47 protein-coding genes are annotated in these 49,817 nt (G+C 42.8%); 24 read left to right on the forward strand and 23 right to left on the reverse strand.

Annotated features, from left to right (window positions below; translation table 11 throughout):
• Positions 1-233 precede the first annotated feature (233 nt).
• The gene (locus FTU72_RS10560; protein ID WP_104426782.1) at positions 234-806 is read right to left on the reverse strand and encodes a peptidylprolyl isomerase; all 573 of its coding nucleotides are present in this window, start codon (positions 804-806) and stop codon (positions 234-236) included.
• A gap of 103 nt (positions 807-909) precedes the next feature.
• Between FTU72_RS10560 and FTU72_RS10565 the strand changes: the two genes are divergently transcribed.
• On the forward strand, positions 910-1,581 hold the full coding sequence (locus FTU72_RS10565; RefSeq protein ID WP_180052818.1) for an acetoacetate decarboxylase family protein: 672 nt from the start codon (positions 910-912) through the stop codon (positions 1,579-1,581).
• A gap of 45 nt (positions 1,582-1,626) precedes the next feature.
• Here FTU72_RS10565 and FTU72_RS10570 read toward each other — a convergent pair whose 3' ends face one another.
• Positions 1,627-2,697, reverse strand: a complete 1,071-nt coding sequence (locus FTU72_RS10570) for an alpha/beta hydrolase (protein WP_180052817.1) — start codon at positions 2,695-2,697, stop codon at positions 1,627-1,629.
• Between the two features lie 213 nt (positions 2,698-2,910).
• Here FTU72_RS10570 and FTU72_RS10575 point away from each other — a divergent pair, with 213 nt between their 5' ends.
• From FTU72_RS10575 to FTU72_RS10600, 6 genes are all read left to right on the forward strand, one after another.
• Positions 2,911-3,405, forward strand: a complete 495-nt coding sequence (locus tag FTU72_RS10575) for a hypothetical protein (protein WP_180025579.1) — start codon at positions 2,911-2,913, stop codon at positions 3,403-3,405.
• A gap of 726 nt (positions 3,406-4,131) precedes the next feature.
• Complete coding sequence (grpE, locus tag FTU72_RS10580; RefSeq protein WP_180052824.1) at positions 4,132-4,680, forward strand: nucleotide exchange factor GrpE; 549 nt, start codon at positions 4,132-4,134, stop codon at positions 4,678-4,680.
• Between the two features lie 118 nt (positions 4,681-4,798).
• A complete protein-coding gene (gene dnaK, locus FTU72_RS10585; RefSeq protein WP_104426786.1) occupies positions 4,799-6,739 on the forward strand; it encodes a molecular chaperone DnaK in 1,941 nt (646 codons plus the stop codon).
• A 166-nt stretch (positions 6,740-6,905) separates the two neighbouring features.
• Positions 6,906-7,301, forward strand: a complete 396-nt coding sequence (locus FTU72_RS10590) for a hypothetical protein (RefSeq protein ID WP_257218537.1) — start codon at positions 6,906-6,908, stop codon at positions 7,299-7,301.
• 120 nt (positions 7,302-7,421) lie between these two features.
• Complete coding sequence (locus FTU72_RS10595; RefSeq protein WP_180052816.1) at positions 7,422-8,327, forward strand: matrixin family metalloprotease; 906 nt, start codon at positions 7,422-7,424, stop codon at positions 8,325-8,327.
• Between the two features lie 111 nt (positions 8,328-8,438).
• Positions 8,439-8,816: a hypothetical protein gene (locus tag FTU72_RS10600; RefSeq protein ID WP_180052815.1), complete on the forward strand. Its 378-nt coding sequence runs from the start codon at positions 8,439-8,441 to the stop codon at positions 8,814-8,816.
• A gap of 60 nt (positions 8,817-8,876) precedes the next feature.
• On the opposite strand, the gene erpA is transcribed toward FTU72_RS10600, so the two are convergent.
• From erpA to FTU72_RS10620, 4 genes are all read right to left on the reverse strand, one after another.
• On the reverse strand, positions 8,877-9,212 hold the full coding sequence (gene erpA / locus FTU72_RS10605) for an iron-sulfur cluster insertion protein ErpA (RefSeq protein ID WP_004780362.1): 336 nt from the start codon (positions 9,210-9,212) through the stop codon (positions 8,877-8,879).
• Positions 9,213-9,328: 116 nt separating this feature from the next.
• Positions 9,329-10,342 (reverse strand): putative solute-binding protein, encoded by a 1,014-nt coding sequence (locus FTU72_RS10610; RefSeq protein ID WP_180052823.1) that lies wholly within the window; start codon positions 10,340-10,342, stop codon positions 9,329-9,331.
• Positions 10,343-10,536: 194 nt separating this feature from the next.
• Positions 10,537-11,547 (reverse strand): putative solute-binding protein, encoded by a 1,011-nt coding sequence (locus tag FTU72_RS10615; RefSeq protein ID WP_004780360.1) that lies wholly within the window; start codon positions 11,545-11,547, stop codon positions 10,537-10,539.
• 253 nt (positions 11,548-11,800) lie between these two features.
• The gene (locus FTU72_RS10620; protein ID WP_159124291.1) at positions 11,801-12,805 is read right to left on the reverse strand and encodes a putative solute-binding protein; all 1,005 of its coding nucleotides are present in this window, start codon (positions 12,803-12,805) and stop codon (positions 11,801-11,803) included.
• 212 nt (positions 12,806-13,017) lie between these two features.
• Here FTU72_RS10620 and FTU72_RS10625 point away from each other — a divergent pair, with 212 nt between their 5' ends.
• Both FTU72_RS10625 and FTU72_RS10630 read left to right on the forward strand, forming a co-directional pair.
• A complete protein-coding gene (locus FTU72_RS10625) occupies positions 13,018-14,961 on the forward strand; it encodes an ATP-binding cassette domain-containing protein (RefSeq protein ID WP_179993061.1) in 1,944 nt (647 codons plus the stop codon).
• 304 nt (positions 14,962-15,265) lie between these two features.
• Entirely contained in the window at positions 15,266-16,429 is a 1,164-nt protein-coding gene (locus tag FTU72_RS10630; RefSeq protein ID WP_159124281.1) for a zinc-dependent alcohol dehydrogenase, read from the forward strand.
• Positions 16,430-17,125: 696 nt separating this feature from the next.
• Here the strand turns inward: FTU72_RS10630 and FTU72_RS10635 are convergent.
• The 5 genes from FTU72_RS10635 to dnaA all read right to left on the reverse strand — a co-directional run bounded on the left by FTU72_RS10635 (position 17,126) and on the right by dnaA (position 23,933).
• Positions 17,126-17,473: a hypothetical protein gene (locus tag FTU72_RS10635; RefSeq protein WP_180052814.1), complete on the reverse strand. Its 348-nt coding sequence runs from the start codon at positions 17,471-17,473 to the stop codon at positions 17,126-17,128.
• A 191-nt stretch (positions 17,474-17,664) separates the two neighbouring features.
• Complete coding sequence (gyrB, locus tag FTU72_RS10640) at positions 17,665-20,130, reverse strand: DNA topoisomerase (ATP-hydrolyzing) subunit B (protein ID WP_180052813.1); 2,466 nt, start codon at positions 20,128-20,130, stop codon at positions 17,665-17,667.
• A gap of 54 nt (positions 20,131-20,184) precedes the next feature.
• A complete protein-coding gene (recF, locus tag FTU72_RS10645; protein ID WP_166139276.1) occupies positions 20,185-21,267 on the reverse strand; it encodes a DNA replication/repair protein RecF in 1,083 nt (360 codons plus the stop codon).
• A gap of 25 nt (positions 21,268-21,292) precedes the next feature.
• The gene (dnaN, locus tag FTU72_RS10650; RefSeq protein ID WP_159124285.1) at positions 21,293-22,441 is read right to left on the reverse strand and encodes a DNA polymerase III subunit beta; all 1,149 of its coding nucleotides are present in this window, start codon (positions 22,439-22,441) and stop codon (positions 21,293-21,295) included.
• Positions 22,442-22,550: 109 nt separating this feature from the next.
• Positions 22,551-23,933, reverse strand: a complete 1,383-nt coding sequence (gene dnaA, locus FTU72_RS10655; protein ID WP_004780349.1) for a chromosomal replication initiator protein DnaA — start codon at positions 23,931-23,933, stop codon at positions 22,551-22,553.
• A gap of 658 nt (positions 23,934-24,591) precedes the next feature.
• On the opposite strand from dnaA, the gene rpmH reads away from it, so the two are divergent.
• The 5 genes from rpmH (at position 24,592) to mnmE (ending at position 28,697) form a co-directional block, all read left to right on the forward strand.
• The gene (gene rpmH, locus FTU72_RS10660; protein ID WP_000831329.1) at positions 24,592-24,726 is read left to right on the forward strand and encodes a 50S ribosomal protein L34; all 135 of its coding nucleotides are present in this window, start codon (positions 24,592-24,594) and stop codon (positions 24,724-24,726) included.
• A 29-nt stretch (positions 24,727-24,755) separates the two neighbouring features.
• Positions 24,756-25,151, forward strand: coding sequence for a ribonuclease P protein component (gene rnpA, locus FTU72_RS10665; protein WP_034706193.1), 396 nt, complete (start codon positions 24,756-24,758; stop codon positions 25,149-25,151).
• 9 nt (positions 25,152-25,160) lie between these two features.
• Positions 25,161-25,481, forward strand: coding sequence for a membrane protein insertion efficiency factor YidD (gene yidD, locus FTU72_RS10670; RefSeq protein WP_005233127.1), 321 nt, complete (start codon positions 25,161-25,163; stop codon positions 25,479-25,481).
• A 5-nt stretch (positions 25,482-25,486) separates the two neighbouring features.
• Positions 25,487-27,250, forward strand: coding sequence for a membrane protein insertase YidC (gene yidC / locus FTU72_RS10675; protein WP_005233126.1), 1,764 nt, complete (start codon positions 25,487-25,489; stop codon positions 27,248-27,250).
• A 91-nt stretch (positions 27,251-27,341) separates the two neighbouring features.
• Positions 27,342-28,697, forward strand: a complete 1,356-nt coding sequence (gene mnmE / locus FTU72_RS10680; RefSeq protein WP_125279429.1) for a tRNA uridine-5-carboxymethylaminomethyl(34) synthesis GTPase MnmE — start codon at positions 27,342-27,344, stop codon at positions 28,695-28,697.
• Between the two features lie 43 nt (positions 28,698-28,740).
• On the opposite strand, the gene FTU72_RS10685 is transcribed toward mnmE, so the two are convergent.
• Positions 28,741-29,886, reverse strand: coding sequence for an MFS transporter (locus FTU72_RS10685; protein ID WP_180052822.1), 1,146 nt, complete (start codon positions 29,884-29,886; stop codon positions 28,741-28,743).
• Between the two features lie 172 nt (positions 29,887-30,058).
• Positions 30,059-30,322, reverse strand: coding sequence for a metal/formaldehyde-sensitive transcriptional repressor (locus FTU72_RS10690; protein ID WP_180052812.1), 264 nt, complete (start codon positions 30,320-30,322; stop codon positions 30,059-30,061).
• 56 nt (positions 30,323-30,378) lie between these two features.
• On the opposite strand from FTU72_RS10690, the gene dmeF reads away from it, so the two are divergent.
• Positions 30,379-31,314 carry a CDF family Co(II)/Ni(II) efflux transporter DmeF gene (gene dmeF, locus FTU72_RS10695; RefSeq protein ID WP_180052811.1) on the forward strand — a complete coding sequence of 312 codons (936 nt, stop codon included), beginning with the start codon at positions 30,379-30,381 and terminating at the stop codon, positions 31,312-31,314.
• A 136-nt stretch (positions 31,315-31,450) separates the two neighbouring features.
• Positions 31,451-32,149, forward strand: a complete 699-nt coding sequence (locus FTU72_RS10700) for a DsbC family protein (RefSeq protein WP_180025583.1) — start codon at positions 31,451-31,453, stop codon at positions 32,147-32,149.
• Between the two features lie 78 nt (positions 32,150-32,227).
• Here FTU72_RS10700 and FTU72_RS10705 read toward each other — a convergent pair whose 3' ends face one another.
• The 5 genes from FTU72_RS10705 to FTU72_RS10725 all read right to left on the reverse strand — a co-directional run bounded on the left by FTU72_RS10705 (position 32,228) and on the right by FTU72_RS10725 (position 37,465).
• Complete coding sequence (locus tag FTU72_RS10705; protein WP_034171345.1) at positions 32,228-32,485, reverse strand: GlsB/YeaQ/YmgE family stress response membrane protein; 258 nt, start codon at positions 32,483-32,485, stop codon at positions 32,228-32,230.
• A gap of 175 nt (positions 32,486-32,660) precedes the next feature.
• Positions 32,661-33,188, reverse strand: a complete 528-nt coding sequence (gene hpt, locus FTU72_RS10710; RefSeq protein ID WP_004780337.1) for a hypoxanthine phosphoribosyltransferase — start codon at positions 33,186-33,188, stop codon at positions 32,661-32,663.
• A 211-nt stretch (positions 33,189-33,399) separates the two neighbouring features.
• Entirely contained in the window at positions 33,400-34,719 is a 1,320-nt protein-coding gene (guaD, locus tag FTU72_RS10715) for a guanine deaminase (protein WP_180052810.1), read from the reverse strand.
• A gap of 255 nt (positions 34,720-34,974) precedes the next feature.
• Positions 34,975-35,940 (reverse strand): TerC family protein, encoded by a 966-nt coding sequence (locus tag FTU72_RS10720; protein WP_180052809.1) that lies wholly within the window; start codon positions 35,938-35,940, stop codon positions 34,975-34,977.
• A gap of 331 nt (positions 35,941-36,271) precedes the next feature.
• Positions 36,272-37,465, reverse strand: a complete 1,194-nt coding sequence (locus tag FTU72_RS10725) for a sugar transporter (RefSeq protein WP_180052821.1) — start codon at positions 37,463-37,465, stop codon at positions 36,272-36,274.
• Positions 37,466-37,757: 292 nt separating this feature from the next.
• Between FTU72_RS10725 and FTU72_RS10730 the strand changes: the two genes are divergently transcribed.
• On the forward strand, positions 37,758-38,045 hold the full coding sequence (locus FTU72_RS10730) for a GNAT family N-acetyltransferase (RefSeq protein ID WP_180052808.1): 288 nt from the start codon (positions 37,758-37,760) through the stop codon (positions 38,043-38,045).
• Here the strand turns inward: FTU72_RS10730 and FTU72_RS10735 are convergent.
• Entirely contained in the window at positions 38,038-38,391 is a 354-nt protein-coding gene (locus tag FTU72_RS10735) for a hypothetical protein (RefSeq protein WP_005233077.1), read from the reverse strand. The two genes, FTU72_RS10730 and FTU72_RS10735, sit on opposite strands and share 8 nt — an antisense overlap.
• A gap of 202 nt (positions 38,392-38,593) precedes the next feature.
• On the opposite strand from FTU72_RS10735, the gene FTU72_RS10740 reads away from it, so the two are divergent.
• A complete protein-coding gene (locus tag FTU72_RS10740; RefSeq protein WP_180052807.1) occupies positions 38,594-39,064 on the forward strand; it encodes a BLUF domain-containing protein in 471 nt (156 codons plus the stop codon).
• A gap of 59 nt (positions 39,065-39,123) precedes the next feature.
• Here the strand turns inward: FTU72_RS10740 and FTU72_RS10745 are convergent, their stop codons facing one another.
• The 3 genes from FTU72_RS10745 to mpl form a co-directional block, all read right to left on the reverse strand.
• A complete protein-coding gene (locus FTU72_RS10745; RefSeq protein ID WP_341121572.1) occupies positions 39,124-39,651 on the reverse strand; it encodes an alcohol dehydrogenase catalytic domain-containing protein in 528 nt (175 codons plus the stop codon).
• 18 nt (positions 39,652-39,669) lie between these two features.
• Positions 39,670-39,813 carry an alanine acetyltransferase gene (locus FTU72_RS16525; RefSeq protein WP_180052806.1) on the reverse strand — a complete coding sequence of 48 codons (144 nt, stop codon included), beginning with the start codon at positions 39,811-39,813 and terminating at the stop codon, positions 39,670-39,672.
• A gap of 345 nt (positions 39,814-40,158) precedes the next feature.
• Positions 40,159-41,523, reverse strand: a complete 1,365-nt coding sequence (gene mpl, locus FTU72_RS10755) for a UDP-N-acetylmuramate:L-alanyl-gamma-D-glutamyl-meso-diaminopimelate ligase (RefSeq protein WP_180052805.1) — start codon at positions 41,521-41,523, stop codon at positions 40,159-40,161.
• A 241-nt stretch (positions 41,524-41,764) separates the two neighbouring features.
• Between mpl and FTU72_RS10760 the strand changes: the two genes are divergently transcribed.
• The 4 genes from FTU72_RS10760 to FTU72_RS10775 all read left to right on the forward strand — a co-directional run bounded on the left by FTU72_RS10760 (position 41,765) and on the right by FTU72_RS10775 (position 45,965).
• Entirely contained in the window at positions 41,765-42,106 is a 342-nt protein-coding gene (locus tag FTU72_RS10760) for a DMT family protein (protein WP_180052820.1), read from the forward strand.
• Positions 42,107-42,303: 197 nt separating this feature from the next.
• Positions 42,304-42,816 carry a 5-(carboxyamino)imidazole ribonucleotide mutase gene (gene purE / locus FTU72_RS10765; protein WP_004780321.1) on the forward strand — a complete coding sequence of 171 codons (513 nt, stop codon included), beginning with the start codon at positions 42,304-42,306 and terminating at the stop codon, positions 42,814-42,816.
• A gap of 28 nt (positions 42,817-42,844) precedes the next feature.
• On the forward strand, positions 42,845-43,966 hold the full coding sequence (locus FTU72_RS10770) for a 5-(carboxyamino)imidazole ribonucleotide synthase (protein WP_180052804.1): 1,122 nt from the start codon (positions 42,845-42,847) through the stop codon (positions 43,964-43,966).
• A 703-nt stretch (positions 43,967-44,669) separates the two neighbouring features.
• The gene (locus FTU72_RS10775; protein WP_218947521.1) at positions 44,670-45,965 is read left to right on the forward strand and encodes a lytic murein transglycosylase; all 1,296 of its coding nucleotides are present in this window, start codon (positions 44,670-44,672) and stop codon (positions 45,963-45,965) included.
• Between the two features lie 105 nt (positions 45,966-46,070).
• Here FTU72_RS10775 and FTU72_RS10780 read toward each other — a convergent pair whose 3' ends face one another.
• Entirely contained in the window at positions 46,071-47,198 is a 1,128-nt protein-coding gene (locus FTU72_RS10780; protein ID WP_180052803.1) for an anhydro-N-acetylmuramic acid kinase, read from the reverse strand.
• A 63-nt stretch (positions 47,199-47,261) separates the two neighbouring features.
• On the opposite strand from FTU72_RS10780, the gene tyrS reads away from it, so the two are divergent.
• On the forward strand, positions 47,262-48,494 hold the full coding sequence (tyrS, locus tag FTU72_RS10785; protein ID WP_161792066.1) for a tyrosine--tRNA ligase: 1,233 nt from the start codon (positions 47,262-47,264) through the stop codon (positions 48,492-48,494).
• A gap of 496 nt (positions 48,495-48,990) precedes the next feature.
• The gene (locus FTU72_RS10790) at positions 48,991-49,281 is read left to right on the forward strand and encodes a hypothetical protein (RefSeq protein ID WP_180052802.1); all 291 of its coding nucleotides are present in this window, start codon (positions 48,991-48,993) and stop codon (positions 49,279-49,281) included.
• Positions 49,282-49,817 lie beyond the last annotated feature (536 nt).

The raw sequence follows: 49,817 nt of genomic DNA on the forward strand, positions 1-49,817 counted from the left end.
GACTTCGATAAACTTAACAACTCAACGCTTCGTGTTTCGTTCGTTTCCGTCTATCTCGTCGGTATGAGCTCATTATAGGGCAATTTCCTACACAAGCAAGTGCTTTTAACGCACACCAATCATGACTGTTTCATTTTTATGCACCAAATTAGTTCATTTTCCTACCAATTGTTACATAAGTTCATAATATTCCAAAGAAAATATAAACAAAACATTTATGTTTTATTTTTCACTTACTTTTTCACGCTTGGTGCTTTAATGGTCACACTGTTGATTTTCACAGCTGTTTTCGGAACATCCTGATGCATGCCATAGTTCTGAGTAGGTACTTGAGCGATCTTATCGACTACTTCCATACCTTTTGTGACCCGCCCAAATACTGCATATCCAGCATTTCTTGGTGAACGATCCAGAAAACTGTTATCTACCAAGTTAATAAAGAACTGCGCTTTCGCCGAATTAGGGTCGTTGGTACGTGCCATGGCCAAAGTGCCACGTTTGTTTTGCAAACCATTATCTGATTCATTCTTGATTGAAGCTTTATTATTGGCTTTTTCTTGCATGTTGAGATCAAAACCTCCGCCCTGAATCATGAAGCCTGGAATGACCCGATGGAAAATGGTTCCTGTATAGAAGTTGCTTTTGACATATTCTTCAAAGTTTTTCACCGTAATCGGTGCTTTGTCATTAAAGAGTTCAATTTCGATATTACCGGATGAGGTCTTCATCTCGATCAGGGTATTGGCAGCAAAACTTGGCAAGCTAAATGCGATCAACGCGATAGCAGATAATGATTTTTTTAACATTTTTTAACTCATCTACTGATAAAGAAAGGTTGAGATTCACAACATATTAATCTTTCATGACTAATAATGCAGTGACCTGCCGACTAAAGACAAGAGAATAATAATGAGCCATGCATTACTACAGGAGAAAAGCGTCCATCAATTTCCGCCTTGGCATTTGCAGGGGGAGGGTTTTATTCTAAATTACTGGATTACCCTTCATTTCATTCGTGAATTTCAAAGTTTTCGGATTGCGCCATCTCCACTTGGCCGTGTCGTTCAGGTTTTATTGGTGCGCTATCATCATTCTCCTGTGGGTCCTTATGATGAATTGCTGATTATGGATCATCCTTTAATTAGCAGACGGCGTCTTTCGACTATTCCGAAAATTTATGTCTCTACTCATGAATCTATTGTGCATGGTCAGCACTTGTGGGGTATTCCTAAAGAATATGCAGAGTTTGACTGGCAAGAACAGGGACAGGAAACGATTTGTCGCATAACTCATCGTGGGCAAAGCATGACGCTTCGTCTTAAAAAACCTAAATCTCCTCGTTCTTTCTATTTAAATAGTCATCATCTTCCAAGCTCCATGCTAAAAATCCGGCAAACCTGGAAATCCCAGCATTATCAGTTTAGCCCTCAATTCCGGGGTTATTTATCCAAGCTCATTCAAGCAGAGTGGCAAGATACTCAGGATATATTCCCAGATTTTTCTAAAGCTAAATATTTACAAAGCTTTTATGTACCTAAATTTAATTTAGTCTTTCCAGAAGCCAAGATCCATAAAAAATAAAAAAGGTGTTTCACGTGAAACACCTTTTTTATATCTATTTTTGAATCAGATCTTTTTATCCAGGAATTTACGGAAATTCTTGCTGAGTTCAATAACCTGCTTTTTCGAACGTTTATGAATTGGGGTCAGATTGATAAAACCGTGTGCCTGATCCGTATATTCCTGATAGTACACTCGTACCCCATTCTCACGTAACTTCAGAGCATAGATTGAACCCTCATCATGCAACACATCATGACGGGCGGTAATCACATAGGCAGGCGGTAGATTCTTCAGTTCACCATAGGTCGGTGAAATCAGCGGATCGTCCAGTTCGACCTGATGTGTTTCAGCATATAGCTTGGTCACCAGATCAATATCCTGAGCTGAAAGTACCAGGCCCTGATTGTATGCATAAAAAGAAGGATGGCGGCTTTTAAAATCGACAGCCGGGTAAAGCAATAACTGTGCGCGAGGTGCATAGATTTTATCGGCACTCCGCTGCGCAACCACTGCCGCCAGATTTCCACCTGCACTATCCCCTGCCACTACAATCTGGTTTTTATAGATTTTCAGCTGCTTAATGTTTTGATGTACCCAAGCCAGAGCATCTTCACAGACCTGTACCATCTGCAAAGGACTGTATTCGGGCGTTAGCGGATAAGCCACGCTGAGTACCTGCACCTTGGCATGCACCGCCAATAAACGGCAAAACTCATCATGTGTATCCAAACCACCCACTATAAATGCACCACCATGATAGAAAATGACCATCGGCAATTTTTTCTGTGGTGCCGGATGATAATGTCGGGCAAAGATAGTGCCATTTTGCAATGGCAGACGCAGATCCTCGACTGCCTTGACCGGCGTCGGTTTCGCCTGAATAGCTTTCATGCGTTCATCAAACAGTTGACGTGACTGCACCGCATCTTCACTAATAAAACTGTGCTCTCCCTGTTTAATCTGAATCGCCATCAAGCATTTTATATAAGGATCCAAATCAGGATAGTCATAAGGATAATCCAATGCTTTTACCAGACGTACTTGTGCAAAGCTCGGCAGGCAATCCAGCAAGCGTGCTGCAGTGCCCTGCCCCTTATCCATTACAAATTTTGTGACCGGATTATTCACACCCATGAGTTTTCATCCTTTTCCCATAATTCTTCATTTTTTCTACATGATTAGGGTTTTAGTGACCATATTCTTATATAAGTCTTAATATCAATGTACATAGATCATCTGCCAAATACGCTAACCTGAATTTAATCAGATGTCATTGACAGTTTAAGTGAGATTTTTACAGCACTTTTGCGACTTTGATGTAGAAGTCTGTATAAAAGGAGATAGCTTATGGCGATAAGAATAATAACGGTATCCTTAGCCACTGCATTTTTAGCCGTAGGCTGTGTGGCTTTTCCTGATGATGGTTATTATGACGGACGTTATGACCGTCGCGATCGAGGTTATGACTATCGTTATGATCAAGACCGCCGCTATGACCGGCAACGCTGGGAATATGAACAGCAACGTAAGAGGCTGGAACTGGAACGGCGCAAAAATATTCAGCAGCGTAACTGGGAACAGGAACGTCGTCGGCAAATAGAACTGGATCGTCGTAAAACTCAACTGGAACGACAACGTCTGGAACAGCAACGCAAGAATCTGAGTAACCAGCGTCAGAAACAGGCCCAGGCCGAACGTAAACGTCGCCAGCAGCTGGAACAACGTAAAAAAGTGGCAGAACAGCAGCGTAAACGGGTTCAGCAAAACCGCTCCAATAATCCACGCTGGAATGATCAGCGACGTAAACAGGAACAGCAGCGACCACGTAATCGTCGTGATTAGGCAGAATATAAATAAAAAAAGAGGCCCTGATTTAGATCAGGGCTTTTTTTATGGACTCGGTTTTATGGTTTTGATCTCATTCCAGTTATTTTCTTTGAATAGAAGAAATGTTTTTACTCAACACAGCCTTGATGAAGATGATCCCATTTTATAAGTCGAAAACCGTAGCAAATTTCAGGCAAAAAAAAAGGCTTATCTAGAGAAAAGATAAGCCACGAAAACACATTTCTAAAAAAGAGAAGAAACTACAGCGATAGAATCTGAAATGAATAATATAGCGTTGCTCATTTTTTGTGTAATACTTTATTGCTTAGTTATTAATCGCTTTTATGTCTAAAAAATAATCTGGACAAAAAAAAGCCGGACCATGTGTGAGGGATCCGACTGGAAAAAACAGCTTAAAAAAATAAGGCAACAGCAACCTGGTTCAGCTCTCTCCTCAGAACAAGGTCGCTGTTAATGACGCTATGATGCACCGGTCTTAAAAATATTTAAAACAGATAAAAATTATTATTTCTATCTAAAAATACGATGCTACATTTATGAAAGTCATTAAATCTAAATAAATCCTAAAATTAATCTGTACTTGTGCTTGAATTTTTTACCCCTGCCCCGATTTCTTTAAATAATTAAAAATTTCAATCATGGCAGTTCAGTATTAACGCAGTTAACTCTGACGCCCAAGGACTGTACATGTTTAAAAACCCATTTAAACGGAGTAAATCAATGGCAACTGAGCAGAACGAACAAGTTCAAGATCTTGAGCAAGAGCAAGCGACACAAGAGGTAGAGCAAACTCAAGCTGAACCTGAGCAAGTAGAAGTTACCGTTGAATCTTTACAAGAGCAGATTGCACAACTTGAAGGTGACTTAAAGTTAGAAAAGGCACGCACTGCCAATGCAGTTTACGAAGCACAAAAAAGTGTAGAACGTATTCAGCGTGAATCAGAAAAGCATAAAGACACTGTGCTGGAAAAGTTCTCTAAAGAGCTGCTAGATACAGTGGATAACCTGGAGCGCGCGATTGTTGCTGCAGGGGAAGAACAGGGCTCGTTACGTGAAGGCGTAGAACTGACCCTGAAAGCGTTGCTCAATACACTAGAGAAATTTGGTGTAGTCGCAGTTGATACCGCAAATGGTTTTAATGCTGAATTGCATCAGGCAGTCGGTATTGATCCAAATGCCAAATCTAATGAAATCGGTACAGTCTTGCAAAAAGGCTATGCCCTCAATGGTCGTTTATTACGTCCTGCAATGGTCATGGTTGGCGCTTAAGCGAAATAAATCGGGAGTTTGTGAAATTTTTTCTAAAAATTTACTTGAAAAAAATTGAACGGCTCTCATATCGGATAACAAGTGTAAATCACAAAAAAATTTTTGAGGAAACATCCAAATGGCTAAAATCATTGGTATTGACTTAGGTACTACAAACTCATGTGTTGCAGTACTTGAAGGCGACAAAGTTAAAGTTATCGAAAACGCTGAAGGCGCACGTACAACTCCATCTATTATTGCGTACAAAGATGGTGAGATCCTTGTTGGTCAATCAGCTAAACGCCAAGCGGTAACCAACCCTAAAAACACATTATTCGCGATCAAACGTCTGATCGGTCGTCGTTATGAAGACCAGGCAGTACAAAAAGATATCGGTCTGGTTCCTTACAAAATCCTGAAAGCTGACAATGGCGATGCTTGGGTTGAAGTAAACGACAAGAAACTTGCTCCACAACAGATCTCTGCAGAAGTTCTGAAAAAAATGAAGAAAACTGCAGAAGACTACCTGGGTGAAACAGTCACTGAAGCGGTGATTACTGTTCCTGCTTACTTCAACGATGCACAACGTCAAGCAACTAAGGATGCAGGTAAAATTGCAGGCCTAGAAGTTAAACGTATCATCAACGAACCAACTGCTGCGGCGCTTGCGTTCGGTATGGACAAGAAAGAAGGCGACCGTAAAGTTGCGGTATACGACTTGGGTGGTGGTACATTCGACGTTTCAATCATTGAAATTGCTGACCTTGATGGCGACCAGCAAATCGAAGTGTTATCAACTAATGGTGATACCTTCCTTGGTGGGGAAGACTTCGATAACGCATTGATCGACTACTTGGTTGAAGAGTTCAAGAAAGAACAAAACGTGAATTTGAAAAACGATCCACTTGCGTTACAACGTCTTAAAGAAGCAGCTGAAAAAGCAAAAATCGAGCTTTCTTCTTCTAACGCAACTGAAATCAACCTTCCATACATCACTGCAGATGCGACTGGTCCTAAACACTTAGTGATCAATGTAACTCGTGCAAAACTTGAAGGTTTAGTTGCTGATCTTGTAGCTCGTACCATCGAGCCTTGTAAGATTGCGCTGAAAGATGCAGGTCTTTCAACTTCTGACATCTCTGACGTAATTTTGGTAGGTGGTCAGTCTCGTATGCCGCTTGTACAACAAAAAGTACAAGAATTCTTCGGTCGCGAGCCACGTAAAGACGTGAACCCGGACGAAGCAGTCGCAATGGGTGCTGCGATCCAAGGTGCGGTATTGTCTGGTGATAAAACTGACGTACTTCTTCTTGACGTAACTCCACTAACTCTTGGTATTGAAACCATGGGTGGCGTGTTGACTCCAATCATTGAGAAAAACACGACGATTCCTGCGAAGAAATCTCAGGTGTTCTCAACTGCTGCGGACAACCAGCCTGCTGTAGACATTTCAGTTTACCAAGGTGAACGTAAAATGGCTCAACAAAACAAATTGTTGGGTAACTTCCAGTTAGGCGACATCCCACCTGCTCCACGTGGTGTGCCACAAATTGAAGTATCGTTCGACATCAACGCGGATGGTATCTTGAAAGTATCTGCGAAAGATAAGAGCACTGGTAAAGAGCAATCTATCCAGATCAAAGCAAACTCAGGTTTGTCTGATGCTGAAATCGAAGCAATGATCAAAGATGCTGAAGCAAATGCTGAAGAAGACCGTAAGTTCGAAGAGCTTGCAAAAGCACGTAACGAAGCGGATGCGCTAGTTTCTTCTGCTCAAAAAGCAGTAAAAGATCTTGGCGAACAAGTGACTGCTGACGAAAAAACTGCAATCGAAACTGCGGTTTCTGAGTTAGAAGCGTCTACGAAAGAAAATGATGTTGAAGCAATCAAAGCGAAAACTGAAGCATTGCAAAACATTATTATGCCGATCACTCAACGTGCTTATGAAGCAGCTCAAGGCCAAGGCGGTGCACAAGGTTTCGATCCTAATGCATTCCAAGGCGGCGAAGGCCAAGCCCAAAAAGCAGATGACGGCGTAGTTGATGCTGAATTCACTGAAGTAAAAGATGACAAAAAATAATTTGTCACTTTGAGAAAAAGACCGCATTTTATGCGGTCTTTTTTTTGTTCAATACATAGGCAATAGAATCTTTTTTAATTAAACTATAATGAAATAAATAACTTAAAAATAAAAACGTATGCAGAATTTTGTTAAGCTTTTTCTTCTGGCTTCCGGGCTTGCGATCATGCTGCTCTACCCGATGGGCAATCTGCTTCTGATCTTACCGCCGAATGTGGTACTCGCGCCTTTTAATTACCTGCAAACTTTCGGAATTGAAGCTTCTTTTTCCTTGGGTTTTCTGATTGCCATTATTGTATTACTGATCCTGGCAGTACCTCAGCGTTATCCTTCCGGAAAAGGCTTTATCATTCTAGCTATTGGATTGCTGAGCTATATTATTTTCCAGATCTTTAAATCTGAAATCACGCTGTATGCCTTTAATCACCAAACCAGACATTCCTATAACCTGAAATATTTAATTGAATTTATGATCTTCTTATTGAATGGTATAGGCCTTGGTTTTATCTATCATTCCAATATGCCAAGACAGGTTGAACAGTGGAAAGGTAAAAAATCATAATCTGACCTGAACAGAACCGTGCATAAGCACGGTTTTTTATTGCCACTTTTTATCGCTCTGACGCTAGGATTTTGCTGGTTTTTTAGCTACATTGAGCCAAACAATATTTAAAAAAACACTATGCGTCTTTTAAGCTTTCTGGGGATTGTCGTTTTCATTGTGTCACTGTTTTTGTATCTACAAACCAAGACCCATCCACAATTAAAATTTAATTCCCTGACTGACCGTTTGACCCATCCTTTCGATACCCGCTTACGTTTCCGGATTGACCAGGTCGATCCTGGCTTTGGCCTGACCCGTGATGAGGTCATTCAATTAAGTCAGGAAGCGATTCAGATCTGGCATGAAGGAACCAGTCGCGATGATCTGATGGTCTATGATGAGAATGCTCAGCTGGCCATTCAACTGATTTATGATCAACGCCAACAGGACTATGAAGCCTTTAAAAAGGTTGAAAAAAAGTTACTTGCCGATGAAGCCAGATATCAGCGTGAAGTCAGCAATCTGCAAGTTTCACAGAAAAATCTGGAAGATCAGCAGCAACGACTGATCCAGCAAAAAAGTCAGCTTGAGTTTGAATTTCAAACTTTATTGCAACGCCGTCAACAAGCCAGCTCATCTGCCGAGCGTGAACAGCTTCAGTATGAGATGGAAATGCTCAAGCCTAAACTGGAAAGTTTTAAGCGCGAATATGCCTATCTTCAGGAACAGCTATCTTCATTTAATCAGCAAGTTTCTGTTCATCAAAACAGTGTGCAAAGCCATCAGCGAAATATCCAGCAGGCCCAGCAGCGTTTTCCCCCACGCCAGTTTCATAAGGGTATTTTTATGGGAGATAAGATCCAGATTTACCAGTTTGATGCCAAAGATGATTTACGTTTAACTTTGGCACATGAGCTGGGCCATGCCTTGGGTCTCTATCATCATAATGATCCGGAAGCCTTAATGTATCCTGTATTGGGTGAACAGAATCTGCAAGATTTCAAACTACGCCCGGCAGACAAGACCCTATTGTATACCCGATAACATTCAGGTTTTAATTCCCTATATTATTTATGTGTTTAGGCTAGTAAAAATACAACTTGGTTTCATTTCATGTTATTGTGAAGAACAGTAGGACGTCTTAGGCCAACTTTCTTGGAGATTCATGTGAGTTACTACCATATTTTAATTGAAGTAAATGACCACATTAGTACGATTGATGAAACCCGTGATATCGAGATCTTTGATATCGAGGATATTCAACCTTATCTTCATTCAATTTTGCTGCCTTATTTCAATGAACAGCTGATCGAGCTGAATGATGAAAATCTTGAATTTAAGGATATTTTGCATCTGCAAGTGAAACAGACTTTGTTACCGATCAATGACTTGATTGAGGAAGAACAGCGTCTGTTGCCGAGTGATACGGACATTACCATTACAGCCTACGAGATATTTAATAACCGCGAACTGAGTCAGGATGTCACTACAGTGATTTTTGACCTGCTTGAAGCGGTCAAACTGGAAAGCTAAGCTTTCTTCAGATATAAAAAAGTCCTCATATGAGGACTTTTTTATTCAACTTGATAGGTATTAGATCGAGAATGAAGATCCACAACCACAGGTCGTGGTCGCATTCGGGTTTTGTACCACAAAACGTGAACCTTCCAGACCTTCAACATAGTCAACCACTGAACCGACCAGATATTGATAGCTCAGAGAATCGACCAGCATTTTGACATCGCCATTGACGAATTCTGCATCATCTTCATTTTGGCTTTCCGCAAAGTTAAAGCCATAAGAGAAACCTGAACAACCGCCACCGGTGACATACACACGGAGCATTAAGTCTTGGTTACCTTCACTGTCACGCAACTGGCGTACTTTATTTGCGGCATTGTCGGTGAGCACAAGCGCTTGAGCATTCATGGCGGATTCCTCTGTTGAATGGAATGTCTTTAAAAAGAAAAGACCATATTTTAAGTATAACACACTCAATATATGGTCAGTCTGTACAGATTAAAAGTCAAATCAGAGTAATTTTATCAGGATTTTTTATAGTTCTCATCCTGTAATGCACATTCGAAGTTTTTCGGATTTTGCTTGCAGCGGAATTGCCAGAGTAACTTCATCATGCGTTTATCATAAATACCCCGTTTGGTCAGATCAATCCGCGAATCACGCATCAGCTTTTGGTAACCTGGCTTATCTGCTTCAGGAATATCCATCCAGTATTTAGAGGGAATATCTGCCTTCATTTTACCCAAAATTCCAAAAGCACGTGGTAACTGGCTTTTCACCCATTCACGTGATTTTTGTCCATATCCTGCCGGGAATTTATCTGGACGAATAATAATATTACCGGTGACCTGCAATACCGGATAATTCACAATAGCACCCTTGCTACCCAAACCTTTATGCAGTTCTAGCGGTTTAAATACAGCAGCCGGCGCGCCAATAATATCGACCTGACCATTGTTAAATTTAGAGCCAAAGTTGGTCACATCGGCGCTGACTGCCTGTGCACCCACCTGTTGAACCATGATTTTTTGTGCTTCGTCATAGTCAAGTACAGCAATTTTTTTACCTGCTGCTTTTGCAACAGTATTAATACTCCGGTCATTGACCATCAGGAAGGCATCGCCTACCGGAATTACCCCTGCGACTTCATACTTGCCTTGAACCATGAGCTTGGCAAAGGTCGGACTCGCCAGGCCTTGCATAACTTTTACCGCCAGGTTCAGATCAGGAATTGCACCAATCGCATCGAGTGAACCAGTAAAACGGTTGAACTGACGGCCACGCATACCCGTGACACTGATCCCGTCACATTTACCAGCTTTAAAATCTTCTGCGACGACGGCTTCATTGGTATTTACCCTGAGCTCGATATCAGCACCCCAGTTTTTTGCAGCCAGCTGATAGTCTTTCATTACAGCATAAACGTCACCATTTTTGCCGACCAGATCGAATACACATACCACCTGTTTTGCCTGAGCCAGACCTGAAACTGTCACGAGTGCTGCACCTACAGCCAGGGCTTTCCATCCTCTCTGCATCATTTTGCTTTCCTTGATTGCCTTGTTTTTGTTATCTGCTTTAAGTACTACATGTTATTGTTTTTTATACTAAACATGAAAGCATTATTTTTAATCAGCTTAACTGCTTTGCCGTGATCTGCAATGGCAGATCTGACTTTGTTTAATATAAAAAAAGCTTAGATAAATCTAAGCTTTTTTCCTTAAAAATCAAATTATTCGCCAGAAAGTGAACATTCAAAGTTGGCCTTATCGACAGAGCAACGCGCACGCTTCAGTACTGACATCATGCTGGCATCATAGATTCCACGCTTGGTCATATCCATACGCCCTTCACGTAATAGCTTCTGGTACTTGGTTTTGTCTTCCGCGCTCAGATTCAGCTTATATTTCGCTGGAATACCGGCTTCCAGACGATTGATCATCGCCATGCTCTTAGGCAGATTTTTAATGAACCAGTCACGAGACTTCTGACCAAAACCAGCCGGGAATTTTTCCGGACGAATCACAAAGTCAGAAGTGACATGCAGTACCGGGAAGTTAAACATGGCACCGCTATTGCCCAAACCTTTATAGATTTCGAGTGGCTTATACGCATACGCCGGTGCGCCCACCATATCGACCTGACCATTATTAAACTTGGCCACGAAGTTGGATACATCAGACACTACAGCCTGAGCACCTACACGTTGAACCATGATTTTTTGCGCATCATCATAGCCAAGAACAGCAAACTTCTTGCCTGCCGCTTTTTCAATGGAGTTAATATTTTTGTCACGTACAAAGATAAAAGCTGAACCTAATGGCGCAATCCCAGCCACCTCATATTTTTTACCGCCCATGGTGGTAACCATTTTAGCGGCATTACGCTTATCCAAAGCGAAGCTAATCGCACGCTGTGCAATGGCATTACTTGGAGCACCACCTAAGGCATCGATTGAACCGGCAAACTTGTTGTATTGACGGGCACGCATGGCGGTCATGAATACACCATCACATTTGCCAGCCTTAAAGTCATTGTCAGCGACGGCTTCATCCTGACGGGCGATCAGATTAATATCTGCGCCCCAGCCTTTTGCTGCCAGTGCCCATTCCTGAGCCATCTGGAAAGACTCGCCAGATTTACCAAGTAGGTCAAACACACAGATATCGACCTTTTCTGCATGTGCCACACCTGCAAAACCAAATGCAGAAAATGCAGCCAATGATAAGAGTGTTTTTTTCATTTTAGTTATCCTTTGAAATCTTGTTGTTAGCTGAGTGTCCGTACACGCGTCAAATATTAAGCAAATTTATTTTAAAAAAATAGAGCATTTACTCCAGATAAAAGCGGCTTTTTGGCCTATAAAGATAAATCAGTTTTTCTTGATTTCTTTTATCTTATTTTTTATAAATATATCAGCATCTTAATATTTTAGCTTAGCTACTTTGAATTACATTTCATTCGCTGTAGTTACAAAGATATACATGATTTTAAAACTATTCACCACTAATTGAGCATTCGAAATTGGTTCTTTCCACAGTACAGCGTGCCCGTTTTAATACCGTCATCATGCCAGCATCATAGATGCCCTGTTTGGTTAAATCCATGCGTCCTTCACGCAGAATTTTTTGATAACTGACCTGTTCCTCACGACTCAGGTTCAGAACATATTTACGCGGGATTTCTGCTTCCATCCGTTTTACCATCGCGAAGCTGCGTGGTAACTGCTTAACAAACCATTGTCGGGAATTGGCTGCAAACTGTTCCGGAAATTTATCCGGTCGAATAATCAGATCTGCTGTGACATTGACCACCGGAAAGTTAATCATGGCTCCTTTTTGGCCCAGTCCTTTAGTCACTTCGAGAGGTTTAAAGGCATAAGCGGGCGCTGCCACAATATCCACTTCACCCTGATTAAATTTACGGATGAAATTGGAAATTTCCGAATTTACCGGTACAGCTTCTACCCGGTTCACCATAATGGTTTGGGCATAGTCATAATGTAGAACTGCAAACTTCTTGCCTTTAATATGTTCTAGCTTGTTCATATTACGATCACGGACAAAGATATAAGCAGGACCAATCTGGCCAATACCGGCTACTTCAAATTTTTCCTTGCCAATCTGAGTGGTCATGCGCTTGGTATTACGCTTATCCAGCACATAACTCACCGCTTTCATGGCAATGTCATTATTAGGAACGCCGCCAATGGCATCAATGGAGCCTGCAAATTTGTTATAAGCTCGCGCGCGCATGGAGGTCATATAGAAGCCATCGCATTTTCCGGCTTTGGCATCCTGATCGACTTTGGCTTCATCCTGATAAGCAATCAATTGAACCGTAGCCCCCCACTGCTTGCTGGCTAATGCCCATTCTTCCAGCAGTTTGAAGGATTCACCCGATTTTCCCAGTAAATCAAATACACAGACATTGACTGGGGCAGCATGTGCACTCGAAGCCCATAGGCCCAGTGCAGATAAAATTAAAAATCCTTTTTTCATTTTTATTCTACTCAATATTATTATGAGCCTTGATGGCTCTATCTTTCGGTTTTTAAACAAAATAGAGTATTTACTCAAAACATAGATTCATCATATATGAATCTATAAATTTTTAAAGCTTGAACAGGATAAACTGCAACGAAGATTTTTTGTTTTCTCCCGGCTTTCCATTAGAATAGCGGCATTCTCTTTTGCCCTTGTTAGTAAGTTCAATGATTCAGTTAGACCAAGTTTCGTTACGCCGTGGTGGGCGAGTGTTATTTCAAAAAGCCTCCATGCAGCTTCATCCCGGCTGGAAAATTGGTTTAACCGGCGTGAATGGTGCAGGAAAATCCACCCTGTTTGCGGCTCTTTTAGGTGAGCTCAGTGCAGATGAGGGCTCGCTAACCCGTCCATCCGTTTGGACCGTAGCGCATATGGCTCAGGAAATTAAAGCGCTAGATATGCCGGCCATTGATTTTGTTCTGTCAGGCGATGAAGAGTATTGGGATATACAGGCTAAACTAGCGCATACGGAACAGCTTTCTGATGCAGAACTGGCACAGCTACATGGCCGTTTTGACGAGATTCATGGCTATTCCGCTCCCTCTAAAGCAGCACAGTTAATGGCTGGTTTAGGCTTTATGGATCATCAGATTCGCCTGGATGTTTCCAGCTTTTCAGGCGGTTGGCGGATGCGTTTGAATTTGGCCCGTACCCTGATGAGCCGTTCAGACCTGCTATTACTCGATGAACCGACCAACCACTTGGATCTGGATGCGATTTTGTGGCTCGAAGACTGGTTAAAGGCGTATGAAGGCACTTTAGTGCTAATTTCGCATGACCGTGATTTTCTGGATGCCGTGACGGATCATATTCTGCATATCGAAAATCAGGAACTCACCCTCTATACCGGTAATTATTCAACTTTTGAAGTGACCCGTAGCGAGCGTCTGGCGCAACAGCAACAGGCCTTTGAGAAACAGCAGGAAGCCCGAGCACATTTACAAAAATTTATTGACCGTTTCAAAGCCAAAGCAACTAAAGCACGTCAGGCCCAAAGCCGGATCAAAATGCTGGAGCGTATGCAGGATCTCGCCCCTGCTCATGTAGATACGCCTTTTACCTTCAGTTTCCGTGAACCGACCAAAATGAGTTCACCACTTCTGGCCTTGGAACAGGCGGAAATTGGTTATGGCGATAAATCGATTGCCAGCAAAATTAATCTGCAAATCACTCCAAATTCACGTATCGGTTTATTGGGGATGAATGGTGCGGGTAAATCAACCCTGATCAAAACCTTAGTCGGAGATTTGCCTTTATTAAATGGTCAACGTAAAGCCTCAGAATTACTCAATATTGGTTATTTTGCCCAGCACCAGATGGATGCTTTGGACGCTAATGCCAGCCCAATGCTACAACTGGCACGTATCGCCGATCCAAAAATCAGTGAAGCTTCTTTACGCTCTTTCCTCGGCAGTTTCGGTTTTAGCGGTGAGCGCATGGATACCCCATGTGAGAGTTTCTCTGGGGGTGAACGTGCACGTTTGGCTTTGGCTTTAATTGTTTGGCAGCGTCCAAATGTACTGATTCTGGATGAACCGACAAACCATCTGGACCTGGATATGCGCCATGCCCTGACTATGGCTTTGCAGGATTTTGAAGGTGCGGTGGTACTCGTTTCGCATGAACGTCAATTGATTGCGACAGTATGTGATGAATTGCTGTTAGTACATGCCGGACGTTGTACCGAATTTGAGGGTGATTTGCAGGACTATGCCAAATGGTTACGTGAAGCGCGTCAACAGCAGATCAATGCACAGAATGCCTTAGCCAAAGCACAGGTAGTAGAAACAGAAGCTAAACCTGTGGTGGTAGCCAAAGTAGATAAGGAAGCACAGCGCAAACTGGCCGCTCAGCGTCGTGAGCAGACTCGTCCGATTCGCAAGAATATCGAAAAATGCGAAGCGCAAATTGACAAGTTACAACCGCGTCTGGCAGAAATTGAAGAATTGCTGGCAGATAGCGCTTTATATGAAGCTGCACGTAAAGATGACTTGCTGAAACTTATGAACGAGCAAACTGAACTGAAACAGAAACTGGAAACTGCCGAAGAGCAAATGCTAGAACTGATGATGGAGCTAGAAAGTTTGGAGCAATCTTTTCAGGAAGGTTAAGTTTTAAACCTTGATTCAAATCTTAGAGATTAGCTGCAACTGGAGCTAATCTCTTTTTTATACTTTTTATATATTGCTCTCTCCATCTTTTCCCTGATTTTTTTATCGAAACCGTTTTTTGACATATTTTGTAGTGAATTACGCAAATCCTATATAAGTTTATTTTTTAAACACTCGGATGTCTTATTTCATACATTAATTTACAGCGATTTCCTGGCGCATAAGGCTCTAATAAAAGTGTTTTTTATTTTTGGTAGCCTTGATACGAGTCTGTTTAATGTTGAACTAGAGAGAGGAAATCCGCATGCGTGCTCTTACCTATCATGGTGCTCGGGATGTACGAGTTGAATCCGTTCCAGATCCAGTGATTCAGGAACCAGATGACGTCATTTTAAGGGTGACAGCGACTGCCATCTGTGGCTCAGATCTGCATCTATACCGGGGTAAAATCCCGGCCACTGAAGATGGCGATATTTTCGGCCATGAATTTATGGGAATTGTAGAAGAAGTCGGCCCTGAAGTCACAGAAGTCAAAAAAGGCGACCGGGTAATTATTCCTTTCGTGATTGCATGTGGTCACTGTTTTTTCTGTGAACATGAACTGATGGCTGCCTGTGAAAATACCAATACTGGCCGTGGTGCAATTATCAATAAGAAACAAATTCCACCAGGTGCGGCTCTGTTTGGTTATAGCCATTTATATGGCGGTGTACCAGGCGGACAGGCTGAATATGTTCGTGTGCCTAAAGGTAATGTGGGCCCATTTAAAGTGCCAGGATCATTACCGGATGAAAAAGTCCTGTTTCTGACTGATATCTTGCCTACTGCATGGCAGGCTGTAACCAATGCCCAGGTCACTCGCGGCTCCAGTGTTGCGATTTATGGTGCTGGTCCAGTTGGTTTACTGTCGGCTGCCTGCGCACGTATGCTGGGTGCCGAACAGATCTTTATGGTCGATCACCACCCTTACCGTCTGCGTTTCGCCCATCAAACTTATGGTGCAATTCCAGTGAATTTTGATGAAGTCGATGCAGCTGAATATATTATTCAAAATACTGCCGGTCATCGTGGTGTTGATGCCGTCATTGATGCGATTGGTTTCGAGGCCAAAGGCAGTTTGCTTGAAACTGTGATGACGAATCTAAAAATTGAAGGTTCGAGCGGCTTTGCCCTACGTCAATGTATCGCCGCAGTACGCCGTGGTGGTGTGGTGAGTGTGCCAGGTGTATATGCTGGTCCAATTCATGGCTTCCTGTTTGGTGATGCCTTCGATAAAGGCTTGACCTTTAAAATGGGTCAAACACATGTACATAAATTCTTGCCACAATTACTTGAATATGTAGAAAATGGCCAGCTGTCTCCAGAAGTGATTATTACCCATCGCATGAAACTGGAAGAAGCTGCTGAAGGCTACCGTATTTTTGATAAACGTGAAGAAGACTGCCGCAAGATTATTCTGACCCCATAAATACAATGGTAAAAAATAGAAAGCGCCGTTAGGCGCTTTTTTTATTTTTGATCACCATTTTATAAACCGTATTTTTTTCTATTTTCAGTTTCTAAAAGCTCAGATCTATTGTCTGTTTATCAAATGAACTGGCACTAGGTCACGTGATGACCCAGCTTAAAAAAACTAAGCTATAGAAGTAAAAGTTAGAAAAATCTATAAGCCTATGATTCAGTAATAAAAAATTGAAAGTTCACTTGATTATTAAATTAATTGTGTAGTTTAGCTACAGTGAAGATTTTTAGAATTAAAATATGTTCCACGCTGATTGTTAATTAAATCTACAATATCAATATAAACCATTAATTTTTAAGTTATTTATATAATTTACCATTAAAAACAGATAAAAACTCACCTGAACTGGTTGCCGTTAAAGAACATAGAAGATATGGCTCCAACTAGTCTTTTAAATTCAAAAACCCATTTTAAATTTAAAAACACTTATCCACAAGATAGAGAAATTAAATTTAAATTTAAAAAATTAAGAGATAAGAAAGACAATATAACTTGTGGATAAATACTATCTTATTCACATAAAAAAATATGGATAACTTTGCAGTTATCCACACGATTGATCAGGGTTCAAACAAAATTTAAAACAACACTATTCAAATATTTTTAGAAAATTTCGAAGTAACTTAATAAATCATTGGAACTTTAGGATTTAAAAAATCTAAGTTCTAGAATTTTCCATTCATCCTCTAGCTTCCAGATCTCCTGAAGACGCTGTTTATTATTTTCCAGTCCAATCAAGATCCGGCATTCGGTCTGATCTTCATTGTACTCGTATTCTTCATATTCTATGTCTGGCTTCAGCGGTTTCCATACACCGTTTTGTACCGCATGAGCGATCCGGTCATAACGCAGATAACTTCCTTCTACGCGGCCTTCCTGTTCAAAAACCACCTGAAAGTCCTGATGTTCGTAGTGGCGCAGCACATCATAGTCGCCACTATAGAATGCATTGGCCCAGATCTCACGTATTTCTTCAAGCTGGCTATCCATGGATAAACCTCTTTATAAATAAGACTTGATTCTACTGAACTAGGTTTTTTAAGACCTAGCATTAGCAGATCATTGGTCTAAAAACTGCTTAGATTAAAATTATTCTAAACAGTTCATCTGGCATTAATAGAAAATTTACGTAAAAAAAGCGCCTTAAAAGGCGCTTTTTCGTTTCGATTTATTCCGATGGATCAGGTATCAATATCGGCATTCAAGGCATTTTCTTCAATGAAGGCACGACGTGGTTCCACATCATCCCCCATCAGACAAGAGAACATACGGTCTGCTTCAATCGCATCCTGTACCGTCACTTGTAGCATGTTACGGTTTTCTGGATCCATCGTGGTTTCCCACAGCTGGTCTGCGTTCATCTCACCCAGACCTTTATAACGCTGGATCATCATGCCGCGGCGAGAGTCTTGCAGAATGTGCTGCCAAACCTGATGGAAACTGCTGACCTGAATCTTGCGCTCACCTTTCTGTAAATAAGCACCCTCTTCAAGCAGCGTGAACCAGCTTTTCGAATTTTTCAGTAAACGTGCATATTCACTTGAGCTGAGCAGGCTAGCATCTAGCAGGTAATGATGCGGCAGGTTATGCACATAAATTGTAATCCGTGGTAACCAGCTTTCTACGATCTGGCCATCAACACCTTTTTCAAAACGTTCCAGACTCAATTCAGGACGTAAACTTGGCTGGATTTTTTCAATCGCTGCACGCAGGTCTTCACCCCAGGTTTCCACATACGCTTTATCTTCCAGCTGATCCAGCTTGAATGCTTCGAGTGAAATCAACGCATCCAGCAAGCTTGCAGGATAACGTACAGTTAAACGTGCCAGGCTCTTCTGTGAAGTTTGATAATCAGTAATCACATTGGCCAGAGCTTCACCACGAATCGCAGGGGCATCAGCACTGATATGCAGTTCCAGCTCATCAATCGCATTCGAAATCAGGTAAGTTTCCAGTGCATCATTGTCCTTGATGTACTGTTCCTGTTTGCCTTTTTTCAGCTTGTACAATGGTGGCTGCGCAATATAGATATGACCACGTTCCACCAGTTCCGGCATTTGACGGAAGAAGAAAGTCAGCAACAACGTACGAATGTGTGAACCATCCACGTCAGCATCGGTCATGATGATGATTTTGTGATAACGCAGCTTGTCCGGGTTATATTCTTCACGACCAATCCCACAGCCGAGTGCCGTAATCAGCGTGCCCACTTCTGCAGAAGAAATCATACGGTCAAAGCGGGCACGTTCCACGTTCAGGATCTTACCTTTTAGCGGCAGAATTGCCTGCATCTTACGGTTACGGCCCTGTTTTGCAGAACCGCCCGCAGAGTCACCTTCGACCAGGTACAGTTCAGATAAAGCTGGATCTTTCTCTTGGCAATCCGCCAGTTTACCTGGAAGACCGGCGATATCGAGCGCACTCTTACGACGGGTCATTTCACGGGCTTTACGCGCCGCATCACGGGCACGCGCTGCATCAATGATCTTGCCTGCAATTGATTTAGCCGCCTGTGGATTCTCTAACAGATATTCAGAGAATGCCTTGTTCATGGCCTGCTCAACGGCAGATTTCACTTCACTCGATACCAGTTTTTCTTTGGTTTGTGAAGAGAATTTCGGATCCGGCACTTTTACTGACACAATCGCAGTCAAACCTTCACGCGCATCATCACCTGAAACCACAACTTTTTCTTTTTTCAGGATATTTTCACTGTCCATGTAGTTATTTAAACCACGGGTCAGTGCTGCACGGAAACCGGCTAAGTGAGTACCACCATCCTTTTGCGGGATGTTGTTGGTAAAGCAGCGTACATTTTCCTGATAAGAATCATTCCATTGCAGTGCAACTTCTACACCAATGCCATTTTCCGCCTGAGTGGTGAAATGGAAAATGTCATTCAGGTGGGTTTTACCTTGGTTAATGTACTTAACAAACTCAGCCAAACCGCCTTCATAGTCAAAAATGTATTCGGCATTGATACGTTCGTCACGTAATACGATTCGTACACCTGCATTCAGGAAGGACAGTTCACGTAAACGACGTGCCAGAATATCGACATTAAAAATGGTCTGGCTAAAGGTTTCAGCACTTGGCCAGAAACGCACGCGAGTACCGGTCTTATCGGTCTCACCCACCACTTTTAACGGGAATTTTGGATCACCATGACGGTATTCCTGTTCATGGATTTTACCGGCACGATGAATAGTTAATTCCAGTTTTTCTGACAATGCATTTACTACGGATACACCTACACCGTGCAGACCGCCAGAAACTTTATAGCTGTTATCATCAAACTTACCGCCAGCATGCAGAATGGTTAAAATTACTTCTGCAGCAGACACACCTTCTTCAGGATGAATGTCGGTCGGAATACCACGGCCATTATCTGATACTGAAACTGATTCATCTTCATGAATAGTCACTAAAATTTCATCACAGTGACCTGCCAGCGCCTCATCAATCGAGTTATCTACGACCTCGAAGACCATGTGGTGTAAGCCGGTACCATCGTCTGTATCACCAATGTACATGCCTGGACGCTTACGTACTGCGTCTAAACCACGTAATACCTTGATGCTAGAGGAATCATAAGCTTTTTCAGTGGTTTGTTCTGTTTGAGAAGCAGCTTGATCTTCTGAACTCATGGTTTCTCCCTAGTGAAATATAGGTTTATCCAAAGATAGGTAAAAATTTAAAAACTATTGCACAACAACTTGAACTGTACCGTTTTCAACATTGAATAACTGATATGAGATAGACAGATCATGTAGGTGCTTTTGTACTGATTCATGGTCTAAAGTGGTAATAAAAACTTGACTACCAAGCTGGCTCAATCGCTCAATTAAACGTTGTTGTGCGGTTAAATCTAATTCTGCTGTCACATCATCTAATAATACCACAGTTTCCTTATTACAAGAATGCAGCATTGCGATTTGCGACAGTTTAAGCGCCATCATTAAAAGCTTTTTTTGTCCGCGAGATAAGATCACATCAGCATCCCCCAAAGGGGTCTTGAGACGCAAATCTGCGCGATGTGGACCATATTCGGTATAGCGTCGTTCCACATCTTTATCATGATGATTGGTCAGGTCATTCAGCAGGCCGTTTTCGCTGTGAAAGCCAGGGCTGTATTCCAGAGAAATCTCCAGATCAGGCAGTAGATGCTTGAGATCATCCTCAAAAAATGGCTTCCACTGTTCCACGATGCCGACACGCTGGGAGTGCAAAATCTCGCCATACTCACTCAGCATCTGGTTCCACGGTTCCAGATCAGACAAACTTAGAAAACGTTTGGATTTAAGCAGACTGTTCCGCTGTTTTAAGGCTCGTGAATAATATTGCCAGGCATGATAAAACTCTGGTTCCACGTGGAACATTAACCAGTCCAATAACTGACGACGTGGTTTGGCGCCATGATCGATAATATCGGTACTTTGTGGATCAAGCAGTTGTAAGGGCAACATTTTAGCAAGCTGGCCTTGAGTCGCAATCGCATCGCCATTGACCTTAATCAGCTGTTCCCCGCTGGCCATTTTTTGCATGCCGACTTTTTCAGTTTCCGATTGGGCGAACACAATCGCATCCGAGGCACCATGCTGAATGTAATTTTTCGGGATATGGGTACGAAAGGAACGTCCTGTGGCCAGTAAATGAATAGCTTCCAGTACTGAAGTCTTGCCTGAACCATTCTGGCCATAAAAAACATTAAACGGTTGCAATCCCTGGAGTGCAACCGTTTTTAAATTTCGTACACGTTCAATATGAAGACGCGTAATATGCATAGCGTTGGCTTAGCTCAGCTGTCGCTTAGACACGCATTGGCATCACGACATAGGTCTGATCGGTATGAGACGGATCCTGAACCAGTACAGACTGATTCGCTTCAGTCATGGTCATTGATACATCTTCACCGTCCAGTACCCCTAGCACTTCAATCAGGTATTGCGCATTGAATGACATTTCCAGTGGTGCATCTGCATACTGGATGGCCAGATCTTCAATCGCCTCATCCTGTTCCGGGTTATTGGCACGAAGTTGTAATGAACCGGCATTAAAGTTCAGGAATACGCCACGCAGTTTTTCATTACTCAAAATAGCCACGCGTTGTAAAGATTGCTTAAACACGTCATGCGCAATAATCACATTCTTGTCGCCACCACGTGGAATCACACGGCGGTAGTCCGGGAATTTACCGTCAATCAGTTTCGTAGTGAAACGAACTGTGATATCGGTCTGTTCTTTATCACGGCTGGCCATGCGAATGGTCACATTCAATAATTCACGACCAATCAGCAGAGAAAGCTGCTCATCTTCAACGCTTAATAAACGTTGCAATTCAGCGACTGCCTTACGTGGAACAATGGCTTGAATCGGTTGAGTTGCTGTCGATTGTGCTGCTGTTTCACACAGTGCCAAGCGGTGACCATCTGTCGTTACCGCACGAAGCTGATTGGCGTCAATTTCAAGTAAAGTACCGGTCAGGTAGAAACGCACATCCTGCACTGCCATTGCGAAAGCCGTTTTTTCAAACAGACGCTTTAATTCGCGCTGAGTCACAGTCACTTGCGTGCCTTGAGTATTTTCAGTATTCAGTAATGGATAGTCATCCGCAGGCAAAGTACCGAGCACAAAACGACTATTTCCAGATTTCAGGATACAACGCTGGTCATCGGTAATTTGCAGGTCGATCAGGGCTGCTGATGGCAAAGATTTACAGATATCAATCAGCTTACGTGCTGGAACAGTGGTTTCACCGGCTTGCAGGCATGCACCTTCAGCCAACTGTGTGCTGGCAACCAGTTCTACTTCCAGATCCGAACCGGTGACGGTCAAAGCTTCAGCAGTCACCTGGATTTTCAGGTTTGAAAGAATATTTAAGGTATGGCGACGTTCAACCGCTCCTACGACATGTGAGAGAACATTCAGTAAGCTTTCTTTCGCGATTTTTAAACGCACGGTACATTCCTCTAAAGCTGAAGATTAATAAGATAAAAGTTGAATTTTTAGCAGTTAACTATGCGGCAAAACAGGCCGCATAGCAAGAACAGAATTTGAGCGTTTTAGGTCAACTCTGCAACAGGCGTTGCAGGTTTTTATAGTCCTCATTGAAGATCGGATCTTCTTCACGCAAGCTCTGTACTTTTTCGCAGGCATGCATGACTGTACTGTGATCTCGACCACCAAAAGCCATACCAATTTCCGGGAAACTGTCTCCAGTCAGTTCACGTGCCAGACCCATTGCAAGCTGACGTGGACGCGCATAAATACGGGTACGTTTTGGACCTACCAGCTCTTTAAGTGGAATGCGAAAATACTCACTCACTACACGCTGGATATTTTCAGTGCTGATGGTCCGGGCACGAATTGCGAGGACATCTTTCAAAGACTCACGCACCACATCCAGATCAATCGGTGTTCCTTTAAAACGCGAGATCGCCACCACTTTGTTTAGCGCACCTTCCAGTTCACGGACGTTCGCTACTACTTGTTGGGCGATAAATAGCGCACAGTTACGTGGTAAATCTACACCGGTGTTTTCGGCTTTTTTCAGCAAGATTTCAATTCGGGTTTCGATATCGGGTGGTTCCACACCCACAGAAAGTCCCCAGGAAAAACGTGAAACCAGACGTGGATCCAGTTCGGTCAATTCTTTAGGATAACGATCCGAGGTGAGAATAATTTGCTTCGATTCATCCAATAGCGCGTTAAAGGTATAGAAGAACTCCACCAGACTGGCTTCTTTACCTGCCAGCAAATGAATATCATCGACTAGCAAAAGATCCAGTGAACGGCAGTTTTTCTTAAACTCTTCAACCTTGCCCTGTTGTAGGGAACTGACAAAATCCTGCACAAAGCTTTCCGCAGTCATATACATTACGCGGGCATTGGGTTTTGCCTGTAATAATGCATTCCCGACGGCCTGCATCAAGTGGGTTTTACCCAGACCAGTCGGACCATATAAAAATAGCGGGTTATGTTGTGAAGCCCCGAGTTGGGTTAACACCTTACGACAGGTTTCAGCTGCCATCTGGTTAGAACGGCCTTCAACAAATAACGAGAAGGTAAATAAAGGGTTCAGCTGACGTTTACGGCTATTTTTGCCTGAATCTTCTTTTTCTTTCTTAGGACGCGGTGCTGGCGCAACCACAGGTGCAGATTCCAAAGCCGCTGTTGTCGTCGCTGGCTGTTCACTGGCAGATAAAATTGCACCTGGACGTGAATCCACCAGAATTTCAACTTTACGTACGCGACCTTCAGACAGCTGTTCGGCCAAAATCGAAATCAGTTCCAGATGATGCTCTTGAATGTAGCGCGTCCAATATGGATTAGGTGCATAAAGACGCAGGGTATCGTCCAGCTCTTCTGCAACCAACGGGCGAATCCACATTGTAAAGACATTTCCAGAGAGCTCTTGTCGCAAGCGATTTAAGCAGTCTGTCCAAAGCATGTGAATCCCCTATTCATTCCATTGTTAATCAAAAAGGCTGACCGCGACCAAAGCGGGTCGCCATTCTAACCAAGTTATCCACATCTGTCATGGCAATTTCCACAGATTTTGCGCAAAAAGCAGTCATGGTGGATAAATTTAAATTTAAAAAGCTGGTGTGGATAAGTTTATCCGCAAGCTGTGGATAAAATATAACACAAAGTTATCCACAAAGTATAAAATTAATAAAAACAGTTTTATCCACAAACTAAGTTTTTGTTTATTTAATACAAAATTAGCTTTTCCACAGAAAAAGTCCACCCTAATAGTAATAAATTTAAATTTATAAATTTGAATTTATTTATAAGATTTGATTCTTTTGTGGATAACTGAGAAAAGTTTAAATTTAAATTCAAAACTTATGGGTTAAATTTAGATTTCACATAAGTTGTGGATAACTATGTTGATATAAGTGTTAATAACTTATATTTAATTTTAAAACAAATAGTTATATTGTGGTTAACTTATATATAGGTATTTGAATACAATTTTTTTAATCCCTATTTACAATTTTGATTTCAGTCTTATTTGAAAAGAAAGTGGCTTTTGCATTGACAGCTCAAGCAATGAGCACTAAAATCGCGGACCTTTATAGAAAGATCATTTTTGGAGTTTCAATATGAAACGTACATTCCAACCATCTGAATTAAAGCGTAAACGCGTTCATGGTTTCCGTGCTCGTATGGCTACTAAAGCTGGTCGTCAAGTTCTAGCTCGCCGTCGTGCAAAAGGTCGTCACAGCTTAACTGTTTAATCAGTTAGGCTTTGCCGATTTTGGGTGTTATGACTACACTTTATAGTTTTGGTACAGAGCTTCGTTTACGCTGTGCTGCAGATTATAAAGGAGTCTTTGATGGTGCGCTTTTTAAAGTGCATCAACCCCATTTCCTTTTTCTTGCAAAACATTCCGAACTGCCAAACAGCCGTTTGGGTTTAGTTGTTGCCAAGAAAAAAGTGCGCCGTGCGCACGAACGAAATCGAGTAAAACGACTTGCTCGCGAAAGTTTTCGCCTGCATCAACAGCAACTAGATGATTTGGATATTGTGGTTATGCCTAAAGTAGGTATAGAAGCAGTGCCGAACGCAGAGTTGCATCAGCAATTACAATTTGCCTGGCAGAAACTCAACCGTCTTGCCAAAAAGCATTCCAAAATAGCATCATCCTCCCCACAAAAGTAGAGATGGCCAATGGTACGTTTACTGCATTGGTTAATACGTTTCTATCAGATTGCGATTAGTCCTTTATTGGGACCACGCTGTCGTTATATTCCAACATGTTCTCAATATTCCTTGGAAGCAGTCCATACACATGGAGCTGTACGTGGTGTGTGGCTGGCTACTAAGCGTATTTGCCGTTGTCATCCGTGGGGTGGCTCTGGATATGATCCGGTTCCCCCGAAAGCGATTCGTTTTATTTCATTTCAGCAAATAGATTCTCAAACGCTTCACGTTGCTGTACCCTTTCGTGATCGTTTATTGAACCAAAATCACTCTAACCACTTGGGGTAATACATATGCAACAATGGGCCAGGATTGCAATTCTCGGAGCCATGTTTGTTGTCGCATATTTGCTCATTTTGGCGTGGCAAAAAGATTATGGCAATGCTGAAACCAAACCACAGCAAGAAGCTGCGGTTGTTTCACATGAAGTATCTGCAGATTTGCCAAATGCTCAGACGGCGACGACCGCCTCTGATCTGCCACAAGCAAATATGCCAGCGCAGCAAGCAACGGATGCCACCGCACCTGTAAGTCAGCAGCTTATTTCAGTACAAACTGACCTTTATCATCTTTGGATCAATCCTAAAGGTGGTGATATTGTTCGTGTTGAATTACTCAATCATGACAAGAATAAAGACAGCGATGAACCGTTCGTTATGCTGGAAAGCGATGCGAAACGGACTTATGTCGCTCAGTCGGGTCTGATCGGTCTGAATGGACCGGACAGCAGCCGTAATGGCCGTCCAACCTATGAGTTGGAAAAAACGGCTTATACACTGGCAGATGCCAAAGCCGCTAAAAATAAAGATGGCGAAACTGTCAAAGTACTTTCTGTACCTATGGTCTTTAAAACGGCTGATGGTGTAGAAGTCATTAAAACCTTCAACTTTACTGAAGGTGAATATCCGGTAGTTGTGAATCACAAAGTGGTCAACCGCAGCGGCCAGACCTGGCAAGGTCAGATGTTCGGTCAGATCAAACGTGACAATTCCGAAGATCCAGGTAAATCTGATCAGGGTATCTTCACACTGGGAACGTTCCTGGGCGGCGCTTGGGGTACACCGGATGAAAACTACAACAAGTTAAAATTTGACAACTTTGTTGAAGAAAAACTGAATACCGAAGCCAAAGGTGGCTGGGTTGCAATGGTTCAGCACTACTTCGTGAGTGCCTGGGTGCCAGGTAACCTGAAATTGACTCAAGCCAATGGTGAAGCCTACAGTGCGAAGCTGGAATCACGTAAATCAACTGATAACATGAATATCATTGGTTTTACTTCTCCAACTTTCAATGTGCCTGCAGGCACCGTAGCTGAAATCGATGCGACCTTCTACTCTGGTCCAAAAGTTCAATCGGAGCTGAAAGACCTAGCGACTGGTCTGAACCAGACTGTAGATTATGGCTGGTTATGGCCAATTGCCAAACTGCTGTTTGTTGGTCTTGAGTTCTTCCATGGTCTAGTGGGTAACTGGGGTTGGGCAATCATCCTGTTAACCGTACTGGTGAAACTGATCCTGTGGCCATTGTCGTCGAAGAGCTACCGCTCTATGGCGAAAATGCGTGTGATTGCACCTGAAATGCAACGCATGAAAGAAGAGTTTGGTGAAGACCGTATGCGCTTCTCTCAGGAAATGATGGCACTGTACAAACGTGAGCAGGTGAATCCACTTGCTGGCTGTTTACCATTGTTACTGCAAATGCCAATTTTCCTGGCACTGTACTGGGTATTGATGGAATCTGTAGAACTGCGTCATGCACCATGGATGTTCTGGATTCAGGATTTATCTTCAATGGATCCTTGGTTCATCCTGCCATTGATCATGGGTGCGACCATGTATATTCAGCAGATGCTGAATCCGCAGCCAACTGATCCAATGCAGGCGAAAGTGTTCAAGATTATGCCAGTGATCTTTACAGTATTCTTGCTGTTCTTCCCGGCAGGTCTGGTGTTGTACTGGATTGTGAACAACTTGATCACGATCTTGCAGCAAACACTGATCAACAAGTCTGTTGCCAAAGACCGTGCTAAACGCGATGAGGCAACACCAGTCAACTAAGTTGTACTGATGGGCTGAATAAATCCGCTTAAGATGGTAATCTTGAGCGGATTTTTTTTGCTGTACTTTTAAGTTTTTCTAGGTGAATGTTATGCTCGACCGAACTACGATTGCTGCGATTGCAACTCCCCCAGGACGTGGCGGTGTAGGTGTCATTCGCCTGTCAGGTCCCAAGTCTTATGAAATTGCCCAGGCCTTGAGCCAAAAAGATTTGCCCAAAGCCCGTTTTGCCGGGTTCCGTCAGTTCTATGATGCAGCCGGTGAAGTAATGGACGAAGGTCTGGTGATCTGCTTCCCGAATCCGAATTCCTTTACTGGTGAAGATGTAGTAGAACTGCAAGGTCATGGTGGCCCGGTGATTCAGAATGCCCTGTTGGGCCGTTTGCTGGAACTGGGTGCCACTGCAGCCAAAGCCGGTGAATTCTCGATGCGTGCCTTTGAGAATGGCAAGCTGGATCTGGTACAGGCTGAAGCCATTGCCGATCTGATTGATGCGACCTCCCAAGCGGCTGCCCGGTCTGCAGTCCGTTCTCTACAAGGGGCATTCTCGACTAAGGTCAATACGGTATTAGAACAGCTGATTCATTTGCGTTTGCATGTCGAAGCGGCGATTGATTTTCCTGAAGAAGAAATCGACTTCCTGGCGGATGGCAAGATTTTAAATCTGCTGGATGGCGTGGCGAATGCCGTCACTCAGGTTCAGCAATCTGCACGTCAGGGTCAGTTACTGCGCGAAGGTCTACAAGTGGTGATTGCCGGTAAACCGAATGCAGGTAAATCTTCCTTGCTCAATGCCCTAGCAGGTAATGAACGTGCGATTGTGACCGATATTGCCGGGACAACCCGTGATGTATTGCATGAAAAGATCACATTGAATGGCTTGCCGATTACCCTGACCGATACTGCTGGTCTGCGGGAAACCGGCGATATCGTGGAAAAAGAAGGTATTCGCCGCGCGATTAAAGAAATTGAACAGGCCGATCTGCTGTTGCTGGTTTATGACCTGAGCCAAGGTGATGACCCATTACAACTCGCTCAAGAATATTTTGCCGAGCATCTCGAGCCAAAACGTCTGATCCTGATTGGGAATAAAGCCGATTTGACCGGTGCCGATGCTGTCATGGGGGATTTTAAGGGCTTCCGTCACATTACCGTTTCAGCCAAGCAAGAAACTGGCGTTCAATCGCTCATAGATGCGATTACGGCGCATGCAGGCTTCCAGCCTGAAGAAGATACCTTTATTGCCCGTACCCGCCATTTAGACGCAATGAAGCGCACTCAGATGTACCTAGCTGAAGCCCGTGAGCAACTTGTAGTGTATAACGCAGGTGAACTGGTCGCAGAGTCTTTACGTCTGGCACAGAATGCGCTGGGCGAAATTACGGGTGACTTTAGTGCGGATGACCTGCTGGGCAAGATCTTTGGATCGTTCTGTATTGGAAAATAATCCTTAAGTTATATAAAAAAGCCCTCAAATGTGGGCTTTTTTATTAGGCTTTTAGCTGCAATTTTTGATGCCATAACCAAAGGATTAGACAGAGTGCACTGATCGCCACACAGAAACTGATCACGGCAAATCCTAAGCCGAAGTGATCAGCCAGATACCCCACCGCGATAATCGGCACAATCGTGCCCAAATAGCCAATAAACAGGTAAGTCGACATCACGGCTGCCCGATTTTGCAAGGTTGTGATCGCATGAATCACACCGAATGCGCCCATTAAGGCAAAACCATGTCCAATCCCGAATAAGATATCACTGGCAAAGAACAAGATACTTGCTTTAAGGATCATACAGAGCGCAAGACTAACCAAGCTCACCAGCATAATCATCAGGCCAATATTCAGACATTTCTTTGCAGGAACAGCTTTAGCAAAGAACTGCACCACAGCAGAAATCAGCAGAATACAGGTAATGGCGGTACCGCTGACCAAAGGACCATGCCAGGGCAAGATATCCTGCACAAAAGACGGTGACAGTGAAGCAAATAAACTGAAAGCAGCAAAGGCATTAAATGCAGTTAATCCCACAATCATGAACACAGCATGATACTGAGGTTCAGGACACAGTAATTTCGGTGCAATACTAAAAGGCTGACGTTCAAAAGCAGGGGTTTTTAGCCAGAATAATCCGACAAAACACAGCACTGCCCCAAGAATAATTGGGAGGTATGGAGTAATTAATGGAGCTTGAGAAAACTGCGCAATTACCCCACCCACAAACGGCCCCAAACCAAAACCTATAGCCGTCAGAATCGATACCAGTTGTGGTGCAAGCTGCTTATGAGTTTCTGGAATGGTTTGCATCATGCCTAGCATTGCTGAAGTGGTCATCAGACCTGAAGCAATACCAATGATAAAACGACCCACCGACAAAATCAGCGCATTCTCGGCAAAGACTGAAATGACCAAGCCAATGCTAATAAATACCAGACCAATTTGCAGGGTTCTTAAGAAACCAATCGTGTTGCTGGTACGTCCCAGGAATAACAAGGTACCCAGACAGCCAAACATATAGGCGACAAAAATATAGGTAATCTGGCTTGGGGATAAATGCCAGATCTGTTGATAAATGGGATAAAGCGGACTTGCCAGTGCTGTACCGATGGTACCCATAATCAATGCAAGACTGACCATGGCGAAAGGTCGCCATGAGATATTTTCTGTCATGTAGCTGCCGTAAAAGTTTCACCACACTTTAAAAAGAATGATGTGGAAGAAAGAAGAGAATGGGTGGCAGTGTATCGGTTAGATGAAAAAGCGGTCAATTATCTTGCTGTAAAGAAAACAAAAATGTTGAACTAAACAATTAGCCATAACGCTTTAATAATTTTAAAAACTCAGCCAGTTCTTCTTCATTGACTGCAGCTTCTCCAATGACATGCTCTCTTAAATGGGTTTCGATCAATTCATTCATCAAACCGTTTATGGCACCTTTAACGGCTGCAACCTGTTGCAGGACCTGAATACAACCTGCTTCAGGATTCAGGAGAGACTGCTCTACAGCGTTCATCTGACCTTGCAAGCGCCGTACCCGGTTTAATATTTTTTTATCATCATGTACATGACTCACCACAAATCTCCAAAAATAAATATACTAGGGGGGAGTATTAATAACAGTTCCCTTTTATGCAAAAACATACCGCCGATTCGCACAGCCATCAATTTGATGAAGGTAATCCACTCGCACAGAAAAAGATTCTGTTTGCCACGATTCTGACCGCCGTCATGATGGTGCTGGAAGTATTAGGGGGATGGATCTTCCAGTCAATGGCTTTGCTTGCCGATGGCTGGCATATGGGCTCGCATGTATTGGCCTTGGGACTAGCTTACTTTGCCTATAAAGCGGCCCGCCATTATGCGAATGATCCCCGCTTTAATATGGGTACTTGGCGGATTGAAATTCTGGCCAGTTATAGCAGTGCAATTTTATTGCTTGTAGTAGCCGGTTTTATGGCGATTCATTCAGTAGAACGTCTATTTTCGCCAGTTCAGATTCATTATAGCGAAGCCATTCCAATCGCGATTTTAGGACTATTCATTAATCTGGCCTGTGCCTGGTTGCTGCATGATGATGGGCACCATCACCATGATCATCATCACGGACATTCCCATCACGAGCATGATAATAATCATGGTCATCATGACTTGAACCATAAAGCGGCCTTTCTGCATGTGGTTGCTGATGCCGTGACTTCTGTTCTGGCCATTATTGCCTTGTTTGCTGGAAAATATATGGGCTGGGATTTTCTCGATGCAGTACTGGGACTGGTCGGCTCAGTCCTGATTGCACGCTGGGCGGTTGGCCTGCTAAAGCAAAGTGCCAAGACTTTACTGGATGCCGATATGGATGCCCCAGTGGTCGAAGAAATACGTGAAGTCATTGCTGAATATGGGAACGACCTACACTTAACTGACCTGCATGTATCGAGAGTCGGTAAAGGTAAATTTTCCTGTTTTGTTGCCGTTCAAACAGGAATCCCTATTAGTGCTGATCAAATCCGTGAGGCGATCTCTATTCATGAAGAAATCGTGCATATCTCGGTAGAAGTCAATCAGCATTAAAGGGTCAATGTTCCACGTGAAACATAACTGATTGATCAGTTCGATTTGAACATCAGGCTACATAAAATAGTCAGAATTTTCTTTTTAAAAAGACTAAAATCGAAACACATTTAACTTGGACCTGAGCAGGACATTCATGCAAATAAGAAATATGCTGCTGGCTTTGACCCTCTTCCCTGGCCTTAGCTTTGCCAATGTGGATACAGTTAAAGCCAATCTGGCAAAAAACAGTCCCAACCTGAAAATTGAAAATATTCAGCCCACCGAAATGAAAGGAATCTATAGCGGTTCCATGCAGGGGCAGATTGTCTATCTGAATGAAGATGCCCAGCATCTCCTAGCTGGTTCAATGTTCCGTATTCAGGACCAGCATAATCTGACTCAGGATTTATTACTCAAACAAAACAGTGTCGACTGGAAAAAGTTACCGCTTCAGGATGCGATTAAATCAGTCAGAGGGACAGGAAAACGTCAGCTTGCCATCTTTTCTGACCCAAATTGCCCGTATTGTAAACAACTTGAAGTAGAGCTGAAAAAACTCAAAGATGTCACGATTTATACCTTCATCCTGCCTTTAAAACAGCAGTCAATTGCGCCATCTAAACAGGTTTATTGTGAAAAAAATCCTGCCCAGGCTTGGGAAGACCTGATTGGTCAAGGTATACAGCCTAAATCGAAAAAGAGCTGTGCCAACCCGATTGAACGTAATAAACAGCTGGCACAATCACTCGGTGTAAATGGCACACCAGCGATTATTTTCTCGAATGGTTTTAAAGTCATGGGCGCTCAGCCAGCAGAACAGATTGAACAAGGTTTCAAAGAATTCGGCCTGTAAAATTCTGACTATGCTCAATAAAAAAAGAGCACCTATCTAGGTGCTCTTTTTATGAAAGAAACTTATTCCAAGCAGGGCTTAGATTCGTTTACGTTTGGTCACCATATTATAGATAAACAGGATGACTACGGCACCAATCACTGAGGCAATAAAGCCTGCGGCAGAATCTTGGGAATACAAGCCCAGCATACGTCCAGCAAAGGTCGCAACCAGTGAACCGGCAATCCCCAGCAGGGTCGTAACAATGAATCCAGCCTTGTCATCACCAGGATGAATCGCGCGTGCAACCAGACCCGCAATAAAACCCACCACAATCGCAACGATAATTGACCACATCAGCATACTCCTTGTTATCATGTCTTTGTTTTTACGTCATGTTTATCTTGCGGCAAGAAAAGCACTGAAAAAAGTCATGTCCTGCAACGGGCTGTTGCGTTTTTGTTTGCTGTGTTACTGAAATGATTCAAGAAATAAAAAAAGTGGCACGAAGCCACTTCTTTTAAACCGGTTCTTAAAGGCCGATTTCACCAATAAATGGAATATGACGGTATTTTTGATCATAGTCCAGACCGTAACCAACAATGAACTTGTCTTCGACTTCAAAGCCCAAGAATTTTACTTCCAGCTCGATTTCACGACGTGAAGGTTTGCTCACCAAAGTGCATAGTTCAATTGAGTTTGGCTGACGGGTTTGCAGGATTTCCAGGACTTTGCTTAAGGTATTACCTGAGTCAATAATATCTTCAACCACTAGCACATCTTTACCACGGATTTCACCGTCCAGATCTTTCAGGATTTTGACATCACGGCTCGAAATCGTACCGCCGCCGTAGCTGGATACAGTCATGAAGTCGAGTTCATGTGGCTTGGTAATGGCACGACACAAGTCTGCCATGAAAATCACTGAACCGCGTAACAAACCGATAAGTACAAGCTCTTTGTCACTATTGGCATAGTGTGCATCGATTTTAGCACCAAGCTCTTTGACTTTAGCTTGAATTTCTTCAGCGGAAATCATTACGCTCATTTGAACGGTCATGGGTAGATACCTAAAAAATAAAAATAGCAAAATAAAAAAGGTGTTGACCTGCAACACCTGAATTGCAGCAATTTTAATACATCCTTGCTTGAGATGCACCTGTTTTACTTGCTGTAAATGTAATCAATTTTTGGGCTGCTGTGAATCTCTCTTCAGCGCAAAGGCACAGACAGCGACGATTGCAGCCAAAATGATCCTGCGCTGACGCGATTTATTGGGCTTTGACATAGACAGCCTGTCCATAGACATAGGTTGCTGCAATATTACGGTCATCCCCCAGCATGGTCAGTGCAAAAAAGGTATCTTCAATATTTTTGGCCCTGCTCTGGCGTAGTTGTTGTAAAGCGGTGGCATTAAGATCCAGCACCACAAAGTCTGCTTCTTTGCCCACATTGAAATTCCCCAAGCGGTCATCCAGACTTAAGGCTTTCGCACCACCTAGGGTCGCATGATATAGCGACTCAAAAGCCGAAAGTTTTTCTCCTTGCAGCTGTTGTACTTTATAAGCCTCATTCAGGGTTTGTAGCTGGTTAAAGGAGGTTCCTGCCCCGATATCGGTACCTAAGCCGACTTTCACGCCTTTATCCCAGGCTTTCTTCAGCGGAAATAAACCGCTACCCAGGAACAGGTTTGAGGTTGGACAGAAGGCAATCGCAGAGTCGGTTTGATGCATACAATCCCACTCCCCTTCTTCCAGATGCACACAATGTGCAAATACGGATTTAGCGCCGGTCAGCCCATAATGATGATAGACATCCAGATAGCCTTCACGTTCCGGAAAGAGTTCTTTTACCCAGGCAATCTCATTTTTGTTTTCACTGAGATGAGTATGGATATAAACATCTGGATATTCGACTTTTAACTGCCCTGCTTTTTCCAGCTGTTCAGGCGTTGAGGTCGGAGCAAAACGTGGCGTAATCGCATAAAGATTACGTCCTTTACCATGCCATTTCTCAATCAGGGCTTTAGAGTCGCTATAGGCAGATTCTGCAGTATCCGTCAGGGCTTCAGGTGCATGGCGGTCCATTAGCACTTTACCGGCAATCAGACGCATATTCTGTGCTGTAGCCGCTTCGAACAGTGCTTCTACCGAGGCTGGATGAACGGTACAGAACACCAAAGCTGTGGTTGTACCATTTTTCAGCAATTCCTGAATAAAGAACTGTGCAATTTTCTGGCTATACGCCGGATCCTGAAACTGGATCTCAGTCGGAAAAGTATAGGTATTTAACCATTCCAGTAGCTGTTCCCCATAAGCACCGACCATTTCGGTTTGCGGGAAATGGATATGGGTATCGATCATGCCCGGAATGATGAGCTGTTCAGGATAATGAGTAACATGCAGACCTTCAGGAAGCTGCTGCTGACCTTCCTGCCAGGAACCAAACCACTGGATTATTCCATTTTTTATGATGAGTAAACCATCTTCTATATAACGCACTTGGTCGTGAATTTCACGTGCTTGGGCAACTGTATTCTGGATATCGAGGAAACGACCGCGGATGGCTGTCGTTGCAATGTGAGAAGACATTGAAAACCTGCACTTTGTAATTTTTTCGATTGATTGTAGCTGAAAAGTTCTACCTTGTAGGGGAAATACGCAACTAAAAATCTCCAAATTTTAACAATGCAAAATAGCAGCCAAGATCAGAGTAATTATCACGAGATATTTAAATAAGACTTAAATAAATAAAATGATGTTCATTAAAGTAGCCAAAACGATCACTGGCCTGAAATAAAAAAAGCCCGCATTTTGCGGACTTATCAGGAATGACGAAGCAATTATTTATAGCGCTGTTTCATTGTATTTTTTGCTATGACGGATTGATAACCATGCGGTAATCGTCAGCACAATGACAATAAAGCTCAGGGAAATCCAGATCGGCATATGGAATACTTCCAGCATCAGCATCTTGAAGCCGATAAAGACCAGAATGATCCCGAGGCCATAAGGCAGATAGTACATTTTTGATGCAGCACCAGCGAGCAGGAAGAACATGGCACGCAGACCCAGAATCGCCATCAGGTTCGCTGTTAAAACAATAAAGGGATCGGTGGTGACAGCGAAAATGGCTGGGATCGAGTCTACCGCAAAGATCACATCAGAAGCTTCCACCAGAATCAGCACCAGAAATAATGGCGTTGCCCACAGGACACCGTTCTGATGCACAAAAAATTTATTGCCACGCATTTGCGGCGTAATCCGGATATGTTTGCGTAGCCATTTCAGAACTGCCATATCTTCAATATCGGTATGCTCTTCTCCTTGGCCGCGCAGGAATTTAAAACCGGTATAAACCAGAAAAGCACCGAAGATATACAGAATCCAGGAGAATTCCTGTACAAACCAGGCACCAATAAAAATAAAGATTGTTCTGAGCACAATTGCACCCAGTACACCATATAACAGCAATTTACGTTGTAGCGCTGGTGGAATGGCAAAGGCGGCAAAGATCATCAGCCAGACAAAGACATTATCAATTGCCAAGGATTTTTCCAGCAGATAACCGGCAAAGTATTCCATGACCTTGGTATTGGCAATTGCCGCACCTACAGTCTGCTCCAGATACAGCCATAATCCACCACCAAATAAAGTCGCGACACTGACCCAGGCGATACTCCAGTAGGCAGCGGTACGGACTTTTACTTCCTGACCATGCTGATGTTTAAAGCCGACAAAATCGATCACCAGCATGACGGCGACAATTGCGAAAAAGACAAGATACAGCCAGAGCGTACCAATTGTTTCCATGTGAATTCTCCACATCGGACGACTGGCCATAAAAAAACCTTGACCAGCTGCCAGATGAAAAACATCTATAACAACATGATCAAGGTCTTGCCTACATCTTTGTGCTCTACTGGAGGAGATCCAGTGGCATTTCAAGATGCTCAGATACCGACTTTTTGCAAAGTGTAATGACGATATTCTGACACGTTTAAAAACTGAAATTTCATTTTTAAACGTTTGGAGGAGGCTACTCCCCTTGTTCAAACTCAATTCTGTTTGAGCAATTGCTCAATATCAGATGAGCATGACAGATTTTATGCATAATCACAAATTATTTTACAAAAAGCAGCGTTTAATCAGCGGCTTTGGGCAAAAAGTCTAGGCGCTGAACCAAATAAAGACTAAGCAGAAATCCAAGGATCGCCAGCCCGGCTCCGGCCCAGCCAATGCTCGATAGTCCAATCTGAAGCGTGACTATACTGCCAAGCAAAGCTCCTCCGCCAATACCGACATTATACAGGCCTGAATAAATGGCCATGGCAACATCTGTAGCATCTGCAGCCAGATTCAGGGTTTTAGATTGTAGGGCCAGGCTGAAACCAATGATGCTCAAACCCCACAGCAGAGATAAGCCAGAGAGGCCTGTGACTGTGTTCGACAGTGGTAATAACAGCAGCATGGAAATAACCAATCCAAAAGTAAAAGCAGGAATAGTCATTTTTGGGAACTGCGCAGCAAAACGGCCAAACAGATAGGAGCCTAGGAATCCTGCCCCGCCATAAACCAGAAGTAAAGTTGTGGTCTGGGCTGAATCAAAGTGGGCGATATTCAGGGAAAACGGTTCAATATAACTATAAGCAGTAAATTGCGCCGTAATCACCAGAATAGTGAGGGCAAAAACTAGCATCAGGCTGGGACGTTTGATCAGGCTTTTTAAGCTGCTGAGGGAGCCTGAATTGACACTTGGAAGCAATGGCAAGGTTTTGGCCAGAATCAGGCAAATGATCAATGCGAGACACGCAATCAGGGCAAAACTATTACGCCAGCCATACGCCTCACCAATCATCCGGCCAAATGGAATACCGAGCACCATCGCCATCGCTGTTCCTGTGGCCAATAAACCAAGTGCCTGAAACTCTTTACCTTTCGGTGCAACCCGAACCGCGAGTGAAGCGGTAATCGACCAGAACAAGGCATGTGCGATGGCAATCCCTATCCGACTGATCACCAGCGTGCTAAAACTCCAGGCAAAATAGGACAGCACATGACTTAAAATAAAGACCGCAAAGACCAGCATCAGTAGAAAACGCCGTTCTATGGCTTTAGTGAGCAGCATGATCGGAAGAGATAGTAGGGCCACGATCCAAGCATAAATGGTCAGCATGATGCCGGCCTGAGTGGCGGACATGGCAAAGCTTTGCCCGATTCCACTCAGTAATGCCACAGGAATAAATTCAGTAGTGTTAAAAATAAAAGCCGCGCAGGCTAAAGCGATGACACCAATCCATTGCTTGGTGACGGAAGAAGCGGAAGATGAGTCAGACATACGAAGTTGCATGCAAAAAGATGCTGCATTCTAATCCTGTCTTTCTGAATTAGGGAGTAGTTAAAATTAAATTTTTGGGGTGACATGCGATGACTCAAACTGCATCACCCTCAATCAGGCAAAATAGAGAAATAAAAAGTTATCAATATTTGAAAAAATTCACAGGAAATGATGAAAGAAAATAAAAAATTTAATCTAATATTAAAAACTTAACAATAATTCATATTATTTCTTGAGGAAGATGTTTTAAATTAAATAAACCAATAATTTTATCAAGGGATCAGCCTTCAGTATGGACATTCAACATCAAGATTCAAAACGCGGCGGTGTATTTTTTATGGAGGAAGATGGTCGACGTCTTGCTGAAATTACATATCAGTGGCAAGAAGCATCGACCATCGTGGCTGATCATACCTGGGTAGATAATTCCTTACGTGGTCAAGGCGTAGCACGCAAAATGCTGGATGTGCTGGTCGACTTTGCCCGCAAGAATAGCTTAAAAATTATTCCCCAGTGTTCCTATGCAGATGTCATGTTTAAACGTGATCGCAGCCTACAGGATGTTGCAGCTGCTATTTAGCAATTGAATTAAACTTATCCAAGATAGAGATATGTTGTAATTTGCCCTTAAGTGCAGGTACAGAAATATGCTGCAGCAGGTTATATACGCCATAACCTGCCATCAGGCCTATGCTGTTCCATAACACTTCTTCATATTTGCCTAACAGCGTAAGTATTCCCATCATCAGGCTTACGCTGATATAAAAAAACATACGACGGCGAACAAACTGTAAAAGCGTCCAGCCTATAAAAACTGAACTGAGCAGAATGTTGGTTTCGGTCGTCAAGGCCAGTTCATTCAGCATAATCAAAAGCATAAAACATATACACAACAACGCTACAGTGAAAATCAGATCTTTTAACATCAGGTTTCACTCCTTCATTATTATTGCTATATATCTGAAATCATTGATTTCCTCTCAGGAGGTAATTGTTAGAATTTTTCTTTGGAAAAGCAAACCTAAAACAATGTAAGCAAAAACGGATATTTGCTTAAAAAATGATCGACTTAAATTGAAATAATTGATTAAATTATGCTTTTAATTCTTTCTTCAGTGAGATGACCTTATGCTACAGCTTTGCTACGCCAGTGAGCGGATAGAATCTGAACAAGAGTTATTACAGGATCTTAGCGATATATTATCTGTAGCGAGAAAATTCAATAAAGCTCATCAGATTAACGGGGTTTTATATTATTCCCACGGCAAGTTTTTTCAATGTCTGGAAGGTGAAGCGGACGTGGTAGAAAATCTGTTTCAGAGTATTTGCCGTGATCCACGCCATCATCAGGTGCTTCGCTTTCAGGATGCAACGGTAGAACGTCCACATTTCTCGGAATGGTCGATGAAATATGTACATAAACATAGTGAAATTTCTTCTTTATTTTCACGTTTAGGTTTAGGCCAATTTGAACCTCATGCACTGCAACAGGAACAGCTGGGTGGATTCCTGGAACTGCTCTATCGTCTGGATGAAAATCAGGCCAATCTTGCTTCTCCTCAAGGTTATAAACAGCGTGGTTATATTCCCTATTTTTAATTGATGCTAAAAAATAAAAAAGTCCGCTATGCGGACTTTTTTTTGTTGTCGATAATGATTTAAGTCATTTCAATCATGACCTTTTTGGCAAATTCTAGCTGGTTGTCATCTACATCGACCATGATGATATTGGCTGGAGAATAAAACTGGGCAGTGAGCAAGGCACTCATGCCAATCGGGCCGGCACCGACAATCGCCACATTGTCCCCCGGTTTGACCTGACCATATTGCACACCAATTTCATGGGAGGTCGGCAAAATATCGGAAAGAAAGACCGCAACATCTTCATTCAAACCTTCTGGTAAATGATAGAGAGAAGTATCGGCAAATGGAGTTCGGACATATTCGGCATGAGTGCCGTCAATCATATAACCCATAATCCAGCCACCCTCGTTTCTACAATGGGCATACAGCTGTTTCTGGCAGTTTTCACAGGTGCCGCAGCGGCTGACACAGGAAATAATCACCTGATCGCCCTTTTTAAAGTTTTGAACTGCGGAAGCGACTTCTTCCACAATACCAACACCTTCATGACCGAGAATCCGGCCATTAAAGCTGCCGGTTTTTTCTTTTGCAACCTCCTCAATTTCGGGGTTTTTACCTTTCTATATCCTGAGGTCAGTACCACAAATGGTGACTTTGCTAAGTTTGATAATGGCATCAGTAGGTTGCAGAATGTGGGGAATGCGACGTTCTTCAAAGTGGATATCATTGGCGCCGTAATAAACCATGGCTTTCATTGTTGTCATGACAGATCTCCTAGGGGAATGAGGGTCTGAACAAGAGGGATAAAGCTATTTTTTGCTGCCTTTACAGCCTGGAAAATCATCAGGAGGGTTAAAGATAAAAGAGGATCGAAATGCTGTTGTTCTTATTGATTGTGCCTAGGGCACTCAAAGACTGCAATGAGTCTTATGTCCAGATTGCAACAAAAGATAATGAAAAGAAAAAAGATAAATTTTAGCTGTTTTAACATTGAAATAAGAAAGTTGATTTGAACTTGGATGAGGGTCTATTTTCTTAAAAAAGATAGAAAGCGAATTTAATTTTTAAAGTAAAAAAGCCCGCTATTACGGGCTTTTTTATATAAATTTTTAAGCTTTTAAAGCACTAATCAGTTTTTGATGCAGACCGCCAAAACCACCATTGGACATGATTACCACCGCATCGCCCTCACCTGCTTCAGCCACTACGGTCTGGATAATCTCATCCAGAGTACGTGCGACTACAGCTTTATTTGGCGCAGCATTAATTACCGGTTGCAGATCCCAATCCAGACCTTCCGGTTGATACCAGATCACCTCATCGGCCAGACGCGCGGAATGTGCCAAACCATCTTTATGGCTGCCCATACGCATGGTATTGGAACGTGGTTCAATAATCGCCCACAGCTTACGTTCACCGAGACGCTTGCGTGCGCCATCAAGGGTGGTATCAATCGCGGTTGGGTGATGGGCAAAGTCATCATAGACTTCAATGCCGCGTACAGTGTCCAGCAGTTCCATACGGCGCTTAACACCGCCAAAGTTTGAGAGTGCTTCACAAGCCGTTTCAATAGAGACACCGACATGTTCAGCAGCAGCAATCGTGGCTAGTGCATTGGCTACACTATGCTGACCCGTCATATTCCATTTCACTTCGCCTTTCACGATACCATGTTGCAATACCTTGAAGTGAGAACCATCTTCTGAAAGCTGTTCAGCATAAAGCTCAGATTTCTCATTGGTGTCTAATGAAGTGCGAATAACAGGTGTCCAGCAGCCTTGCTCTAACACTTCATCAATATTTGTTTCAGTAATTGGCGCAATAATGCGGCCTTCACTTGGAATGGTACGCACTAAATGGTGGAACTGTTTCTGGATTGCTGCCAGATCATCAAAGATATCGGCATGGTCAAATTCCAGATTGTTCAGAATCGCAGTTTTAGGATGGTAATGCACGAACTTGGAACGCTTGTCGAAGAAAGCAGAATCGTATTCATCGGCTTCAACACAGAAGTATTTACCGCCACCTAAGCGCGCACTTTCAGAAAAGCCAAGCGGGACACCGCCAATCAGGAAGCCAGGTTCTAAACCGGCCTGATCCAGTACCCATGCCAGCATGGTGGTGGTTGTGGTTTTACCATGGGTACCGGCCACACCTAAAACGTGTTTACCTTGTAGCACATGATCTGCCAGGAACTGCGGACCTGAAATATAAGGCAGACCTTCATTCAGCATATATTCCACGGCATCAATACCACGTTTCATGGCATTGCCGACAATCACCAGATCCGGATGCGGCTGTAAATGGCTATGGTCATAGCCCTGCATTAAAGTTATGCCTGCATTTTCCAACTGGGTCGACATCGGTGGATAAACGTTTTGATCCGATCCTGTCACCTTATGGCCTAGATCACGTGCCAGTAATGCCAGTGAACCCATAAAGGTGCCACAAATACCCAAAATATGCAGATGCATCTACTTCACTCCATTTTGCCTGACACATCACTTTGTACTGGTGCTGTTGCCATGATTTATTCGATTTGCAAGCAACGATAGCAAGGCTTTGACCGAAAAGATAGTCAAAGTTCAAGCATTCCTGCGGGATTTTTTAAATCCTGTTTCACAGACAAATTCAGGGAAATTTTCAAGCTTCCGGAATATCTTTTGGCAAAATAAATCGTAAAATAAGCCCGAACTTTTTGCAGAGTGCATGCAGATGCTACCGGCTCTCTTTCTTCTGGTGATTGCTAACTGTTTTATGACCCTGGCCTGGTATGGACATCTCAAATTCCTGCCGCATGATGCACCGCTGTGGCAGGCGATTTTATTTAGCTGGGCCATTGCCCTGTTTGAATATAGCCTGATGATTCCAGCGACTAAATTATTAGCCCAACAGGGACTGGCGGTGGGTCAAATGAAAATTACCCAGGAAGTCGTCACTCTACTGGTCTTTGTTCCCTTTATGATTTTCCTGTTCAAACAGCCGTTTAAACTGGATTATTTATGGGCATCCCTATGTTTGTGTGGCTGTGTCTATTTTGTATTCCGCAGTTCCTGAAATCATCTACTAGCCACTACTTCCCTATTTTTATTCCAGTTTTTAAGAATCCGCTAAAAAAATAAGAAAAATCGAGCCTTGCTTTGACCGTTAAATTTTATGAAGCTGAAAAATCAGTCTATAATATGCATTCCTATTCAAGCTTGGCTCTCTCGTCGAGATTTATCTTTCTTACTTTAATCTCTGGAAAATTTGCAATGAATGCGGCTGCTGCACAAGATACTCCTCTCGTAGGTATTATCATGGGTTCTCAATCAGATTGGGCAACTCTCGAACACACTGCCAAAATGCTCAAGCAGCTTGGTGTCCCATTTGAAGCCGAAGTCGTTTCTGCACACCGTACCCCGGACCGTCTGTTTGAATATGCTGAACAAGCGCGTGATCGTGGTATTCAGGTGATTATTGCCGGTGCAGGTGGGGCAGCGCATTTACCAGGTATGTGTGCAGCCAAAACTGATTTGCCAGTACTGGGTGTACCTGTCAAATCTTCGATCTTAAATGGTGTCGATTCATTGCTTTCTATCGTGCAAATGCCAGCGGGTATCGCCGTAGGAACATTGGCCATTGGTCCTGCCGGTGCAACCAATGCAGCCATTATGGCAGCACAGATTTTAGGTTTAACCCGCCCAGAGATCGCAAAAAATGTCGCAGATTTCCGCGCGGCACAAACCGAGAAAGTCGCAAGTAACAATATTCCAGGTCAAATGTAAGTCCAAGCTTAATACGGGATCAAACACAATGGATAAAACCATCGGTATTTTTGGTGGCGGCCAGCTAGGCCGGATGATGGCACAAGCCGCACTACCTCTAAATATTCAATGTACGTTCTTTGAAGCCAATACGGACTGCCCTTCTGCGGCTTTGGGTCCGGTTTTCTCAACCAAAGCTGTAAATGGCTTGCAGGATTTCATCAATAGCGCAGATGTCTTCAGCCTGGAGTTTGAAAATACACCATTGGCTGATGTCGATGTTTTAACGCAAAACAAAGATCTACATCCGCCACGTCAGGCATTAGCCATTGCACAGCATCGTCTGTCTGAAAAAGCCCTATTTGATGAACTGGAAATTCCGGTTGCACCGTATAAAGCGGTGACTTCACTGGAAAGCTTGCAGGCGGCCGTTGCTGAGCTTGGCTTGCCGATTGTGCTGAAAACCTCTCGTGGTGGTTACGATGGTAAAGGTCAGTTTGTTTTACGTTCAGCCGATCAAATTGATCAGGCTTGGGCGGAACTCGGCCCTGCGGGTGAACTGATTGCCGAAAGTTTTGTGACTTTCTCACGTGAAGTATCCATCATTGCGGTACGTGGTCAAAATGGTGATGTCAAAACTTGGCCATTGGCGGAAAATCATCACCACAACGGCATCCTGTCGCACTCGATTGTTCCGGCACCCAATAGTGCGGATCTGCAGCCAGTCGCGCAAGACTACATCACTCGCTTGCTGAATCACTTAAATTATGTGGGGGTATTGACCCTTGAGCTGTTTGTGACAGATAAAGGCCTGTATGCCAATGAAATGGCACCACGTGTGCATAACTCTGGTCACTGGTCAATTGAAGGTGCTGTCTGCTCGCAGTTTGAAAACCATGTTCGCGCCGTAGCCGGTCTGCCGCTGGGTTCAACTGAAGTGGTGCGTCCAACCGTGATGGTGAATATTATAGGTCAGCATCCCAAATCTGAAGAAGTCTTGGCTTTAGAAGGTGCCCACCTGCATCTGTACAACAAAACAGAACGCGAAAGTCGCAAGATTGGCCACATCACTTTGATGCCAACTGATAGTGCTCAGCTGACCAATTTATGCCGACAACTGGCGAAGATTTTACCAAATCCATTGGCATTGAGCGAAGATATGACCATCTAAGCTTTAAGCTGCTGATAAAAAAAGCGATCACTTCGGTGATCGCTTTTTTATTTGTGCAGATTCAGGCATGATTGCGCCTCTTTAAAAATCCCCTGCCATTGGTCGGATCATTTTTAAAATCAATTGCTTATAAATTAATCAATTGAGTATAAATATAATAATTTAATTCGCTGCTATTTTGGTCTGAATTCTGGGTTATTCACTTGTGGATAAACTTAACATTGAGTTTGAATTTAAAACTGGAAATAGATTTTGAATTTAAATTCATAAAAATAAATTCAAATTTAAAAATGAACTTTGAATTTAAACTTCGCTGCTTAAATATGAATTCAAATTTAAAAGCTGATCAATGAATTCAAAGTTTTGAATTTAAAAATAGGTACTCCTAATAAAAATGAATTTAAAATAGAAATGCTATATACCAGAAGCCTTTGGCTGATTGAGCAGTCCTGATCTAAAGACAAGTTATCCACAATAAATTTTTAAATTCAAAAGTAATTTCCTGGGTTTTGAATTTAAATTTAAAAATGAGCCTGATTTGAATTTAAAATGGACTTGTGGATAAGTTTTTAAATTTAAAAGCTACAAAATGAATTCAAAAGTGTAGGAATTATGAATTTAAATTTACGTATTGGCGCTTTAATTTTCATCCTGAACTGCTAAGGTAGAAACATAATTCAAAATCTAAATATTTAAGGGTCTTATGCAACGGCTTGCACTTTTTGTTGGTTCTTTGGTTTTAGCTGCTACACAGGCACAGGCAGAACTGATTATTAATGGTCAGCGTGTGACATCAACGGATATATCCTCTGTTCCGAGCAGCCCCGTCAATTATGCGTCCCAAAATAATTTTCAGAATTGTCTTGCCAATTTGCGCAGTCAGGCGATTGCACAAGGCGTAAGTGGTTCAACCTACGATCGTTATACGCAAAATTTAACACCCGATTATTCTGTGATTGAAAAGTTGAATTATCAGCCTGAGTTTTCGACCCCAATCTGGGATTATCTGTCCGGACTAGTGGATGAAGAACGTGTACAGCTGGGTCGACAAAAACTACAGCAACATCGTGAGGTATTAAACCGGATTAGCGCAGCCTATGGAGTGCCGGCAGAAACCATCGTAGCCGTATGGGGCGTAGAAAGTAATTTTGGAGACATTTCCGGGAAATATCCTTTATTACAGTCTTTGGGTACTTTGAGTTGTGAAGGTCGTCGTCAAAGTTATTTCCGTGGTGAGTTCTTCACCACTATGAAACTGTTACAGCGTGGTGATGTCTATGAAAGCCAGCTCAAAGGTTCATGGGCAGGCGCATTTGGTCACACCCAGTTTATGCCATCAACCTATGATGAACTAGCGGTAGATTTTGATGGGGATGGTCGTCGTGATTTAGTCGGGAGTATTCCTGATGCACTGGCTTCTACAGCCAATTTCCTGAAAAAACGTGGCTGGCAGACTGGCCAACCTTGGGGCTTTGAAGTAAAAATTCCACAAGGCATGTCTGTTGCAGGCGAAAGCCGACGCAATAAAAAATCACTGAATAGCTGGATGAACCGTGGTGTGGTGCGTGCTGACGGTACTCCGCTATTGCAGGGCAATTTATCAGAATCTTCTCAGGCTGGTTTGTTGGCACCTGCAGGTGAAAATGGCCCGGTATTTTTAGTCTTTAAGAATTTTGATGCCATTTATAGCTATAACGCAGCAGAAAGTTATGCTTTAGCGATTGCACATTTATCTGACCGCTTACAAGGTAAAGGAAGCATCCAGGCAGCTTGGCCAACCGATGATCCGGGTACGTCACGTGCGGAACGTCGCGAGATCCAGCAATTCCTGTTAAACCGTGGCTATGATATTGGTGCGGTGGATGGTTTGATTGGAGATAAAACCCGTCAGGCGATTCGTCAGGAACAGAACCGTCTGGGTTTAAGCCCGACCGGTCGTGCAGGACAGCAAATCCTGCGTGCATTTAGAAATGAAAATGCCAAACTAATGATGCGTTAGGAAGAATTTAGACATGATCTAAATATAGTTCTTCATTATAAAAAAAAGGTCTGCAAATATGCAGACCTTTTTTTATGACTATATATAGTGAGCTTAAAGCTGCTCTTATATAGAGGTAATTGTACCCAGAACACGATAACCTGATGCACCTGTCACAGCCGGCAGATTGCCGCTGAGTTGATTCATAAAACGCATCGCCAGCCAGGCAAAAGCTGTGCCTTCTACCCAAGTCGGATTTAAGCCAAGATCGGCTGTGGTTTGTACGCTCCAGTGATGTTTACGCAAACGCCAGCGCAACTGTTCCAGTAAATGCGAATTATAAGCACCACCGCCACAGACATAGACTTCACCGGTATCCAGACCAGAACGGTAAATGGCTTTTTTAATTGCACGGGTCGTGAGCTTCATTAAGGTTGCCTGAACATTTTCTGGGGTATCTTCAAGTTCATCGTATTGAAGATCATTGCGCCAGTCGGCAATTTGTTCATCCAGCCATTCCAGGTTGAAGTCTTCACGGCCGGTACTTTTGGGCGGCTCTTTGGAAAAATATTCGTGTTCCTGTAGGCGATCCAGCAGGCTGCGGATCGGGGTGCCATAAGCCGCCCAGTTGCCATTTTCATCATAAGGTTGGCCGGTATAGCGTTCACACCAGGCATCCATCAGGATATTGGCAGGGCCTGTATCAAAGCCATAGACCTGATCCGATTGACCTGCCGGCAGAATACTCACATTGGCAATGCCGCCCAGATTCAGAATCACACGGTGAATACTGTCATGCTGGAAAATATCTTGGTGAAAAGCCGGAACTAAAGGCGCGCCTTGGCCACCAGCAGCCAGATCCCGACGACGGAAATCGGAAATGACCGGAATTTGGGTGATTTCGGTAATAATATTTGGATCACCGATTTGCAGGGTAAAGCCATGTTCGGGGCGATGGCGGATGGTCTGACCATGCGATCCAATCGCCTTAATTTGAGATCGATCTAAATTATTTTCTTTAATCAGCGTATTGATACCATGACCAATCATCTGTGCCAGTGCGACATCAGCTTTGCCCATGCGATCGATTTCATTGTCATCTGGCAAAGTTAACGCCATCAGTTCATCACGAAGATCGGGATCAAAAGGCAAGGTGAGGGTAGCATGAAGCTGAAGTGGATCAAAAGAAGCAGCAACAATATCGACACCATCCATGCTTGTGCCGGTCATTACCCCAATATAGATCGCTGTCATGATTATTCTTAAGCCTGCAATGTGCTGAAAAAGTGTTAGTATATCGCACAAATTGTATAACTGATCTATTTGGATTTTGTGATGTCAAATTTCCTGCCGGCTGAAGAACAACTTGCCCTCATCCAACGAGGCACCCACGAAATTATTTCTGAAGAAGACCTTCTGAAGAAATTAAAGCAGAATCGTCCTTTAAAAATTAAAGCGGGTTTTGACCCAACTGCACCGGATCTGCACCTAGGTCATACAGTTTTAATCAATAAATTAAAAGTATTCCAGGACTTGGGTCATGAAGTGTACTTCCTGATTGGTGACTACACTGCGATGATCGGTGACCCGACTGGTAAAAGTGCAACCCGCCCGCCATTGTCACGTGAGCAGGTGTTAGAAAATGCAAAAACCTATCAGGAACAAGTATTTAAAATTCTTGATCCAAACAAAACCAAAGTCGTGTTTAACTCGGAATGGTTTGCACAAAAAACTGCAGCTGACCTGATTCAATTGGCATCACAACAAACAGTTGCACGTATGTTAGAGCGTGATGACTTCACCAAGCGTTATAACAATCAGCAACCGATTGCGATTCACGAATTCTTATATCCATTGGTTCAAGGTTATGACTCAATTGCTTTAGAAGCTGACGTGGAGTTAGGTGGTACAGACCAGACCTTTAACCTGTTGATGGGTCGTACTCTACAAGGCCGTTATAACCAGGAAGCGCAGGTATGTATCACTGTGCCAATTCTTGAAGGTCTGGATGGCGTGAACAAGATGTCTAAATCTTTAGGCAACTATATTGGTGTATTTGATGCACCGGGCGCGATGTATCAGAAAGTATTATCTATGCCGGATTCACTGATTGAGCGTTATTTCGATCTACTCAGCTTCAAGTCTATAGAAGAAATCCAAGGCTTGCTGAAAGAAATCGAAGAAGGCCGTAACCCGCAGGAAGTGAAACGCATTCTTGCGCTGGAACTGGTGGAACGTTTCCATGGTGCTGAAGCTGCTGCTCACGCCCATAAAGGTGCAGGTAATATCATTACTGAAGGTGAACTGCCTGAAGGTACGCCAGAAGTGACCATTTCACGTGGTGAATTTGGTGGTGAGATCTTCATTACTTCAATTTTACGTGAAGCTGGCTTAACCAAAAATGCTGCTCAAGCTAAAGATGCCTTAGGCCGCGGCACTGTAAAAGTGGACTGGAAACCGGTTGATGCTTCTTTTTCTGTGAAAGAGAACGTAACTTTAATTATTCAGGCCAGCAAAAAAGCAATTGCAAAAGTGACCTTCGTTGACTAAGGCTGGTTCTAAGTTATTGAAATAAAAGCAGGCTTCGGCCTGCTTTTATTTTTTAAGTTGTATATGAATTATATAAATATAGAAATTAAAAAAAACCTTATAAAAACAACATTTAAATTTTGCCATTTGGCTTGCATTTCTGATTTTTTGTGTATAAGATTTATTCGTCTAGAGATTCCGTGAAAAGCATATCTAGAGGGTAATGATCAATAACAGACAACTCCATAATTGATCAGGTCTCTAAGTAAAGAGACAAGTAATATAATGTGAATAACTATAATAATGACATAATGGATCGGGTAAAGATTCAATTCTAAGGAAGAGATTTTGGGAGAGATCTCTTCCTTTTTTATTGGTGTTGTCTGGCTATATGTTCAATCTTCAATAAATTCAAAACAAAGATGGATGAATCAGCTGGAATTCAGGTTAAATCCATGGTGAGATGCATGAATCATTTTTGAATCTCAATCTATTTATAAAAAGAAAGGTAAATAAGGTGTATCAATACCAGACTGAACAGATGTTTGATGAAGACATCGATTTCATTTTGCGTTTTCTCTTCGAATATGAGTCTGCTGAGCAAAAACAAAAATCTTTTGATCAGGTACAGGCCTTATTTCAGCAATTAGATCTTGCCTCCCACTATTTACTCTTTTCATTAGTCAAAGAACGTTTGTCACGTCGGGCCAAATTACTGTTTGCTGCTGAAGACTATAGTGGCAAGAAAGAAGTGATTGAGGAAGTGATGCAACATTGGGTAAAAGATAGATACTCAAATGTGGCTTAACCGATTTTAATCTTCTGCTTATTCTTCTGCGCTTAAGTAAGCTTTCTGGATGATCTGAAATCTAGAAAGATCATATCCTTATTTTTGCTTCTTAAAAGCGGGTGTTAAGAAAAAATCTGTATTCAGCAAGGATTTGAATCTGCGTATTTAAAAAAAGCTCCATATATATAAGTCGGATAGAAAACAGCAAAATGTGTAACCTGATATAAGAAAGTTTCGGAAAATTCTGGATACAGCCCTTAAATTGTACGGTCTTATTTAAAAATCACAGTTTTTTGATAGTTATCAGGTCTTAATAAATTTTACTGTTTTAAATTGAATTGCAATAAATACGGCTTTTATTGAAGAAAAATGCTCAAAATTTAGATAAAAAAGCGATTTTTTAACGAAATTCGTAGAAAAAAGATACATACGTGAAAAATATAGTGAATTGGGGGTTGCAATGATTCTGAAATCCTCTAGAATGCACCCATACCGACGAGATAGACGGAAACGAACGAAACGCGAAGCGTTGAGTTGTTAAGTTTATCGAAGTT

It is taken from the genome of Acinetobacter sp. YH12137 (genome assembly GCF_013418535.1).
Lineage (GTDB): Bacteria > Pseudomonadota > Gammaproteobacteria > Pseudomonadales > Moraxellaceae > Acinetobacter.

Bases quoted from the DNA above. Each gene is read 5' to 3' on its own strand.
- FTU72_RS10560 (WP_104426782.1), bottom strand. From the start codon at position 806: ATGTTAAAAAAATCATTATCTGCTATCGCGTTGATCGCATTTAGCTTG.
- FTU72_RS10565 (WP_180052818.1), top strand. From the start codon at position 910: ATGAGCCATGCATTACTACAGGAGAAAAGCGTCCATCAATTTCCGCCT.
- FTU72_RS10570 (WP_180052817.1), bottom strand. From the start codon at position 2,697: ATGGGTGTGAATAATCCGGTCACAAAATTTGTAATGGATAAGGGGCAG.
- FTU72_RS10575 (WP_180025579.1), top strand. From the start codon at position 2,911: ATGGCGATAAGAATAATAACGGTATCCTTAGCCACTGCATTTTTAGCC.
- grpE (WP_180052824.1), top strand. From the start codon at position 4,132: ATGGCAACTGAGCAGAACGAACAAGTTCAAGATCTTGAGCAAGAGCAA.
- dnaK (WP_104426786.1), top strand. From the start codon at position 4,799: ATGGCTAAAATCATTGGTATTGACTTAGGTACTACAAACTCATGTGTT.
- FTU72_RS10590 (WP_257218537.1), top strand. From the start codon at position 6,906: ATGCTGCTCTACCCGATGGGCAATCTGCTTCTGATCTTACCGCCGAAT.
- FTU72_RS10595 (WP_180052816.1), top strand. From the start codon at position 7,422: ATGCGTCTTTTAAGCTTTCTGGGGATTGTCGTTTTCATTGTGTCACTG.
- erpA (WP_004780362.1), bottom strand. From the start codon at position 9,212: ATGAATGCTCAAGCGCTTGTGCTCACCGACAATGCCGCAAATAAAGTA.
- FTU72_RS10610 (WP_180052823.1), bottom strand. From the start codon at position 10,342: ATGCAGAGAGGATGGAAAGCCCTGGCTGTAGGTGCAGCACTCGTGACA.
- FTU72_RS10615 (WP_004780360.1), bottom strand. From the start codon at position 11,547: ATGAAAAAAACACTCTTATCATTGGCTGCATTTTCTGCATTTGGTTTT.
- FTU72_RS10620 (WP_159124291.1), bottom strand. From the start codon at position 12,805: ATGAAAAAAGGATTTTTAATTTTATCTGCACTGGGCCTATGGGCTTCG.
- FTU72_RS10625 (WP_179993061.1), top strand. From the start codon at position 13,018: ATGATTCAGTTAGACCAAGTTTCGTTACGCCGTGGTGGGCGAGTGTTA.
- FTU72_RS10630 (WP_159124281.1), top strand. From the start codon at position 15,266: ATGCGTGCTCTTACCTATCATGGTGCTCGGGATGTACGAGTTGAATCC.
- FTU72_RS10635 (WP_180052814.1), bottom strand. From the start codon at position 17,473: ATGGATAGCCAGCTTGAAGAAATACGTGAGATCTGGGCCAATGCATTC.
- gyrB (WP_180052813.1), bottom strand. From the start codon at position 20,130: ATGAGTTCAGAAGATCAAGCTGCTTCTCAAACAGAACAAACCACTGAA.
- recF (WP_166139276.1), bottom strand. From the start codon at position 21,267: ATGCATATTACGCGTCTTCATATTGAACGTGTACGAAATTTAAAAACG.
- dnaA (WP_004780349.1), bottom strand. From the start codon at position 23,933: ATGCTTTGGACAGACTGCTTAAATCGCTTGCGACAAGAGCTCTCTGGA.
- rpmH (WP_000831329.1), top strand. From the start codon at position 24,592: ATGAAACGTACATTCCAACCATCTGAATTAAAGCGTAAACGCGTTCAT.
- rnpA (WP_034706193.1), top strand. From the start codon at position 24,756: ATGACTACACTTTATAGTTTTGGTACAGAGCTTCGTTTACGCTGTGCT.
- yidD (WP_005233127.1), top strand. From the start codon at position 25,161: ATGGTACGTTTACTGCATTGGTTAATACGTTTCTATCAGATTGCGATT.
- yidC (WP_005233126.1), top strand. From the start codon at position 25,487: ATGCAACAATGGGCCAGGATTGCAATTCTCGGAGCCATGTTTGTTGTC.
- mnmE (WP_125279429.1), top strand. From the start codon at position 27,342: ATGCTCGACCGAACTACGATTGCTGCGATTGCAACTCCCCCAGGACGT.
- FTU72_RS10685 (WP_180052822.1), bottom strand. From the start codon at position 29,886: ATGGTCAGTCTTGCATTGATTATGGGTACCATCGGTACAGCACTGGCA.
- dmeF (WP_180052811.1), top strand. From the start codon at position 30,379: ATGCAAAAACATACCGCCGATTCGCACAGCCATCAATTTGATGAAGGT.
- FTU72_RS10700 (WP_180025583.1), top strand. From the start codon at position 31,451: ATGCAAATAAGAAATATGCTGCTGGCTTTGACCCTCTTCCCTGGCCTT.
- FTU72_RS10705 (WP_034171345.1), bottom strand. From the start codon at position 32,485: ATGTGGTCAATTATCGTTGCGATTGTGGTGGGTTTTATTGCGGGTCTG.
- hpt (WP_004780337.1), bottom strand. From the start codon at position 33,188: ATGACCGTTCAAATGAGCGTAATGATTTCCGCTGAAGAAATTCAAGCT.
- guaD (WP_180052810.1), bottom strand. From the start codon at position 34,719: ATGTCTTCTCACATTGCAACGACAGCCATCCGCGGTCGTTTCCTCGAT.
- FTU72_RS10720 (WP_180052809.1), bottom strand. From the start codon at position 35,940: ATGGAAACAATTGGTACGCTCTGGCTGTATCTTGTCTTTTTCGCAATT.
- FTU72_RS10725 (WP_180052821.1), bottom strand. From the start codon at position 37,465: ATGTCTGACTCATCTTCCGCTTCTTCCGTCACCAAGCAATGGATTGGT.
- FTU72_RS10730 (WP_180052808.1), top strand. From the start codon at position 37,758: ATGGACATTCAACATCAAGATTCAAAACGCGGCGGTGTATTTTTTATG.
- FTU72_RS10735 (WP_005233077.1), bottom strand. From the start codon at position 38,391: ATGTTAAAAGATCTGATTTTCACTGTAGCGTTGTTGTGTATATGTTTT.
- FTU72_RS10740 (WP_180052807.1), top strand. From the start codon at position 38,594: ATGCTACAGCTTTGCTACGCCAGTGAGCGGATAGAATCTGAACAAGAG.
- FTU72_RS16525 (WP_180052806.1), bottom strand. From the start codon at position 39,813: ATGACAACAATGAAAGCCATGGTTTATTACGGCGCCAATGATATCCAC.
- mpl (WP_180052805.1), bottom strand. From the start codon at position 41,523: ATGCATCTGCATATTTTGGGTATTTGTGGCACCTTTATGGGTTCACTG.
- FTU72_RS10760 (WP_180052820.1), top strand. From the start codon at position 41,765: ATGCTACCGGCTCTCTTTCTTCTGGTGATTGCTAACTGTTTTATGACC.
- purE (WP_004780321.1), top strand. From the start codon at position 42,304: ATGAATGCGGCTGCTGCACAAGATACTCCTCTCGTAGGTATTATCATG.
- FTU72_RS10770 (WP_180052804.1), top strand. From the start codon at position 42,845: ATGGATAAAACCATCGGTATTTTTGGTGGCGGCCAGCTAGGCCGGATG.
- FTU72_RS10775 (WP_218947521.1), top strand. From the start codon at position 44,670: ATGCAACGGCTTGCACTTTTTGTTGGTTCTTTGGTTTTAGCTGCTACA.
- FTU72_RS10780 (WP_180052803.1), bottom strand. From the start codon at position 47,198: ATGACAGCGATCTATATTGGGGTAATGACCGGCACAAGCATGGATGGT.